This window comes from Spirosoma gilvum, assembly GCF_054776815.1.
The window spans coordinates 1-57072 of sequence record NZ_BAAHBH010000002.1 but is presented as its reverse complement, the minus strand read 5'-3'; the positions used below and the strand labels follow the sequence as shown (position 1 = coordinate 57072).

Sequence of the window (57072 nt, the reverse complement as noted above, 5' to 3'; positions counted from 1 at the left end):
AGGTTATTTCAGCACAAATCGACGCGATGGCAGCGACGACATTTATCGGTTTGTCCGCGAAAGTTCTCTTTATGGGTGCCGCGACCTGACCATTCGTTTGTACGACACTTATACCGACCAGCCGTTAGACAGTGTCAGCGTATTGGTAAAATCAAGTGTTGAAGGGCGCCCAGACCAAACGTTGGTCAGTGATCAGAATGGCTTAGTCCGTATTTGTCTCCCCGGAAGTAGTTCGTTCATCTTCAAAGCCAGCCGCGATGGGTATATTAACAGTACCGTTGGCTTCACCACACGCTCATTGGTCGATGATCAGCCCAGTCGGCTCGAAATCGGCTTACTTAAGCCAACCGTTCCGGTCGATACAGTATCAGAAGCACAGGCTCAACCTTCTGCTGCCCTTACCCGTTCCCGCATTCAGGGGACGGTGGTCGGCGAACGGAACCGAAAGCCGATCGCGGGCGTAAAAGTTCGACTTCGCAACGAGTGCGATAACTCGGTTGTGGAATACGTGACCGGAGCCGATGGGCATTATTCATTCGATATTAATGAAGGCTGCGACTATACGTTAATTGCCTCAAAACCATCGTTTGGTACCAACACCAGCAAAATCAAAAAGATAACGCCAAAAGCAAAACCCAAAGAGTTGTCGGCCGACCTGAAGATGTTGAGTGTGGGCGACGTGGTTACCATCGATAATATTTATTACGACCTTGATCAATTCAGCCTCCGGCCCGATGCCATGCGCGAACTGGATAAAGTGGTAGCTACCATGCGCAAATACCCATCGCTTATCATTGAAATCCGGTCGCATACCGACAGCCGGGGCGATGCCGAACGGAACAAAGCTTTATCGCTGGAACGGGCCAAACAGGTAGCCGACTACTTGGTCTCGAAAGGAATCAGCCGTCGGCGGATGGCCACATTGGGTATGGGCGAGTCGCAATTGGTCAACAACTGTACCGATGGGGTGATTTGTACCGAAGCCGAGCATCAGCGCAATCGCCGAACCGAATTTAAAGTCGTTGCCATCAAGTAAATGATGAATAATGGACAATGAATAATGAGCAATGGATAATTGAAACTTATTTTTACACTCATTGTCCATTAGTCATTACTCATTTGATTGCGTTCCCTACCTGTAAAATCAACATTGGTCTTCGAATCACGGAAAAACGGCCGGATGGTTTTCATAATCTCCAGTCCTGTTTTTATCCCGTAGCCTGGGGCGATGTGCTGGAAACAATTCCAGGCACTGAATTTAACTTCAGCCATAGTGGCCTACCCATTCCGGGTGATGCATCAACTAATCTATGCGTTCGGGCTTATAATCTGCTCAAAGCCGACTTCGATTTGCCGCCGGTGCAGATGCATTTGCACAAGATTGTTCCAATTGGCGCAGGTTTAGGTGGGGGATCGGCCGATGCGGCTTTTACGCTAAAATTGTTGAATGATCAGTTTCATTTAGGATTAAGCATCCAGCAGCTAGAGGATTATGCCCGTCAATTAGGGAGTGACTGTGCCTTTTTCATTCAAAATCGCCCCCAGTATTGTCTTGAAAAAGGCGATGTCTTTTCCGACATCCCGGTTGATCTGACGGGCTATTATATCCTGCTGGTTTACCCGAATCTGGCCATTTCTACGGCCGAAGCCTACGCGGGTGTTCGCCCACATCAACCCGAAGCTCCTTTGTTGGATCAATTGCAGGCCCCAATCGATACCTGGCGGGCTACTATTCACAACGATTTTGAAGATAGTCTGTTTCCCCGTTATCCGGTTTTAGCCGACATAAAGCAGCAACTCTATACAGCAGGGGCGGTGTATGCCAGCATGAGTGGGTCGGGTTCGACCGTGTACGGCATTTTTAATGCGCCTATTCCAACACCAGACCAATTTCAGGAATACAACGTTTGGCAAGGGAAATTATAAATCCCTTTCAGTCGTTACTATTTTAACGACTATTGATTAACAACCTCAGTTACCATGAGCAACTTCGTGACCAAACGGCGCGAGCCGTCCCGTTTTATGGTCTGGCTGGGCATCGCCAGCAGTACGATGCTCTTCACGATGTTGTTGGTTACCTATGTCGTTCGGAGAACCGCATCAGATTGGGCCAATGTAAGGCTCCCAGTCGTCTTTTTAGTTAGTACAGCCGTTATTTTACTGAGTAGTCTAACGCTTAACAATGCCAAACAAGCGTTCTGGCACGAGCGGTTTGAGAGTTACCGAACCAATCTGGCGACTACACTGGGACTAGGTATTCTGTTTATGCTACTCCAGGGCTGGGGCTGGCGCGATCTGTTCAGAGCCGGAGTTGGTCTGGAAGGAAACCCAGCCGGCGGGTTCATTTATATCATTTCGGGCCTGCATCTGCTTCATATTCTGGTGGGCCTGATTTTTCTGGGCATTGTGCTGGGCGAAGCTTTACTCCGTCGGCCATACGTTGATTCCTTCGTCTACAGTGTGAATCCGCCTAATCGACTCAAAATCAAACTCATTGCGCTGTATTGGCATTTTGTAGATGTTCTTTGGCTGGGCTTATTTCTGTTTCTTCTTGTCCATCACGGCATCGATTGGCAACTACTCATAGGGCGTTAGCTAATTTTGAGGCTTTATATCGTTATTTGTAGTAGAATAAGCAGCTAAAAACTGGTTCCGTTTTTAGCCATTGGCAACAGTTAGAAAACTAATTTCACTCAATTGACCGAGTTACGTATCTGAATTTCATGAGAAAAATCGCTCTTTGGGCAGGCTTTTGGGCCTTATGTGTCTCAGCTTTCGCTCAAACCTCCCCTTCTTCAACATCCACACCGGGCTCCAAATATGACCCGTTGGCGCTCTTTCACCCGTTGTTCAACATGCAGCCGGGCAACGATTATCGCACTGGTAGCGGTGCACCCGGCCCCAACTACTGGCAAAATCGCTCGGATTACCAGATCAATGTCACCCTCGACGATCAGCAAAACACCATTACGGGCGAAGTGACTATCACCTACAAAAACAATTCGCCAGAGTCACTAGCCTACTTATGGCTTCAACTGGACCAAAACGCGTTTAGCGATACCTCGCGAGCGGCCAAAACCACACCTGTATCGGGCGGACGGTTTGGGAACCAGGGTTTTGCGGGTGGGCTGACCATTTCAAGCGTTACGGTCGATCATAGCAAAGGGAAGTTTTCGACTGTTCCCTATACCATCACCGATACCCGGATGCAGGTCCGCCTGGCCGAGTCGGTAAAGCCGAAAGGCGATGTTATCAAAGTGAAAATTGCGTATTCCTTTAAGATTCCTGAGTATGGATCTGACCGAATGGGGCAACTGAAGCGGAAAGATGGCATTATCTACGAGATTGCTCAGTGGTATCCGCGCATGTGCGTGTATGACGACATCGAAGGCTGGAACGTACTTCCCTACTTAGGTGCGGGTGAATTTTACCTTGATTATGGTGATTACGAATACAGCATTACAGCTCCCTGGGACCATATTGTGGTCGGCTCCGGCGAACTCCTGAATCCCAATGAAGTCCTGACGGCCGATCAGCAAAAACGGCTGGAACAGGCACGTAAAAGCGACCAGACGGTAGTCATCCGGGGAAAAGACGAAGTAACCAACGCCAACTCCCGCCCGAAAAAATCCGGCACGCTTACCTGGAAATTCCGTTGCGAAAATAGCCGTGATGTAGCCTGGGCTTCTTCGCGTGCGTTCGTATGGGATGCCGCCAAAATGAACCTGCCTAGTGGCAAAACAGCCCTTGCCCAATCGGTTTACCCCGTTGAAAGTGCCACAAACGATTCCTGGAATCGCTCGACCGAGTACGTCAAAGGCTGTGTAGAGTTTTATTCAAAATACCTCTATGAATTCAGCTACCCCGTTGCGACGAATGTAGCCGGGATTGTAGGTGGAATGGAATATCCAGGCATTATCTTCTGCGACCACCGCGACAAAAAAGATGCGCTTTGGGGCGTTACCGACCACGAATTCGGTCACAACTGGTTCCCCATGATCGTGGGCAACAACGAACGGAAATTCCCCTGGATGGACGAAGGTTTTAACACGTTTATTAACGGCTTATCGACCGCCAATTTCAATAAAGGCGAATACAACCGCGAGCGTGGGACTATGCACGACCTGGCTCCTGCCCTGGCTTTTCCAACCGAGCCGATTATGACCATCCCCGATGTTCAGCAACCCCGAGCGTTGGGCATTCTGGCGTATTACAAACCGGGCATTGGCCTGAAATTATTGCGTGACGTGATTCTTGGCGCCGACCGTTTCGATTTTGCTTTCAAAAATTATGTGCAGCGCTGGGCTTTCAAACACCCAACCCCCTATGATTTCTTCCGTAGTATCGAAGACGGTGCCGGTGAAGATCTGGGCTGGTTCTGGCGCGGCTTTTTCTACGAGACCTGGCGGCTGGATCAGAGTGTTAAAGATGTAAAATATGTGGATGGTAGTGCCGATAAAGGTTCATTGATCACCATCGAAAACCTTGATAAAATGGCAATGCCTGCTACCATCGAGGTTACAGAGAGCAATGGCAAGAAAGGCCGGGTCAACTTACCCATTGAAGTTTGGCAGCGTGGTGGCTCCTGGACACTCAAGTACAACTCGACGTCGTCTATCAAAACCGTGGTTATAGACCCAGATCAAAAGCTGCCGGATATTAATCCTAAAAACAATACCTGGCGGTCAGAAGCGCAGTAGACACTGATTAGTCTTCAAGGCAAACCTGTCTAACCTTATATTTTTTGATCGAAAATCGGCGCGACTTGTCATTCCGACGATAGGAGGAATCTCAACGTTACTTATTAGTCAAGCTTGAGATTCCTCCTATCGTCGGAATGACAAACACATGCCCACTAAACTATAGTTTAGAAAGTTCAAACGGCCCTCAATAAAAAAGTCCTTGCTACCATAGCAAGGACTTTTTTATTGAATAGAACTCTACGATCAGGCAGCCGTTTTAGCCGGAACGTTCAACGCCTGCGATTCAACTAATTCTAAATCCGGTTTCGACTGATCGGCTACGGTAACTCGACCACGCTCTTTACGCACAATTCGTGAGTAAAGCGAAATCTCCTGATCGAACAGGAAGCGGAAGAATAATCGGACATACGAGGTATGGTACTTCAGCGTATCGTAATACTCAGGTGCTGACTTCTTAATCTCAGGCAGTTTGTTCCAGGGGATTGAGGGGAAATCGTGGTGTTCGTTGTGGAAACCGACGTTCAGGTTTACGCCATTCAACTGGCCATAGTAGCTGTAGGTTTCCTGCTCGGGATCGAGTGTCAGGTAATGCTCCTGAATCCAGCGGGCACCCAGCGGGTGCAGCCCAACCGAGAAAAACAGGCAAAGCAGCAGGAAGGCCAGCGCTTGCCAGCCAAAGAAAAAGACGATCAGGGCATCGAACGCCACCTGTACGATGATATTGGCAGCTACCCACTTATCAATCACGGCTAGTTCATGCATGCGAATTGTACGAATAGCTTGAAAAATCGGGAAGAAAAGTAGCCAAAGCGCTTTCCCAATCGAATAATTATTGATGAGTTTCGCTTCGTACCAGTCGGGCAAGTCAGCATCCAGTTCGTGCACGCCCTGAAAGGCATGGTGCTTAATATGGAAATTCTTGAACGATAGCGCCGTTGGTAAAACCGTGGGCAGGTTCGCGAAGATAGCCGCCCAGGCATTGGCAGTCGGCTTGCGGAAAATCAAATTATGCGCAGCTTCGTGAATACAAACGAATAAGGTATGCGCTGGAAATGCACCAATAAACCAGGCAGCCGCTACGACAATCCACCAAGATTGATCACGAACCAGCCAGGCCAGGCCAACCATCATGGTTACACAACCCAGAATGACCCAGAATGTGGTCGGGTTTTTCTGACCAATTAATTGCTTGATTTCAGGGTGTGCTTTAAGAATTTGTCGGGTACGAATACGGTGCGGTTCGGTCGAGGTTGAACGAACAAAATCTGTGAATCTTGCCATAAATGAGGTGTCGCCGGAACAACAGGGCCGCCTGTGCGGCTCAGTGAAAAAATAGACAGTAAAATTAACACAATTTTAGCTGGCAATCCTACTCAGCTAGCCGAAAATTGCCTGATTTTAATCATATTTCCGCCAAATAAGAAAGGCGAAGCTGATTAGCTCCGCCTTTACTGATTCAGGTTGATTCAACAAATTTATGTAGTGGGTGGGATGGTGAATGGTGGAATGACTAATAACCAATCGGGAATGAGTATCCGAGCGAAAGCGCTACCCCACGGTTTCGAACGTTGACATTAACAACGGGCACTTGTATCTGACGGGTGAATCCTTGTGTGTAGCGGCCTTCGAAGAAGAACTTTCCAGCGCCTGCATCCATCGCAAGGCCTAATCCTCCAACGGCTCCGACATCCCAACGACTCAGTGCACCTCCATAGTTGACATCGATGTCAAAGGGCTGCGTTGAAAATAAGGCAGAAGCCCGTGTACGAATTCGTCCGTCGATGGCGTAACTAACCGAAGGACCAACGATCAGGTAGGGTTGAACCGCACCATCGGTCAGATTGATCTTTGCCAGCAGTGGAATTTCGAGGTGTTGCGACTGGTAAGCGATGGTAGCTCCGATGGGAAGATTAAATCCGCCCAGGTTTAAATCCATGCCTTCTTTTATGGCCACTCCTTTCTGCACATAGGCAAACTCTGGCCGGAACGACACACGCTCACTCAGTGGAATATCCAGGAAGATGGCACCCGTAGGGCCAACAGTTGGGTATAAATCAGGCAGTAAACTACCCATGTATTCGGGTTTAGAAGCAAAGCCCCAGTTGGCCCCTCCCCGAAGTCCAACCTGGACTTGGGCAAATGAAGAAGTTGAACTAACAAGAGCTACAAGGGCAATGACGGCGGCAAGCACAATTCGTTTCATGGTTCTGAAGGGACAAAATTGAAAGTAAAAGTTATTAAACCTGAAGTTGATTGTGTAGAGCGTCGGCTATAGGCAGAAGGTGTTTTTAAGTGGTTACATTGGTTAGAGGACTGCTGGCCAAAAAGGATTAATCAGCAGTAAAAAAAATTTCTGTTCGAAAGATCTGAACCTTTTTCAGCTTATGATATGGCTTAAGTCGACCGTTGCTAATCAGTACGTTGTATTTTTTCTTGAAAACATTGCAGCGTCCTTTTAACTTTACCCGTTACCTATGACCCTTTTATCAAATGAAATACATAAAGCCAACTAAATTCAGCTACCTGCCGAAGTTTCTGATGCCGTTGGATATTCTTGGCCTGTTCGACTGCGATCCGTTTGGTAGCTCGCTCTTACTCAGGCGAATACTGATCTGCATTGTGGGCTGGCTGACATACGCCCGTTACACGGTTGTGAATCGCATTCAGATCGAAGGCACCGAAAATCTGGAGAATTTACCCATCAACAACGTTCTGTTTTTATCGAACCACCAGACCTATTTTGCTGATGTCATTGCCTTCTTTCACATTTTCTGCGCTGTAAAGTGGGGTTTTCAGAACACCATCGTTCCGCCTATGTATCTGTTCGGCCCAAGAGCTCGTCAGTATTATGTAGCAGCCTCCGAAACCATGAAGAAGGGCTTTGTCCCACGCGTTTTTTCGGCTATCGGTGCCTTGACCATCGAACGTTCCTGGCGGGCCGAAGGGCGCGAAGTACAGCGGAGTGTCGACACGTCAGCCAATGATAAGATTGCGAAAGCATTGGCCCACGGCTGGGTCGTTAGTTTTCCACAGGGGACCACCACTCCTTACGCGCCCATTCGGAAAGGGACAGGACACCTCATCAAAAACAATGAGCCTATTGTAATTCCCGTTGTTATCAATGGATTTCGGCGGGCTTTCGATAAAAAGGGACTACGGTTCAAGAAACGAAATACCCTCTTGACCGTCCAATTCAAAGCGCCCCTTTCTTACAGCCCCGACGATACGGTCGATGACCTGGTTGCCCGAGTTCGACACGCTATTGAGCAGGATGCTCCCGAATGGGCGCAGGAGCAACAATAAGTAACGCGGACATCTTGTCCGCAGTGTTATAAGACAAGTTGTTCTCAACTATGCGGACAGGATGTCGGAATGCCGCGCCACCGCGTTACCCCATCTACTATGAAATTTCTCTTATTCCCTACTTTTTTCATTACGCTTATTGGCCTCGCGTTTAGTTGCAATAAAACCTCTACAACCACAACTAAAGGTGATTTTGCACGAGTTGTACTAGATACGAACCCACCCGTAGAGCCGCTATCACCCGAAGCGAGCATCGAAAAAATTCAGCTACCGCCAGGATATCATGTCGAGCTGGTTGCCAGCGAGCCTATGATTCAGGAACCCGTAGCGATAGCCTGGGATGGTAATGGACGTATGTATGTGGCCGAAATGAACACCTACATGAAAGATGCCAGTGCAACGGGCGAATACGCACCCACTAGCCGGATCAAGCGACTGGAGGATACCGATGGCGATGGCAAAATGGACAAGTCGACCATTTTTATCGACAGCCTCGTTTTGCCCCGTACCATTCTGCCCATAGGCGATCAGTTGCTGGTAGGCATCACCAACATTCAACACATCTGGAGTTATCGGGATACCAATGGCGATGGAAAAGCCGATGAGAAAAAGATCGTTTTCCGAAACGATGTGATCGACTCCCGCAACCTGGAGCATCAGAATGGTGGCCTGATCTGGAACCTCGACAACTGGATTTACCCCACCCGCGATAACCTTCGGTACAAATTCAAAGCCGGTAAACTCATAGCCGATACGCTGGTCGATAACATGATTGGTCAATGGGGCATGACCACCGACAACTATGGCCGGCTCTTTTATTCCGAAGCTGGACCCGGTTTGCCCGCCGTACAGATTCAGCAAAATCCGGCTTATGGCGCGCTCAACTTTGCCGATCAGTATACCGAAGATTTTACCAAGCCGTGGCCCATTATCGGAAACGTCGACGCGCAGGGTGGCCGCGAAGCGCTTCGAAAAGAGGACAACACCCTTAACAAATACACGGCGGGTTGTGGCCAGTCCATCTTCCGGGGCGACCGGCTCCCCGCTGATATGCAGGGCGATTATTTCATTCCAGAACCCGTCGGCCGGATTATCAAACGGGGCAAAGTCATCAACCGAAATGGAAAAATTCATATCGAAGATGCTTACAAAGAAAAAGACTGGCTGGCATCGGCCGATATGAATTTCCGGCCCATAAACACCTACACAGGCCCCGATGGCTGTTTCTACATTGTCGACATGTACCACGGCATCATTCAGGAAAGCGAGTGGACCAAACCGGGATCGTATCTGGGAAAAGTCATTCAGGACAAAGGCTTGTATAAAAACCGGGGCATGGGCCGAATCTATCGGGTAGTCCACGACGATTTCAAGCGCGACGCCCAAAAGCCTAACCTACTCAATGAATCAGCCAGTCAGTTAGTTACCTATCTGGATTATCCAAATGGCTGGTGGCGCGATAATGCCCAACTCCTTCTAGTGGTTCGCAATGATCAATCCGTTGTTCCGACACTAAAACAAATTGCCATTGGCCAGAAAGCGTCTTTATCGAAAGCTCCCAGTGCCTTGGCGCGTATCCACGCCCTTTGGACACTCGAAGGATTGGATGCGATTGACAAACCCACGCTGTTCAAAGCGCTTACGGATACGGATGCACAGGTTCGCAAAACGGCCGTCTGGATTAGTGAGGTCTACTTAACGAAGAAAGACCCGGAAGTAATTGAAAAGCTGGCGTCCATGAACAACGATTCAAGTCCCGACGTTCGTATCCAACTGGCGCTGTCACTCCGTAGCCATGCTACCCCGCGCACTCAAGCCCTCGTAAAACAATTGTTGGCTGATAACCCACAAAACGAGTTGATGCAGTTTTCTTATAAGACCTTTACCGAATCACAGAAAATGCTCCTGGCCGAGCAGGAACGTACCCGCAATCTGAGTCCCGCCGACCGTGCGCTGGTGACGAATGGAGCTACTATCTTTAAGCAACTCTGTGCCACCTGCCACGGCCCCGATGGCAAAGGCATTATGGTCGCTGGAAGCACGCAAATGCCCGCTCCTCCGCTGGTTGGTTCGCCACGGGTAAAAGGCGATAAAACGCTGGTCATCCAACTGCTGCTCAATGGTATGAAAGGGCCGCTAGATGGCAAAACCTATCGGGATATGATGCCGTCGATGGGTAGCAACGACGACAAATGGATCGCATCGGTACTCAGTTACATTCGGAATAGTGGTGAACTCGGCAACAAGTCGTCAGTCGTAACGCCTAAAGAAGTAGCTGATGTACGAGCTTCAACTCCAGTGATTCCGGGAGGCATGACCCAACAGGAGTTAGAGATTTTTAAACTGGGCCGTGCCGAGCGAACAAACTGGAGCAAACCTGACGCCCAATAATTATTGTAGCAGCTTATCATGAAAACAGTTATTGTAATTTGTTTCTTCATTGGATTAGCGACTCAATTGATGGCTCAGTCAGCTACCTTTACCAACTCCATCGGCATGGACTTTGTGCTCATCCAGCCGGGAAGCATGGTGGTGGGCCGATTTCAGCCGCCCTATCCTAACCCTCCCCAATCCGATGAAGCGGCTAAAAAAAATGGCGTTCAATGGACGAAGGCAGAGTACCAGCTTGCCGAAAAGCTAGTTAAACAGGAAGCACGACCGGGCTTTCCTGTCAAGATCAGCAAGCCGTTCTATATTGGCAAATTTGAAGTAACGCAGGGGCAGTGGAAACGGGTGATGGGGACAAATCCGTCGACCTTTCAGGGAGATCGGGTCAAAAACGATGCCGACCAGCATCCGGTAGAACAGGTTACCTGGCAGGATACGCAAAAATTCCTAACCAAACTGAACACGCTCGACAAGGAACATCATTACCGATTACCGACCGAATTTGAGTGGGAATATGCCGCCCGTGCCGGTGCCGATGATGATATTCCCTGGAAAACGATCTGGGCGTCTGCCCAAATGGGGTCCCCGACCACTGCAACAGTAGGCCAGAAAACACCCAACGCCTGGGGCCTGTATGATACGCTGGGCAATGTGTGGGAGTGGGTACAGGATTATTACAACGGAAAACTCTTCGCCGATCCAACCCCCACCCGATCAGGTGCGCAACATGTTCTGAAAGGGGCCTCGTTTGTCGGCGATGTAAAAAATGCGACCTATATGACCCACGCTGCCGGACCCGGAAACGGCTGGGATGTTGGCTTTCGGATTGTCATGGAAGTGAAGCAATAACCTTTTCTTAATCGATGCGCCTACAGACAGTAACGCTTATTCTTTGTCTCTCTCTGACAATACAGTTGGCCAAAGCTCAAATTGGGAAAATACCGGCAGGCTTTACCTCCATTTTTAATGGGAAAGACCTAAAAGGCTGGCACACCAGCCGGACATCGCACCAGGGAACAACCGGTAATTTCTATGTCGAAAATGGAGTAATCACCCTGAAACAATACCCATATGGTCAGGGTGGAATTTTACTCACCGATAAGAAATACGGCAACTATGAGCTTTATCTAGAAGCTAAAATTGATTCATTCTGCAACGGGGGCATCTTCCTTCGCTCCACCGAAAGCGGTATGGCCTATCAGGTTGAACTGGCTACACCCGGCGGTCTGGGCGATCTTCTGGGCGAGCGAATGAGCGTAAGTAAAGGCGCTAAGGCTACCCATATCGCCAACGTCTGGAAAGCTGGCGGCTGGAACTCGTTTCGCATCCGTATGGAAGGCGACATTCCCCGCATTCGGTTATGGGTCAACGACGAGCTTATGTGGGATGTTACCGAACCCAAAAATGACTTTATTGCAGATGCCAGCACCGGTATGATCGGGTTACAGGCTCACTGGTCGGCGGTGTATTCGGCAGCCGCTGAAGCGTTCAACATGGCAGGCTCCTGGAAACCCGGTGCCGCTCACCGCTTCCGAAACATTGCCATTAAAGAACTGTAATGTGGGCGGAAGCCCGCGAATCAAAAGGATTACCAGAAACTCTTAGAAGCTGTTAGAGTTAAGTTTTATGGGTGATTTCTGTGGTGTGGGATTCTTTAATCCGACACCGTGAGGTTTCTTAAAACCTCGTTTATTCCACGCATGAGGTTTTAAGAAACCTCGCTGGTCAGGTTGAAGAACCTGACCTCACTAACTCTAACAGCTTCTTAACTCGCGGGCTTCCGCCCACGTTATAGTTACAATATCCAGCGGAAGAAAATATAGAGGGTAAACGAAAGCAGAATGGAGACGGGGAGCGTCAGTACCCACGCCAGAGCGATATTCCGAATGGTGGCGGCCTGTAAGTTTTTCACCCCTTTGCTGGCTACCATACTGCCGGCAATCCCCGACGACAGAACGTGTGTAGTACTAACCGGCAGTTTTAGCCAGGAAGCAAAGCCAATCATAGTAGCAGCTACTAACTCGGCCGAAGCGCCCTGTGCATAAGTCAGGTGCTGCTTACCAATCTTTTCGCCCACGGTTACCACAATCCGACGCCAGCCAATCATGGTTCCTAAACCCAACGACAAGGCAATCATCAGAATAACCCAGAAAGGCGCATAGTCCGTAAAGCGACGCAAGCCACTTTCTTCGCCCAGGCTCTTGTTTAGTACAGCCATTTGAGCCGAACTAACGTTAGCGCCTTCATCGGCCGTAATCTTTTTCATATTGCTATTGATCAGCAATAAGTCTTTCCGCACGTCCAACCGCTTTTCGTTGGGAATTTTATTATCGACCAGCGGGCCATTAATTAATTTACTCAACTCGGCCAGTTCGGCGCGGGTTTCAACGAGTCGTTCGCGGTTAGCTGGTGAAAGCTGGCTGGAATCCAGGGTGGCTATTGTCTGCTCAACACCCACAATATTGGTTTGCATCAGCCGCGGATCAAGCTCAGCTTTAACGGCAAAGTGATATGGAACAATACCAATCAGGATCAACATGATCAGACCAACCCCTTTTTGTCCATCATTGCTGCCGTGAAAGAAACTCACCAACGAACAGGTTAAAATCAAAATACCCCGAATCCAGGACGGGGGCTCGGTATTTTTTTTCGGCTCCTTAAATAACTGATCCTTAACATCCTGCGACACGGATCGACGCAAAACGAACATCAACAAAATGGCCAGGCTGAAACCGAGTAATGGCGACAGGAGCAGTGCCTGGCCTGTTTCGAATGCTTTATCCCAGTTGACCGCAGCGCCGGTTTTATTCTCCGGGAGGGTAGAGAACGCTAAGCCAACGCCCAGAATTGAGCCAATCAGTGTATGCGAACTGGAGCTGGGAATACCAAAATACCAGGTTCCAAGGTTCCAGATAATGGCGCTTAGCAGCAACGCCAGGACCATAGCCACACTATGATACACATTCTGATCGACTAGCAACTCGACGGGCAATAGGTTGACAATACCCATCGCAACACCAATTCCACCCAGCAGTACCCCTGCGAAATTGCATATACCCGACCAGACAACAGCGACGGTCGGCTTTAATGAATTGGTGTAAATAACCGTAGCAACGGCGTTGGCGGTATCGTGGAAACCATTAACAAATTCGAAGGCACAGGCAGCAAATAAGCTGATAAAAAGGAGGATAAAAACATCCGTTTCTAATCCAAACATAAGTGAAGTATCTTCAGTAAGTAGGCCAACAGTGGGTCCGTAAGCCAATGATTGCCACAAAAGTACGTCAAACAGACCAGAGCAATGTTAACAAATTGTTAAGTAGAGACGCATCTTTGCGTCTCATACCCGGATGGCTCTGCTGACTCATACCGAGATGATTTTTACTGACACGCTAAACTATTACTGACGCACAGGAGACGCAAAGATGCGTCTCTACTTTTTGCCAGCCAGTTGACCACAGGCGGCATCGATATCTTTACCCCGGCTTCTACGAACGTTCACGGTTACGCCTTTGCCATCCAGAAAACCAGCGAATTTGTCCAGCGTTTTAGGGTCTGTATTTTTGAAATTAGCCTCTGCTATTGGGTTGTATTCAATGATATTCACCTTAGCGGGTACCCGCTTCGTAAACTTCCAAAGCTCCTGTGCATCCTGAAGTGTGTCGTTGAAGTTGTAGAAGAGAATATACTCGAACGTTATGCGTGTACCTGTCTTTTTGTAAAAATAACCCAGCGCATCACCCAGTGCCTGTAATGTATTGCTTTCGTTAATGGGCATGATCTGGTCACGCTTCTGATCATTAGCCGCGTGCAGCGATAGCGCCAGATTAAACTTTACAGCGTCATCACCCAGTTGCCGAATCATTTTAGCAATCCCGGCCGTCGAAACCGTAATCCGTTTGGGCGACATACCCAGACCATCGGGCGAGGTGATGCGATCGACCGATTCCAGTACATTTTTGTAGTTGAGCAGCGGTTCTCCCATACCCATATACACGATGTTTGAGAGCGGAACGTCGTAATTTTCCTTAGCCTGCCGGTCAATGGCCACTACCTGATCGTATATTTCGGCCGCATCCAGATTGCGTTTACGATCCATATACCCCGTAGCGCAAAACTTACAGGTCAGCGAACACCCCACCTGGCTCGATACGCAGGCCGTCATACGGTCAGTATCATCGTGACGAAGCGCCGGAATTAGTACCCCCTCGACCAGATTACCATCGAACAATCGAAACGAGGATTTGATAGTGCCATCGCTACTGCGCTGTTCCTGATCGACCGTAAGGGGCCTAATTTCAAAATGTGTTTTTAGTAATTCCCGCGTTGGCAATGAGAGGTTTGTCATCTGCTCAAACGACAAAGCGGATTTCTTCCAGAGCCATTCCTGAATCTGTTTGGCCCGGAATCCCTGCTCACCGTGCTGAGTCAGCCAGTCTTTGAGTTGGGAGGTATTTAGTTTACGGATGTCCTGCATGGTTAATGATAGAATGATTGAATGATAGAATGATAAAATAGGTTTTGCGCCAGCTATTCAATCATTCTATCACTCAATCATTCAAAATTAATTTTCGGCTCGCCATTTTTTTCCGGCTTCCAGTCCTTTCGGTACCCAGACGGCTGCTTTATCCATTACTTTGGGCGCAATGGGCCGTACATAAGGGTAGAGAAAGGCGTTTTCGGTATAGCGCGGGGGTATGACAACGTTCATATAGCTGAACAACCAAAGGATAACACTAATTCCAAACACCCAGGTAAAAAGCCCCACAGTCGCACCCGCCACACTGTCGAACGTTCCGAGCATCGTGTATTTCAGAGAGCGACGAAGAGCCCTCCCCAATTGATTGACCATCAATACCGTCGGAAAGAAAATAACCGAGAAACCCAGAAACGGCAATACCTTCCGGGCGAGCTCGCGACTGATGTACGGACTCAGCAGGTCTATTCCGAAGGCCAGAAATTTTAGCCCAACGATCATGGCTACTACGAAGGCGATGATGGCCACAACCTCCACCAGTAACCCTTTGCGGTAACCATTAAAAGCCCCCCAGGCGAGGGGAATGAGCATGAATAAGTCGAGGGTGTTCAAATTGAATGATTGAATTGTTGAATGATAGAATGATAGAATAGATCATTCGACCGAAACACCGGACCGTAATTCAATCATTCTATCATTCAATCATTCGATCATTGTAAAAGTTGCTTCACCATAGTCGAAATAGCTTTACCGTCGGCCTGACCGGCAAGTTCTTTGGTGGCTACGCCCATCACTTTACCCATATCCGACGGAGCCGACGCCCCAATGCGGCCCATGATTGCCTGTAGCTTTTCTAACAGTTCATCTTCCGACAACTGTTTGGGTAGATAATGCTCGATAACCGCAATTTCTGCTTCTTCAACGGCCAGCAGATCAGCACGATTCTGCTGACGGTAAATATCGGCTGAATCTTTGCGTTGTTTTACGGCCTTCGTTAAAATGCGGGTTTCATCTTCGGGTTTAAGATCGCCGGACTGGCCTTCTTTGGTTTCTTCGAGCAGAATCATTGATTTTACGGCCCGTAAAGCACGAAGTTTATCCTGATCTTTGGCCAGCATGGCCTGCTTAATATCGGCGTCAATTTGTTGTTTCAGCGACATCGTTTTAATGATGAATTATAAATGATGAATGATGAATATTGGTAAAACGAACCAACTCCCATCGAGCAAAGTTAACAAAACCATATACCTTTATCATTCATCATTTATAATTCATCATTCCCAATCGTGACTCGCTTATCCGTTAATATCAATAAAATAGCTACGCTCCGCAATGCACGCGGAGGTAATAACCCAGACCTAGTTCAGGTTGCTCTGGATTGTGAACGTTTTGGTGCACAAGGCATTACGGTGCATCCACGCCCCGACGAACGGCATATCCGCTATCAGGACGTGCTGGATTTGAGAGAAGTCGTTACAACCGAGTTCAACATTGAAGGGAACCCTGACGATCGTTTCATTGAACTGGTGAAACAAGTAAAGCCCGATCAGGTAACGCTCGTACCTGACTCGCCTGATGCCATAACGTCGAATGCTGGTTGGAATACGATCCGTTACGCCGACCATCTGCGTCAGTTGATCGCTATTTTTAAGGAAGATAATATTCGGGTCTCCATCTTCGTGGATGCTGACGAACGTATGGTCGAAGGAGCGAAAGCTGTTGGGACTGATCGAATTGAATTATACACAGAGCCCTATGCAGCGCATTATGCCGACAATCGTGAAGCGGCCGTTGCTCCGTTCATCAAAGCCGCTCAACGTGCCAACGAGTTGGGATTAGGCATCAACGCCGGTCACGATCTAAGTCTGGAGAATCTTCGTTTCTTCGATGAGCAGATTCCCGGATTGCTGGAGGTTTCAATAGGCCATGCTCTAATTTGCGACGCCCTGTATTACGGTCTGGAAAATACGATTCAGATGTATCGGCGCTGTCTGAACCGGGATTTATATGATTTGATTGACTGACTATGATTATGCTTTCATAGAAAGCTAACAAACAATAAATCAAGGTCGGTCAGTCAAATCATATAAATCCCGGTTCAGATGGTTCAGCAACTTTCTGTTGACGAATTCTTAGAGAAGGCGCAGACGCTTCCGATTATTGATGTTCGCTCACCGGGCGAGTACGATCATGCGCGTATTCCGGGAGCCGTGAATATTCCTTTGTTCGATAACGACGAGCGGGCGCAGGTAGGTACCAAATACAAACAGGTCGGAAAAGATGCTGCAGTCCTGTTAGGCCTGACACTGGTTGGTCCCAAGCTGGCTGATTTTGTGGTGCAGTCGAAAGAGCTGAACGCTGTCGATAAAGAAGTGTTGGTTCATTGCTGGCGGGGTGGGATGCGGAGTGGGTCGTTTGCCTGGCTGCTCGATACGGCCGGTATCACCGCGTCGACACTCGTTGGCGGCTATAAAGCTTATCGCAATGCGGTGTTGTCGTCGTTTGCCCAATCCTACAAGCTCATTATTCTGGGAGGCAAAACGGGTAGTGGTAAAACGGATATTTTAAAAGAACTCGCCCATCAGGGGGAACAAATCATTGATCTGGAAGCGCTGGCCAATCATAAGGGCTCATCGTATGGAGCCATTGGCCAACTAGCTCAACCCAGCAACGAACAGTTCGAAAACCTCATTTTCCGCCAAATAAGACCCCTGGATTCGTCGCGTCGAATATGGGTTGAGGATGAGAGTCGAAGTTTGGGTAGCTGCTTTATCCCATTATTGCTCTGGCAGCAGATGCAACAGGCTACTACAGTTTTTGTAGATATTCCAAAAGAGAAGCGTATCAATCGACTGGTGGCCGAATACACCGGTATCGATCACAATTTGCTTGTCGAAGCCACCGAGCGAATTAAAAAACGGCTAGGCGGCAAAGCCACTCAGGACGCACTTGCGGCCCTGGCTCATCAGGATTATGCGACTGTTGCCGATTTAACCCTGGCTTACTATGACAAAGCCTATACCCATGCCCTAGCGCAGCGCGATGCGGCTAGCATTCAATCGATAGAAGTTGGTGATGATGAACCAATAAAAACAGCCCGGCAACTCATTCAGTGGGCCGATAGTCAGATGGCCAGCGGTGTTTTGCGGTAGATCGAACGGAGCGGTAACTCTAACTGGTCCAGTTTGACCACATCATCAATAGAGCGATAATCGGCATCGAACCACTCAGTAGGGTTCCAACAGCGTCATTGGAATTTTAGGGGCAACTGCTTCCATAGCTAAGAGAAGAGGGAATGAACAATGTAAAATGCATAATGAACAATTGTTTTACAGTCAGAAACGACTCTTATTATTCATTGTGCATTTTACATTGTTCATTTAGTTTACCGTAAATATACTTATTTTTTAATTGAGGCACTCATTCGCCGGACCACCTCGCGTCTCTGAAAGCCTACATGCCAAACAGCAAACGGTACCTCCTGCTTGCCGAAACAGGCTTCACAGATGGGGCTATCGGACGGAACGGCGAGGTTATAGACGAACGATGTATCCGACGTTTTCTGAATATTTGAAATGGGAGCTAGCTTCTGTTTGGCGTTATAAAGGTAAGCCGACAGAATATCGCGCTCTTTCGAATTGATTGCTTTATTCTGAATATCGGCCGGTCCCAGCAAACGAATATCGAGCATATAGCTTTGGGCGATGGCTTTCGTTCGGGGCAGGTTTTGTAATTGGCAAAGCTTAGTTCGCTCGGCCGGGTCTGTTGTTTTCTGAAGCGCAGCGGTCAATTCTTTTTGTACGGTAGCACTCACTTTACCGCCCAGGTTATCAATCGTTTCGGTTAAATCGGCATCCGTGATTCGTTTAATTTTCGAATCAGCCATCTCCTGCTTCAACTCGTTGGTATACTTTACGCGCTCAGGATTACAGGAAGCTAGCAAACTGATTGATAAACCAGATAACAATACGATACGAAGCATAACTAAGAACTTATTGGAACATTGCTTTGTCATTGTTTTAGCAGAACATACCTGTTGTTGGCTTGGTTGCATATCCTCAGGATAAGTCCAACTGCCGGAGTGCCAGACCACAGGTTTTTCGTAACTTTGTTTTTTATTCATTCGTCTATAGATTCTTTGCCATCCTATCAGAACGGCAAGTAAAGTTATATACCATGCTCGAACAGCTAGAAGCCATTCGTGAACGCTTCGACGAAGTATCTCAGCAAATTGTGCAGCCCGAAGCAGTTTCGGACCAGAAGCGCTTCATGAAGCTGAGTAAAGAATACAAAGATTTAGAAAAAATCGTCTTGCAGTATAAGGCATATACCCAACTGCTTGAAGAAATAGAAAATGCCAAGCAAATCATCGCGACCGAAAAGGACGAAGATTTCCGTGAATTAGCCAAAGCCGAGCTGGACGAACTGCTTCCTCGCCGGGAAACGCTGGAGGAAATGCTCAAGGAGATGTTGATGCCTAAAGATCCCAACGACAGCAAAAACGTCATTCTCGAAATTCGGGGGGGCACCGGTGGCGACGAAGCGGCTATTTTTGCCGGTGATTTGTTCCGCATGTACCAGCGTTTCTGCGAGAAAATGGGCTGGCGCATGTCGTTAGTCGATTACACAGAAGGCACTTCAGGCGGCTACAAAGAGATTGTGACTGAAATTGAAGGCGAAGATGTATATGGGAAGCTCAAGTTTGAGTCGGGTGTACACCGTGTCCAGCGCGTACCGGCCACCGAAACCCAGGGACGCATCCATACGTCGGCAGCTAGTGTGGCCGTTCTGCCCGAAGCTGAAGAAGTCGATGTGGAGATTAACATGAATGACATCCGTAAAGACACGTTCTGTTCGTCAGGCGCAGGTGGTCAGTCGGTTAACACAACTTACTCCGCCGTTCGGCTTACGCATATTCCAACCGGGCTGGTTGTGCAATGTCAGGACGAACGCTCACAGCTAAAGAACTTCGATAAAGCCCTGACGGTATTACGCTCACGACTTTACGAGATCGAATTGCAGAAGCACAACGAAGCCATTGCCTCGCAACGCAAAACAATGGTAGGCAGTGGCGATCGCTCCGATAAAATCCGTACCTATAATTATCCGCAGAGCCGCGTAACCGATCACCGTATTGGCATGACGGTTTATAACCTTCCGTCGGTTATGGATGGCGATATTGGCGATTTCATTGAGCAGTTGCGTATTGCCGAAAACGCCGAACGTCTGAAAGAAGGAGCTGCCGCTTAAGATACTGTTTTCGTAAACGCGAACGGGGTCAGTTTATCCAACTGACCCCGTTCGCGTTTACCTGGCTCTACTTCATTTATAAATTCAGTAAACTTTTCAGTCGTTCGTAGAAGCCCGTGTTCCGAAAGGTAAATTGCTTGTGGAGAACATAGTTACTGATAAAACTGAGCCCCATACCAATAATTTGGGCAACAAGCTTATTCACATTTACCGCCTTCACCGAAAACGGAATCAGGACGGTCATTGGCTCAAAATTATTGACAGAGAAATCATATAATAACGAAGCACCATAAACCGTAATCAGGCAGGACAGAATAGAAACAAGCGTAAACTTAATAGCTTCGCGATTGGTCTGAGCCGAATTTCGGGCGTTGAACGCAAACAGTTTTGTCAGTAGAAAACCGACGAAGAATGCCACAACATAGCCGATCAGTAAGGCCTGTTTGTAACTCATCTGAAACCAATCCTGCAATACACTCCCCGCTATTAATTGCAATGAAGCCCCAATGGCCGCAACGATGAAATAAGCCAGTACATCCCGGCGATTAAAAAGATCATCTGCCATAAATACTTGTAAAGGTCAATTTAAAAATGACCTCGCTCTAAGCTATACACTTTCTGTTTTAAATTGAATACTTATAAAAAATCCGGCCTTTCCACATCGAGAAAGTACCGGATTCTTTTCAACAATCAATGGATTACCCCTGAACGTTATCCGAGGTCATTTTGGCCCCTAAATATTCACGGTTCAACCGGGCAATATGGTCGAGCGAGATCGACTTCGGACACTCAACCGAGCAGGCTCCCGTAAACGAGCAAGCCCCGAACCCTTCGGCATCCATTTGAGCGACCATACGTTCGGCCCGCTCTTTGTGCTCGGCCTTTCCTTGCGGTAAAATAGCCAGTTGCGATATTTTAGCGGATACGAACAGCATTGCCGAAGCATTTTTACAGGCGGCTACGCAGGCACCGCAACCAATACAGGCAGCTGCGTCCATCGCTTCGTCGGCAATGCTACGCGGAATCAGGATTTCGTTGGCATCAGGAGCCGAGCCCGTATTCACGGAAACGTATCCGCCAGCCTGAATAATCCGGTCGAAAGCCAGCCGGTCGACCATCAAGTCTTTGATAACCGGGAATGCCCGCGCCCGCCAGGGTTCTACCACAATGGTGTCGCCATCATTGAACGAACGCATGTGTAGTTGGCAGGTGGTTGCACCGGTTTGTGGGCCGTGCGGCCGTCCATTGATGTACATGGAACAGGTACCGCAGATCCCCTCCCGGCAGTCATGATCGAAAGCAACGGGTTCTTCGCCTTTCCGGGTCAGCGAGTCGTTCAATACGTCGAACATCTCCAGAAACGACATGTCTTCCGACACGTTGTCCAGTTGGTATTCGACCAGTTTACCGGGGGTATTACTATTTTTCTGTCTCCAGACTTTTAGTGTGATTTTCATCTTACAAAAGTTGTAAGGTTAAAAAGTCATAAAGTTGTAAAGTTTCGAGCTAGTGTACCACTGTAAAACGCTACAACTTTATAACCCTATAACTTTATTTATAACTCCGCTGTGTCAGTTTTACGTTTTCGAATACCAGAGGCTCTTTGTTCAGAATTTCGGGTTGACCTTCACCCTGATATTCCCAGGCAGCCACATAGGTATAGTTTTCGTCGTCGCGAAGGGCTTCGCCATCGGGCGTTTGGTATTCCTCGCGGAAGTGACCACCACACGACTCATTCCGGTTCAACGCATCATCGACCATCAGTTCGCCTAGCTCGATAAAGTCGGCGACACGACCGGCCTGTTCAAGCGCCTGGTTCATTTCGTCAGCATCACCCAAAACCTTGGCATTTGTCCAGAACTCTTTCCGTAGCGCCTGAATTTTTTGCTTGGCTAGTTGAAGTCCCTCAGCCGTACGCGCCATCCCGCAGTATTCCCACATGATATGCCCAAGTTCTTTATGCAGATCATCGACAGGCCGATCTCCTTTGATGGACAGGAACTGCTGGATTTGATCCTGAATTTTCTTTTCAGCCTCCTTGAACGCTGGAGCGTCAACAGGAATTTTGTCGGCTGGACCAATCGTCGCCAGATAGTCGCCAATCGTGTACGGAATCACGAAATAACCGTCGGCCAGTCCCTGCATCAAGGCCGATGCACCGAGTCGGTTAGCGCCGTGATCGGAGAAGTTGGCTTCACCCAAGGCATATAGGCCCGGAATGGTTGTCATCAGGTTGTAATCGACCCACAAGCCACCCATCGTATAGTGAACGGCTGGATAGATCATCATGGGTACTTCGTACGGGTTTTCGCCGGTGATCTTCTCATACATCTCGAAGAGGTTACCGTACTTCGCTTCAATGGTTTTAAGGCCATCCCGCTTAATAGCATCGGCAAAATCGAGGTAAACAGCCAGACCCGTTTTCGCTACGCCACGCCCTTCATCGCACATGTTTTTCGCATTTCGGGATGCTACGTCACGCGGGACGAGGTTTCCGAACGATGGATACCGGCGCTCCAGGAAGTAGTCGCGCTGATCTTCGGTAAGATCGTTCGGACTGAGTTGCCCTTTCCGAATCTTCTCGGCATCTTCTTTCGTTTTTGGCACCCATACGCGTCCGTCGTTCCGAAGCGACTCCGACATCAGCGTAAGCTTCGACTGATAGTGGCCCGATACGGGAATACAGGTTGGGTGAATCTGGGTAAAACAGGGATTACCAAACAAAGCGCCTTTTTTGTGCGCCCGCCAGGCCGCCGTCACGTTACAGCCCATGGCGTTGGTCGACAGGTAGAACACGTTGCCATAACCACCTGTGCAAAGCAGCACGGCATGCCCTGAATGCGACTCAATTTTACCCGTGATCAGGTTCCGAACCACAATACCCCGTGCCTTACCGCCCTCTACTACGAGGTCAAGCATTTCAGTACGGGTGTACAGTTTCACTTTCCCGTTGGCCACCTGACGGCTCAAGGCAGAGTAAGCACCTAACAGAAGCTGTTGCCCGGTCTGACCGCGTGCATAGAACGTCCGGGATACCTGAGCCCCCCCGAATGAACGGTTAGCCAGGGTTCCGCCGTATTCACGGGCAAAGGGTACGCCTTGTGCCACACATTGGTCAATGATGTTCACACTCACTTCGGCCAGCCGGTGAACGTTGCCTTCACGAGCGCGGTAGTCACCTCCTTTGATGGTGTCGTAAAACAGCCGGAAAACGCTGTCGCCGTCGTTCTGATAGTTTTTGGCGGCATTGATACCGCCTTGTGCAGCAATCGAGTGCGCCCGACGGGGGCTATCCTGATAGCAGAACGCCTTCACGTTATAGCCCAGCTCGGCCAGCGACGCTGCCGCCGATGCACCTGCCAGACCTGTACCTACTACAATTATATCGTATTTACGCTTATTGGCCGGGTTGACCAGTTTCAGCGAAAACTTATGCCGTGCCCATTTCTCGGCTAAAGGGCCTTCGGGGATTTTAGATTCCAGTTTCATGCGTTCAATTGTGAATGAGTGAATGAGCGAATGAGTGAATACCATCCGGTCAATCTGTTTGCGTCAGCTATTCACTCAATGGCTCATTCACAATTCACTCATTAAATTATATTGTGAACCTGTAAGTACACGTAAATCGGCATGGCTGCGAAAGCGGCCGGAATGATGATGGCAAAGAAATACTTGCCCAGAAACTCAATAACAGGCGTGTATTTTTTATGCCGGATGCCTAAGGTCTGGAAGCCGCTCTGGAAACCATGCCAGAGGTGATAGCCAATAGCCACCATACAGATGACGTAGAGAACGACGTACCACAACTCACCAAAAGCTACCTGCACAACCGCATACAAATCCTTATACTCTTTGCCATCGTATTCGGCCATCGGCACCGATCCGAAATGCATTTCGTACCAGAAAGTCCGCATGTGAATAACAATAAACAGGAGCAGAACGGTCCCCAGAATGCCCATATTTCGCGATGCCCAGGCACTGTTGGCTTCGGGCTTGCTGTAGGCATACTTAACGGGGCGAGACGCCTGGTTATGACGCGTTAAGACAAAAGCCATCAGCGCATGAACCAGAATCGACGTGTAGAGTAGGTAGGAGATGGTAATGATAAGCGGATTGTGCGTCATGAAGTACGTGTACTCGTTGAAAGCGCGACCCCCATCGCCTTTAAACAACTGGAGATTTCCAGCCATATGCACAATCAGAAATGAACTAAGAAACAGTCCCGTCAGCGACATGATTACCTTTCGACCGAGGGAGCTGGATAGCGTTTGTGTTACCCAAGCCATAGGATGAACGACACGAAAAATTTAGTGGTAAACAATTGAAAAAAAGCCGGTTTGAATGGCGCATCAAAACTAAGCCACAAACCCGATGGAAACAAGTTAAAGACCTTTTCTCAACGGTTTTATGGTTTATTTACAGCCGATATAAATTAGTCGAAATCAATGACTGACCTGCTCAACACTACGTTGTAATTGGTTGTTATAGAAGTCGACACATTTATTTGCCAATAGCTAGCGAATAGGGTCTCGTTTTGAACAACCATAATTATCCATTTATTTTTGCGCTCTTTCGCTTCGGTGCAGGGCGGCCTGTGCCGTCCGATTTCACTCTTTCGCTCTTTACAATGAAAGCATACGTTTTTCCCGGTCAGGGTTCTCAATTTCGGGGTATGGGACAGGATCTCTACCAGGCTTCCGAAGCTGCCCGCCAATTGTTCGACCAGGCCAATGAAGTGCTGGGCTATAACCTGACCAGCATTATGTTTGAAGGCTCTGATGAAGAACTCAAGCAGACTGTTTATACACAACCTGCTGTTTTTGTACACGGTGTTGTTCTGGCTCTAACAACTGACTCCTTCGCTCCAGACATGGTGGCGGGTCATTCGCTCGGCGAATTATCGGCACTCACCGCAGCCGGTGTTCTTTCGTTTGCCGATGGCCTGAGCCTGGCCTCAGTACGCGCTACGGCGATGCAGCGAGCCTGCGACCTTACGCCCTCAACCATGGCGGCCGTATTGGGTCTGGCCGATGAAGCCATCGAAAAAGTGTGTGCTGAGATTACTGAAGAAATCGTGGTACCCGCCAACTACAATTGCCCCGGTCAGGTCGTAATTTCCGGCAGTGTAGCCGGTATTCAACTAGCCGAAGAGCGACTCAAAGCGGCCGGAGCCAAACGAGTCGTGCCGCTTGCTGTCAGCGGTGCGTTTCACTCACCGTTTATGGAACCGGCCCGGACCGAATTTGCCGAGGCAGTAGAACGAATGACTTTCAATACACCCCGCTGTCCGGTTTATCAGAACGTAAATGCGCAGGCTGTTACAGATCCGGCTCAGATCAAAGCCAACCTGATTGCCCAATTGACCTCACCGGTTCGCTGGACCCAATCGGTTGAGCGGATGGTAGCCGATGGGGGTACTGAATTTTTTGAGTGCGGTCCGGGCAAAGTTCTACAGGGACTGGTAAAAAAGATTAGCCCGGCTGTACCTGTTGCGGGTATTTAAAAAGCTAGCTGGCTGTAAATCAATACAGAATTGAGTTTTTCAAACAAAAGGTCTCTTTTTTTTAGCCCAGAATTTGTTTTTGACGCTCTAAATCTGTTACCTTTGCACTCGCAAATGCAAAAATAGCCCGATAGTATAAGGGTAGTACGACAGATTTTGGTTCTGTTTGTCTAGGTTCGAATCCTGGTCGGGCTACTAACTAGCAAGTGCAAAACTCACTGAATCCCCTGTAAATTAAGTATTTGCAGGGGATTTGAGCGTTTAAGGGCTCTTTATTCTGTTTTTGTCTAGTGTGTTGAAATACTTTATTGTACTCGGTTGTCCGTTTCGTTTGCTACAGTTTTGATACGGAAAGTTTACCCTGATTGACGCAATAGGTTTGTGCCGTTGAATTTTTAACAAACGGCATAATGAGCAAACTGATAACTATTCGGGTAATCTATAATCGGCGTGGTGAATTAGATAAAAATGGTAAGGCTCCAGTAATTATAGAAGCCTATCAAAATGGTAAGCGTCAACATGAAAGTATAGGCATTCGGTTGGCTCCCAATCAATGGGATAGTAAAAAGAATGAAGTGAAAGGGAATCCCCAATTAAACCGGGTGATTCGGGAAAGGGTACTTGAGATGGAAAATTATATCCTCAGCTTTTCCGCACAATACAACCGCCCGTGTACATTGGCTGACCTCAAGACTATGAGGAAAACTCAAGAACTCGTTTCTGAGAAGCCAAACTTTACTACTCACTTCTTACAGCAGCTTGAACGAGATAAAGCCACTATAGGCAGGTTTACGACGCTACGCAGGCAATTAGTCTTAAAGCGTCTGAAAGAATTTCATCGACAGCCAGCTATTGAGTTTGACGTTCTTACACTGGATTTCATAGAACGGTATGATGTGTTTTTGAGAGCTACAAAGAAGCTGAGCACAAATACAATCCATAAAGAACATCAGATCATCCAACGGTATTTAACTAACGCTATTCAAAAGGGGCTATTCGACAGCGTAAAAAACCCTTACAATACGTTCCGGCCAAAACTTGAACGAGTTAACAAGATCGTTTTACAACCTGAAGAAATCGCCCGTATTGAGGCACTAACATTCGCCCCTGAAGAACAGCATTTGACCTTTTATCGTGATGCTTTTCTATTCGGTTATTACACCTTATTACGTATTAGCGATGTAACGCAGCTCCGACAAAGCAACCTTCTTAATACTGCCGAAGGCATCATACTTGAACTTAAAGCACAGAAAACAGGCAAGCTTAATCGGCTCCCCCTGTTTTTACTCCATCCAACCACCGATGGCCCTAGTAAGCCTGAACGGTTAGTAATGCAATATGCCCGAACAGATAAACGCCCCTTGTTCGGTAGATCACACGTTAAAATCAATAAGTATTTAAAGCGAGTGATAGAGTTAGCTGGCATTACCAAGCCTGTCAGTTTTCACACATCAAGGCATTCAGGTATAACTAATATGCATAAGCTGGGAATTCCCCCGGCTATCATTCAACATATAGCCCAACACGCAGGTATACAGACAACTATGGGTTATACCCATCTGAATCAGCATGACGTAAATAATGCGCTTGCCACTGTCCGTATTTGGGAAAAAATCTAAGTTCTATGGAAACAACGCCCCGGAAGTATCAAAAGCATAAGACAGAGGTAAAAATCACGGTTAAACACTTTGTGAACACTGAGCTTAAGCCAGAAATAGACACGTTTTCAGGAAAATTGATTTATCCACTATACGTACGAGTCAGAGTTAACCGCCAGCTTACAAAATTCAAAAGTCAGTTAAACCATAGTATATCTGTTGATTATTTAGATGAGTTTTTGTCGACTGAGCCATTCAAGGCGTATGCTGATAACGAGCGGCTTATTATCGAGCAGACAATCAAAGAGATGAAGCCAGAGCAAAAAGCCAATTTCAAATTAAAAAATTGGTCAGCTCTTTATAAAGGCGGTTTGCAACCTATCTCGGAAATTATTTCCGATTTCATTATTAGGGGAATTATAGCTCTTTTACGTGAAACTTACCATTGGACAGAATCAGAATTAAAACCACTTTATGCAATAACTATTCCCGAGATTTTCACCTTGTTATATAAGGTTAATATACCAGATGCCAAAGCAATCGAAGAAAAGTATAGTATACTTCTGAAAACAGGGGACTATGAACGTAAAATACAGGGTAATGCAGCCTACGAATTTAGTTTATTGGACGGCCAATATGGCTTTTTTCAGTCTCAGCTACTCAAATCAGGTTTGCATATTGATCCTAGTTATATTAAAAGTTTGAATGAAACTCTGTCCCTATTATAAGCTTTCAAAATGATATATATTTTATATAAGTTCTTGTTTTTCAAATTTTTACACATGCCTACTTAAATCCAGTAGGTTTTTTTTATAAAAAATGTGTTCCTAGTTTTAGTTTAGGAACACATTTTTTATAGTTTTGCCCCGTAGTATACTAAAACATCCTTTACTGTATGCAAAAGACAATCTCACCAATCCAAGATGAATGGCTTAAGCCTAAAGACGTACAACGGCTTTTCAAAATAGGCCATAACAAGTTTTACCAGTTTGTCCGAGACGGGGCTTTCCCAGTTTCAAAGCCTGACCCTAAAGGACGGGCTGTATTTATTCGTCGGAGTGATGTAGAACGCTTTTTTGAACAAGGCTATCCCAAAGCCGCCTAACCCTCCTAATCTCTTATGGAACCGATTTACTTCACGATGGACGAACTCATGCAGGAGTTCAACAGCAAGGTTATTAAGAAAGGTAAAAGCCCTCAGATTGACTTTACCAAAGCCTTAGATCTACTACTTCATGAACGGTTCAATCCCGAACATTTCACCCTGTTTGCTGGATTCATTCGAGGCTTAAAAAACGCCAACGGATTCAATTAACAACCTAAAATAACCCACTCTATGAACACACGACCCATTACCAAAGCCCAAGCCATTAGGCTTATTTGTGGTGACGAATACATCTGTAATGAAGGCGTTACAGATCCAGCTCTAGCTATCGTCAAGGATATTGACAATGCCCTGTTTGTGTTTATGACCAACCTAGATAAGACAACGAACATAGCTGACCTGCAAGCCGCTTATACTCAGATTACCCACTTAAGAGACATTGTTCTTGACTGTATTTCCCACCCTGATCGAGCATGAGTAAGATTCGTACTACCCCAAAAAACAAAGTCCGTCCTTTGTATCCTAATAATGTCCTTGTCCGTCCCCTACATCCCTACTTCGATGAAAATCGATGGAAGATCATTCACGCCACGCTCGATCATCTGAAAGCAGACCCGTTGGTTCAGTTGGAATTGGTGGATGATTTCTTTACTCGTCGGATGCGTCGATTAATTATGAAAAGCATTGACAAGATGCTTGATGAAGCCACTCAAACGGCTAGAGTTCAAACCGAAAAGTTTGGCACCCTACCTACAAAACGCGCATAAATAAAAAAGTCGGTCAGGAATGCAGCCTGACCGACTTAAGCCTTTTCACTACGAACTACCACCCAAAGCAGCCTATAGCGAAAGACTAAAACTCTATGAGCAGGGCAAAGATATAATGACGCTACTTTCTACGCAACAGATGCCTAACCAGCCTTTATCAATTGAGGAACCGCAATTGATTTTCAATAACTTACTCAACAATATTGGTAAAGCGGATTTCCGGCAATTAGCTGGCCCATTGTTTATTGACGACAGTGAGCGAAAACTGACACAGCGTCACTATCTAATCTGTACAGTTGAGCACGTATTAACCCAAGCCCAACAAGCGGGTTACGACCTCTGTAAGCGTAATGGCATGGTTTACGTATATAACGGTGCCTTTTGGCAACTGGCTGAAGATGATGAGCTACGGGATTTACTCGGAAAAGCCGCTGAACAAATGGGTGTCGATAAGTTCAATTCACGACATTATGAGTTTAAGGAAAAACTGTTCCGTCAGTTCTTATCCTCAGGTAAATTCACTCAAGCCCCCAGGTCAAAGCAAACGGTGCTTATAAACCTCCAAAATGGAACGTATGAGATTACACCTGAACGGCAATCTTTGCGCGAACATAACAAGGCTGACTTCCTAACTTATCAACTACCCTTTGCCTACAAGCCGGATGCTACAGCCCCCCTATTTGAACACTATCTTAACATGGTTCTGCCAGATGCTGACTTACAAGCGATCTTGGCAGAATATATTGGTTATGTGTTCATCCGGCATTTAAAATTAGAGAAAGTACTCCTTCTGTTTGGAACCGGCTCAAACGGTAAATCCGTATTCTTTGAAGTGGTAAATGCCTTGTTAGGCAGTCAGAATGTATCTAACTTTTCTTTGCAAAGCCTTACTAATGAAGCTTACCGCGCAAAGCTGGCCGATAAACTACTGAACTATGGTAGCGAAATAAAGGGCAGCTTAGAAAGTGATGTTTTCAAGTTGATGGCATCGGGCGAACCTGTAGAAGCTAAAGCCCTATATCGTGACCCCTTCACGATGAAAGAATATGCTAAATTGATGTTCAACTGTAATACGCTCCCCAAAGAGGTTGAACACTCAGAGGCTTTTTTCCGTCGATTCCTTATTGTGCCGTTTGAGGTCACAATTACTGACGATCAAAAAGACCCAGAACTACCTACTAAAATTATTTCAGGCGAACTATCAGGCGTATTTAATTGGGTGCTCTGTGGTCTAAATCGCCTACTTAAAAACAAGCGATTTACCGACAGCGAAAAAGCGCAGCAAGTATTAGCCAAATACCGTCAGGAATCAGATACAGTTGCCGTATTTCTTAATGAAGAAAATTACGGCCCTTCTATTAATCCTATTCCTCTCCCCAACTTATATGATGAGTACAGGCGTTTTTGTACTAATTCAGGATTTGCCTTTTTGAACGCTAAAAATTTTAGGGAAAGAATCGAAAAAAATAAGATTCAAGTCAAACGGCAAACTGCTGGCTATGTAGCATTTGCACTCAAGTCTCCCTTCTAATAGACAACCTACTGTACTACAATTAGTTAACCCTATTGATCGCGCGAAAACCAAAAAAAATAAAGTTTTCTAAAACTTACATTTCTTACATTTTTTACATAGCTCAATAGTCTCGAATTTGGCCTTTATGTAAGAAATGTAAGAAATGTAAGTTTGAAAAAAAGGTTTTTTTTTTCGGTTTTTTGCGCGATTCCAAGAAATAGGGTCTTCAAAAGCTATTGAGCACAGTCCCCCCAAAGGGGTAGAAAATGGAATCTTTATGAATACAATTACCTGCCCTATCCAGCTTTATACGGAAGCGTTTAAAGTAGAAACCTACCATTATCGGTTAGTGGATCCAGTTACAGGCCAAGTCAAATTAGGCAACTACAACCGTGAGCAATTAATCAAGGCAAAAGGCTTCTTTAGATACCACAATGTCCAAGGGTTTAATATCTATTGTCGGCCTGTCGGTTATCAGTTCGTTTTGCTAGACGACTTAAACCGAGATGTATTAACCGACTTAGCCCAGCTCAAACCTTGCATGCTGATGGAAACCAGCCCCGGCAACTATCAGGCATGGTTGATTCTACAAGACGTACCACAAAACCGAGAAACGGCTAAAGCAATCTGTAAAGAATTGGCCGTTCGTTTTGGAGCAGATTTAGCCAGTGCCGAGCCGGATCACGTTGGACGTTTGCCAGACCTGTATAACCGGAAAGAGAAATACATTGAACAATATGGGAAATACCCGTTTATAAAACTCCTCAAGTTCGAGCACCGACTTTCCAACTTCTACCCCCAAGGGGGGGCTGTGCTAAATACCCCTACTCCATCTATTAGTGCGTCTATAAACCACTCCCATAGCCCTAGCAATGGCAGTATAAGCGAACAAGATTTTGGCGTTGCCTGTGGGTTAATCCGGCAAGGTAAATCAGATAGCGAAATCTATCAGCATCTACTGTCAACGAGTCCTGATTTAGCCCACCGTAAAGGCAAACACGTTGACAGCTATTTAAACCGCACCATCCGTAACGCGCACCGAGCCATACAAAATCAATCTGTCTATATATGAGTAAGCCAACCTACCCCAATCGCCCACCGTAAACACAGAATTTTGGCGACCGCCAAAGTAAAAAAGCTACACAATTCCACAAATTAACTCTCCTATCTGCTACCATGCTGAACATCAAAACCCGTTGTCAGTTCTGCGGCATTAATCGCCAAAACACTGTTGCATAAATCATTTAGCAATTAAAGCAGGTCGATTTGATGGCAAAAGAAGTTCGTTTTTACACTTTTTCCGGCCTACACGAAGGGTAATATCCTAACTGTAAATCAATTAACCTAAAAAAGTGGGCTATTTTTTCCGGCGAACACACTAAGAACTGCCCGCACTTTAGCGAAACTGGCGACCGCCACCCCATTTTATGAATATGTGCCGGAAGAACTCCCGACAATCAAAGGCTATGAGTTGTGTCCTATCGCTGGAAACATTCTAAAACGAGTTTTACCGACGAAAGATCAAACAGTTTTCACCATTTATTACACTTAAAACCATGCAGAAACTTCACTTTTTGGTATTGGCAACAGGCCCACAAGCCAAACTCATTGAGGCCATTGAGCAACGCGGTCACACATATGAATCTTACAATCCAAATGATTTGTATTTGTTCGTCTCCGAGTCCGAGAATGGTTATGATAGAGTCTATAATGGTAATGCGGAACTAGAAGAGCCAAAGAGACTTAAGGCCAATTCATACGATGCTGTAATTTCACGTATTGGCGACAGCTTAAATCATGGCGCAAGCATTCTCAGGCACCTCAATGAGAATTTGGGCATTTACTCAACCCAAGACGCAGACGGTCTATTAACAGCCAGTAATAAGCTTAAAACAACCCAAAAATTAAGCTATAAGGGGTTACGTGTTCCAAAGACTATTTATGCCAAGAATCCCGTTCACGTTGATTTCTTGCTCAAGAAAGTAGACGGTTTACCTGCCATCGCCAAGCTATTGCAAGGATCACAAGGGGTTGGTGTGAATATCTTAGAGACACCTTTAGCAACTAACACAATGTTAGAAAGCTTTTCCAAATCAAACATTGATTTGAAAATTCAGAAATTCATCAAAGCAAACGGTAAAGACATACGAGCAATTGTAGTCGGTGACACAGTATCAGTCGCAATGGAACGAACTGCTAACAAAGGAGATTTCCGAGCTAATATCAGCAAGAACGGCTCAGGCCGCAAAGTAGAACTCTCAGATGAAGACAAAGAAATTTGTATCAAATCTGCTAAAGCCGTTGGGCTCGAATTTGCAGGAGTCGACATAATGAAGGACAGCGAGGGTAAAACGTATGTAGTTGAAGTTAATGGCAACCCTGGCACAAAGATTATCAACATTACCAGCCATAACTACTTTGTTGATTTAATCTCAGACATTGAGAATAAAGTAGCAAAACGAAATGATAATCAGGAAAGTAAAAACAACACTTCGGCTAGCAGTGGAATAATAAATAGTATTAAAAGCGCCATATTGGGGCAGAAAACAGGCCCATATGCTTATTTGAGTGCCAAAGAAATATCGTACATTGAGGAAAAGAAACGATTAAAAGAGAAATATCCTCGTTTAATGAGAGATATAAATATATAAATTGAATTACCCACTCTACTAGTAGAGTGGGTAATTCAACAAGTCATGTTTACTTATGACTTGCGAACAAACTCCATGCGCGAATACAGACAACCAATCACACTTATAATCTGCCTGAAGTGCATTCCAAACAGTAGAAAAATTTTCATTGGATACTCTAATTCTGTAAACACAGTCGGTTATATAAGTATGTCCTTTTTTTACCATAGCTACTTTTCCTAAGCATCGTTTACCGACTCTAGTCATTATTATATCACCTTCTCTAGCAGTCATAATTGAATAGTTACTATCAGTCACTATTTCATCGAAAATCATCTCCTTAACATCTTTAAAGTTTGTTGAATGTGTGTAAGGTAAAGACAATTCTTCAAGTTGTTTCTTCGTTAAGTTTCCTCTTTTTAAATCAATAATTTTATCGGACAAAGTAAATTTAGGTTTAATATAATCCTTCATCCATTTTTGATAACGAAAATCCATTCTTTCTCCAAGGCCGCTTTGTAAAACAGTGATTGAATCAGCAATCTGTCCTTCCTTATTTACAATTGACATTTCAACTATATTAGAATAAGGCTTATCCTTTGTGAGAATTATTACGTGCGTTTGCGCTTCTGTCTTAGCAAAAATCCGATCTGGCAATTGTATTATACTCTTAATAGTATAATTACTAATTAAATCATCTCTAAATACTTTAAACTCATGCGAAGTCAATAGACCATCAGGCAATATAATACCCAACTCGCCCCCATCACGTAAAAAGAGTAAGTTATATGCTAAAAATATCAAGTCTGAAGTATAATAACGTAAGCTTATACTTTTAGTTAAACTTGCTTGTAATAGTAAGGTTGTGTATGAAATAGATTTATCTAATTTTAAATAAGGTGGATTGCAAACTGCTAAGTCAAATGTTCCATATTGAATATTTATTATCCTTCTTATATTTTCATTGAGAACGTCTGCTTGAAATAAATTTAGTTTAAAATTTTCATTTGGAACATTATTCAAATTATGATTGATTTCAATAGCATAAAAAGCGGCTTCTTGCCATTTTTCATAGGCAGCATTTGTCAATGCACCTGAACCAAAACCCATATCTAAAACTGTTTCTGGCTTTATAGAAGTAAGTCTATTAACCAACAGTTCAGAAAACAATTTTTCAGTATAATATTTGCCTAGTGGATGGGACATATATATTAAAAGTCAATCTCATAAAGGTTCCAATTAGATACATCATCAGCTCGGCCTTTTTTCTTTATGGGATGGTCAAAAAGAGCTGCAACTCTAGTTTTTTCTTTATCTACTAAAAATAAACACGCCCCTATACTCATAGGCTTAGTAGCCAAAGGAGCTATAAATAAAGATGCATCAGAGTCAATACTAGAAAAAATATGTTCAAGCTTTTCATAAGTCGCTATCGGATTTGTAGCTGAACAAAATATAATATCTTGCAATCCTCTATTGGTTAATACATCAATATGATTTGCAAAAGCGTCCATCTCCCACCCAGCGGTAAATGCTGGTACACCAAACACACAATAGCAATTATTTGTTACTATATATAAATCTTCTATAGCTTGATCTACTCTTTGTGATTCAAATCCACATAAAAAAACAACTTTATGTCTGGATATAGAAGACATAGATAATGCATGGCCGGGAATTCCTATAAATCCACGAACTACATCTGAGAGCTCAAAATCGCGCCGATGAAATAAAACTTCTTCATCACTATCTGTTATGAATTTGTTGCTGTACTTCTTCCGATAACTTGTTGGTTCTAAATATAATAATGATAAATGTGTACAACCAATATTTTTAAATGATTGTAATAATATTAACAATTCACTAACTCCTAAAGTAGTTGTATCTAAAATCAGTCTCAAATCGAGAAAGTCTTTGAGGTAGTCATCTAATAAATCTTTATCATGTATTTCACCAGATATATCAATAGTTATATCATCAGGATTGTAATTAAAGGTTATAATTTTAGATACTTTATTAGTTAAATAATTTATAGAAACATTTCCTCTATCATCAATTGACGACCCAACGAAAGCAACTTCCCATGACCAATCATTTAAAAAATTCTGATTAGAACTATATAAAGCCTTTATTTTCATACTCTTAAAATGAATCTTGGGAAAACAAACTTAAAGTACCTGAATCAGGTGAGTGCATAGACCAACTCTTTAAGTAATACTTTAGAATTCCCTCATATAAATCCACTTCACCAGAAATAAAAATTTCTAATTCTCTGTTGGTAAGTTCCGAACGCTTCTTTTTCCTATAGCTTATATGGAAGTAAGGCGAATATATAGGATTAAGAATATACTCAAATGCTACCGTTTCTTCGCTATGCTTATGCTTAGTTGAGCGATTCTCATATAACACTGACCACTTAACAGCTTCATCTAAGAATTTTTGTACATCTTCTGATATGGTATCTTTAACAATAAAGTGATTTTGCTCAGGTTCACTTTGTGAATTACGCTTTTGAACAAGCCTATAGTAAGTACCCAAACGCATTGTAAAACTATGGAGTATATTCCCAGTATTTCCAAAAGATTTTACTTCTTTTAGAAAGCCAATACTGGCTTGCTTAGCAGCTTCACTTTGCTGTTTAATTGAAATACTTTCTAAATCAGTTATTTCTTTCCCAGTATCCCAAATTTCATTTACTATCGATTTATTACATAATTCTAAAAAATGTCTGAGGTTTGTATTAGACATTTGACAAAACGAATCAAATCCTGCATAAATTGGACATACTCTACCTAGTGGCTCATATATTAATAATATGCATCCAATTAAATTGTTATGAATCCAATCTGTCTGGCCGTTAAATTTATTGGGAACTCCATTTATATAATTAATCAATTCATTGTGTATCTCGCTAACTTTTAAATTTTTTCTATTTAATAAACTAGCAGTGACTATCGAAGCTTCAGGGTAATCAGGCAAAATAAAATCTAACTCTGTCAGTGTAGTTCTTCTAGATTCTAATCCAGATTTAATAATAGTCCTTAATCTTTCCTTTAATGTACTATCCTTAAATACTTCTTTCGCTAACTCAGAAGGGCTAATACTAGGAAACAGTTTGCGTGCGTAGTTCAACACGTTTCTTTTGTATATTTCTGAATTCCTACTCTTTATAGTTTTTTTGTTAGAGCTAGTTAAATGATCCAAATTTATTGGTAAGTCATTATTCCCGTTTTTACTAAGTCTTAAAAAAAGTATTTCCGCAGCAAAAACATTAAATTCAGCAGTTTTATTATACAACAATTCTAAGTCATATTCTCTATAGTCATGAATATCAGATAGCCGTTCATATCCAACAGTGCTTCTCTCTTGAAATGAGTTTCTTTTCATTGCAAGATTGAATATCAATGGCATTTCACTATGCTTCAACCAAGTATTTACTAGCTTTTTCTGTTCATCTAATAAATTTTCGTATTCATCTATATATACCAAAAAGTTAGCATCACTTAAAGCCTTATTTTGGTCTTTTATCTCTTTAATTAATTCAGTTAAGAAACTTTTCAGATAGAACGTTGGCAGTACATTTGTCGAACTATTACCAGCCCATGCTTGGAATGAATTAAATTGCCATCTCAAGAATCTTTTAAGACCGCTAAAATCAGAGGGAATATCCCCATTAAAAGCTTTTAATATACTAAAATCTATATTATTTATATCATCAGTACTTAATAACTTAAAAGAAGATTTACCTATACTTTCTAAGCTTTTAAGTATTTCAATACTAATTAATAAAACAGCCATGTGTTCAAATGCTCTCTCCCATATATCATTATCTATATTTCTTTTGCGAAGCATTTTTGCAAATTGTGTATCTATACGCCAGTATATACCAATATTTTGCAAATCATCTACTTTTATATTACTCCTTTTTTCCGAAAACTGGGTTTCATGGCATAGATAACGAAGCAGCATTGTTTTTCCACAACCTCTTCCACCAACTATAATTATTGGTTTTCTATTAGAAGCTAAGTTTAGCATATTATAATATGGTGGAATCACAAAAGAATTCCACAGATCATATCCTAATTCTTCTGCTCTATTTAATGGAATTGTGTTTAAAGGGGTCGCCATCATTTATATTATTTTATCAGAGGCTTCCAGTCTGTATCTGAATATGAAAATACCGGAAGCGTATTATCTGGTGTACCATGTTCAAAACCATATGAAAGTTCTAAATCTCCGTATCCATACATTTCACTACTGGATATTGCAAATGCTCGATCATTAAGCATATTTTCGTAAAATTTTTTACCATCAGTTTCCTTATTATAAGTATCATTAAAATAATTTACAAAAAATGAATTTTTTGAAGACAAATATTCAACCGAGCAAACTTCAACATTTTTCACATGTCTATTAATCGCATCTATTCCATTTTCATGAGCGACTAAAGGGCTATACAGAAAATAAGAGTAATCTAGAAGGGAAGAATATTCTGCACTAAACATTTTGCAAAACTGCTCTCCAGTGCCTAAAAAATCATCAATAAATATAAATGCTTCTACACCATTACTAATTTCTTTTTTTACTTCTGATATTTCGATCATCCACTTAGAATTTACACCAAATTTATTCTTCATATATCTAAGAATCTCAGCGGAACTTTTAGATGGTGGATCACCAGCCCTCCGTACAGATACTAATCTAATATATGGATCATCATATTTGTTCATGCACATTGGAAAATCTACCTTCTCATAAAGTTTTTTTTGATTAAAGAATAATTTATTTGGTATTACCCTGTTTAATAGATCATATATCAATGATAACGTTTGAGCTTTTGAACGATATATTAATGAATCTAACAAACATGCTGAAAAGAACTTTTCCTCATCATTATGGAAATTTTTTAGCCATATACTAAGCTCTTCACTAGTTATTCCTTGCCAAATATTAAATTTAATTAAACGTCTACTTCTTTCAATTATAGCATTATAGTACGTCTGCCAGTTTTTAGGTAATGTAATCATAAAGCACTTTTTTTATTGGTGTGTAGGTCTAATGGCTGATATAAGAATTAAATCTTAATGCCATTTACCATTATTCTCAGGAATTTTTATTTGTAATCTCTCACAAAAAGTAACCTATTTTAACATTTACTATCTATTGTCATCTAAGTAATATCCTACAAACTACGACAACCTCTAGGACTTAACAAAGACTTGATGATACGTAATTGATACATACATTTAAAATATATATTTAATTAATTGATTATCAATCAACACATAGAATCCTGGTCGGGCTACAACAAAAACCCCTAATTCACTGCCAGTCAGTCGATTAGGGGTTTGTTGTTTTCTGGCCTGTCTGGAACCAGCCGCCAAACCCTCACCCACTGTTTCAATCCTGCTTAGATTGGATATTGTGTTTGGCCTATAACCACATAGCTTTTCGTAGGTATACAGCTTTCAATCCGATTGTCGATGGATTGTCCTTAAGATGGAAAATAGCCGCTTAGGTTGCATCGGATAGCAAAGCAAGCCGCATGGAGCGTACAGAGATTAGTTATGCATGACGCTTTAATCAATTTATTATCATTATATAATATATCATTTATATAAATTAGGAATTAAGGCTTAGTATTGCAATCTGCCCATACGCTTTAGGTAACTTAACCACTTCCTAATTATTTATATTAATCGTCCCATAATTTTTACATTTGTTTGTTGTACAATCAATTTACCTCATGACCAATAGCGTATCTCAATTCCTGAAAAAAAATAAGGCCCGCCTTTTAGACACCTGGATTCAGAAACAATTAGCCAGCGATAGCCTTCGGGATGATTTAATGACGAATGACGAACTTCGCCTTCAATCCGAAGAATTGGTTAGTCTACTGGTTAAGAATGTAACCGATGAAAATATAGATCAGACAGAGTCCACAAGCTTCGATGAGGTGTACGAACTCCTGTCGGGCATTTCTATGTCGAGAGCCAGGCAGGGCTTTTCCCCTCGCGAAACCGGTCTTTATATTTTCAGCCTGAAAGAAGCCATTTTTGAATTGCTTCAGGAAGAAATGGCCAACGACCCAGCTCGGCTTTTTGAGATAAGCCTGAAATTTAATCGGCTGCTCGACAATCTGGGTGTCATTACGTTCGAAACCTTTATTAAAGGGCGTGAGGAAGTCATTTTTCGGCAAACGGAAGAGATCAGCGACATTTCTACTCCAGTCATTCAGGTTTGGGATGGTATTCTTGCCCTCCCGATCATTGGTACGCTGGACAGCTCACGAACGCAGGTTGTAATGGAAAACCTGCTCCAGAAAATTGTTGATACCGGAAGTAGTATCGCCATTCTGGATATATCGGGCGTGCCGGCAGTCGACTCGCTGGTGGCTCAGCACTTAATCAAAACCGTGAGCGCCACCCGGCTGATGGGCGCCGACTGCATCATCAGTGGTATTCGTCCGGAAATTGCCCAAACGGTCGTTCATCTGGGTATCGATCTATCAAATATTATTACTAAAGCTTCGTTGGCCAGTGCGCTCAAACACGCCTTTGTTATGAACAAACTGGTGGTTAAGCGAACGGAACCCGAAAAGAAAGTTCTATAATCTGACTAGCCGATGGATAAAATACCAATTCTGCGAATGGGACCCTTTCTGTTGGTTACCATTCAGGTCGATTTGTATGATCGGTTAGCCCTGAACCTGGAAGCCGATCTGGTGAATATGGTTCATAAAACAGGGGCTCGCGGTGTGTTGATCGATATTTCGGCGGTGTCGATTGTCGATTCATTTATGGGCCGCATACTGGGTAATATTGCCAGCATGACGCGGGTTCTCGATGCCGAAACGGTGGTGGTAGGAATGCAGCCTGCCGTAGCAATTACGTTGATCGAACTGGGATTATCGTTAAGTGGCGTATATACTGCCCTCGATGTGGAACGGGGGATGGCCCTGCTACAAACCAAAATTGGCCCCGACCATGAACTAATCGACGACGATGCTGATAACGCTGAGTAAAGACAGCATCGCTATCACGAGGGAGCAGGACGTGGTTCCGCTGCGCAACCGAGTTAAAGAGGTAGCGGTAAAAATTGGGATGGGCGTAGTGAACCAAACCAAGCTTATTACGGCCGCCAGCGAACTGGTCCGCAATGTGCTTCGATACGCTGGTACCGGTAATGTCCTGATTGAAGTGGTGAGTCGGGGACGTGAAACAGGCATACGATTGACATTTTCCGACAAAGGGCCGGGCATCGCCGACATCAGTCTGGCTATGCAGGATGGTTACTCAACCGGCAAAAGCCTGGGTTTAGGCCTACCGGGAACGAAGCGCCTGGTTAATGACTTTTCAATACAAAGCGTTGTGGGACAAGGCACTACAGTGACTATTTTAAAGTGGAAGAATGGATAATTCCCCCCATATACGTTTTCAGGCAATTGACCGAAGCTATTTGTCGAGCATCAAAAAAGGGATCTACCAACTCGCCACACTGGTAGGGTTTACAACGCAACGGCTGAGCGAAATTGATCTGATTGTAGCCGAGCTTACCACCAACTTGATCAAACATGCAGGAGGTGGTGAGTTGCTGGTTCGGCACTTTCAGCTTGGAACTAATTCGGGTCTGGAAATTATCAGTATTGACAATGGCCCTGGAATGGCCGATCCAGCTAAGATGATGCAGGATGGCGTGTCAACTACGAATACACTTGGGCATGGATTGGGCTCAATAAAACGACTATCTGATCAGTCACAACTGTATTCAATAAAAGGTTGGGGAACCATCCTACTGGTTAGGCTTTTCAAGAACCCATTAACTAATCAGACTACGGCCTCTAGGTTTGAGTTTCGATCGTTACTAGTCGCCAAACCGGGCGAAATGATGTGTGGCGATGGCATTTATGTTAAAAAGACTGAAGGGTACATCAAGTTGTTGCTGGGCGATGGACTAGGTCATGGCCCCGAAGCGTATAATGCCGTTCAGGCTGCCATTAATGCGTTTCGGATCTGTGTCGATCATCGACCCTCAGAAATCATTCGTTTTTTACACCGCTCCGTAAATAAAACGCGCGGCTTGGTGGGTTCAGTGGTTGTATATGATGTGCTGAATCATCGGTGGAACTGGTGCGGAGTGGGTAACATTTCGACCCGACTCAGCGGGGGCCTAACCAGCAAAAACCTGCTGTCGTACAATGGCATAATTGGCATGAACCTGCCTAATACCATGAACGACCACCTGCTCCCCCTTGAACCAGGACAGCTACTCATTATGTGTTCCGATGGGATTCAATCCCGATGGGACGCCAACAAATATCCTTTAATTCATCGCTACGACCTGACGGTTCTGGCAGCGGCCATCTATAAAGATTATACCCGGCAAACGGATGATGCATCCTTGTTTATCGGGCGTATGCAGGCTAACTATGGAGGAATTAGCTAAAGTATTGCTCGACAACGAGATGGACCTGATTCTGGCCCACAAACGGGCTATGAAATTAGCCGAGTTGGCTGGATTATCGCTGGCCGCCCAAACGACCTTTGCCACCGCCGTGTCTGAGGTAGCGCGGTACACCATGGAACATGGTACGGATCCAGTCCTGATTTTAGGAGCAACCAACTATCAGCGCAATCAGGCACTTATTGCTATTGTTGAAGACAAAACCCTTACCGTAGCCAATCCGCTTCACCAGGGGTTGCAATATGCCCAACGCCTGGTCGAAAAGCTCGAAATCAGCAATAGCGGCCGCGAAAGTAAGATTACGTTGTATTATAGTCTGCCCATCACCCGCAAGATTAGCGCTGAGCGTATCCAGGATTGGCGTTTGCAGTTTATGGCCGACCAGCCCTTATCGGCTTATGATGAGATAAAACGCAAAAACGAGCAGTTGCAGGAGCTCTCCCAGCGGCTGAAAACCAGCGAGCAGCATTATAAAGATGTAACAAATTCCCTGCCGCTGATGATTTTTACGGCCAATCAGATGGGGCAGCTCTTGTATGCCAATGACTGGGTAACTGAATTTACGGGCCGATCAATACAGGGGCTTAACCAAAGTAAATGGGCGGATGTCATTCATCCTGACGATTACTCGTCTTTCTGGAAATTGTGGACTGAGCAGGCAACCCAGCATCTGCCTTTCCAGTGTGAATTCCGGCTAAAAGAAAAAACTTCCCAGACGTATTTATGGCATTTGTTTTCGACTCAACCGGTCACGAATGAGCTGGGAAAAGTAAATGCCTGGACAGGCTTTTTAGTCAATATTAATGCACAGAAGATTGTTGGTCAAACGCTTCAGGAAAAGGAAGAGCTAACCCACGCCAAAGAAGAGCTGGAGCAATCGCAACAGAAGCTGGAAACGACCATCAAAGAGCTTAATCTGAGTAACGCCAAACTTAGTCAGTTTGCCTATATAGCCAGCCACGATTTACAGGAGCCACTCCGGAAAATACAACAGTTTGGTGATCTGGTTAAAACACGTAGTACAACGTTGTCGAGTGAAGACGTGCTGTACCTGGACCGGATGCAATCAGCAGCCGCTCGCATGTCGATACTGATAAAAGATCTGCTCACCTACTCTCGTCTATCGACTCGTCAGGATAAGCCCATCGAAATCCCTCTTAATCAGATAATTAATGCAGCTCTGGAAAACTTATCAGTGAGCGTGGAGGAGTCGATGGCCGAAATTATTGTGGACGACCTACCTGTAGTTGAAGCCGATGTTGCTCAGCTTACTCAATTATTTCAAAACCTGTTGAGCAATTCGCTGAAATTCAGGCAAAAAGATACCAGTCCGAAAATTCATGTATTTGCCCATAAAATTCAGCCAGCCGATTTACCCGACTTCATCAAGCCAGCCCGTCAATCTACCTTTTACACCTGCATTAGTGTGACGGATAACGGCATCGGCTTCGACGAAAAATATTTAGACCGCATCTTTCAGGTCTTTCAACGACTGCATGGCAAAAACGAATTTGCTGGAACCGGCGTAGGGCTTGCTATTTGTGAGAAAGTTGCCCAAAACCACGGCGGAGCCATTACAGCCACCAGCCATCCAGGTCAGGGAGCAACGTTCAAATTATACCTGCCCAGCCAGTAATGCTGCGCGGGAACCCATTTATAAAATTATGATTACCAACCACTTATGGCAGACTTTTACGCCATTTGTACTTCGCTCTTATTACTGGTCTTCCTTAGGCCGTAAAGACGGCAAACCTGCCAGTTTCAGCATCGTATTAGCCTCCTGATTCAGGCTTTTAATCATACGTGTGTGACTCACTAATTTCAGATAGTGGCCTTTATGAGGATTAGAATCTGGCTCATCGCACAGGTCAATATCTACCAGCAATTTCTCCAGTTCCTGCTGTATTGCATTCAATAGCGTAATTAGCTGGCCGATTGGACACTGGCCTATCCATGTTCTTGATTTTTCAGACGACTTCTGCTGTGCATCGTAGGCTTTAAGGTGCTTAACCAGTCGATTATGATTCGAGTGAAGATCAGCAACAACCAATAGCCAGTTCATTAGCACATGCTTATACTCTGCTTTATTTAAAAAGAAGCCATCAGTTGACGACTCATCTTCCATACAAACTTGTTTAATGTTATGGGGTGTTTTACAGTAAAAACTTAAACAAAAGTACACTTATAAGCCATTTAGCGCTATTACTTTTACTATATGGATACAATAGAGAATAATTATAAATAATTTTTTTAAGCTATATATGGACTGACCGTTAGCTACTCAGTTGGTTAACAATTGATTAAATGTAAATTATAACATTTATTTATATATGATACTAATCCATAAAAAGCAATCTATTAACTACTATGTCGAGGATGACTGATTCTTCAAAACTTGGCAGAAGGCTTATCTGTTAGCTACCCTTACAAAACTAACTTATCCAATATTGTAAGTTACATCTAATAAATACTTATCAGTATATATTAGATGTATATACACCGTTTAATAGATTCATTCGCTTTTACAGGCTGATATTCAGAGCGTAACGATCAATAATAAAATATTTAATTAAATTTGAAGATATAACCTAAACTTGTTGTTACTTAATATCCATGACCGTTACACTAAGTGACGAAGAAATGATTCGCCACTACTTGCCCCAGCAGCCTAACCAGTGTTTCGAAGCACTCTATAACCGCTATGTAGGAAAGGTTTACCAGCAGTGTTTGTCGATGACCAACGACTCTGAGCAAGCTCAGGACTTTACCCATGACATTTTCCTGAAAGCATTTCACAAATTGGAAGCTTTCCAGCAACGCTCCAGCTTTTCTACCTGGCTCTATGCTATCGCTTATAATTATTGCGCTGATCAGCTCCGACTGGCCAAGCGAATCCCAACAACAGACCTGACCGTCTATTTGCAGGAAACTCAGGCCGACTATATTGATGCGCAACTTCATGAAGAGGTCCTACAGGTAATGCGGATTGCCATGGATCGGTTAACCGAAGAGGAACGCACATTACTGCGTTTAAAGTACGAGGACGGTATGACCATTGATGACATCGCTCAGTTATACCAGATTAAACCCAGTGCCGTTAAGATGCGGCTGAAGCGAAGCCGGGAGCGTGTTCAGGCAATTTGTGATACACAGTCAGGGCTTTAACGTTATTGATTCAACATTCTAATAGCATATAAACCAACAAAGCCCGGCATCACCGGGCTTTGTTGGTTTACTCCTCTCCCTACTCTTATTGCATTGCAATTGTACGGCTTGCTTGCTGAACGGGTTGAGTTGACAAATTCACCTGCTTACGGATGCTGCCCTCGCTGGATTTAATCTCCAGCTCGTACTCGCCGTCGGCCAATTCGTCTACGTTCAACTTCACAGCGTACTTCTCTTCTTTCTTGCCAATGCTCTGCTCATAAATTACCTGGTTGTTTTTATTCTTCAGCAGCACAACCACGGAGGTAGTAGCTGATTTCTGAACGGCTACCCGAATTTCATGATTGGCCGTTACGTAAGCACTCGCATCGAAAGAGAGTTCTTTAGGTGTGGTAGGATTCATTAAGGTCGAAGCACTTACTAAGATAGATACTGCGACTTTGCTCATTAGTGTTAACATGGTAGTAGTTGTGTTAAGTGTCTTTGAATGTGTTGTTTACTTGTTCTGTTGACAAAAGTAGCAGGTCGGTAGGCCTACGCGAAAGCAAGACCTGATGAAGCGTCGAAATCAATCAATAAGTTGTAGAAAATAGCCGATAAATGGCAATCGGACGGGTCGCTTACAAAAATCACCTGATGGTCTGATTGCTATCATGAGCGCAGTTACCGAATAGCCGTTGTTTTACGGTGTCATTCAACACGGATAAGGGTCTGGCCAGTTAGTCCGCTAAACGCCCTTTTATCCTACTTCGCTTATGAAAACGATTGTTCTTGCTACCGACTTCTCTGCCAACGCCAAACAGGCTGCTTACTTTGCCGCTAAGCTGGCTAACGACCAAAAGGCGCGGCTGATCCTTTTCCATGCTTTTCACCTCTGGCCCGACAATCCGGCCAAAGAAGGCGATTTTCCGTTGTCGGTAAACGCCATGCAGGAAACTATTGAAAAAGCGTTGAAACACCTGGCTCAAGAACTCGAAACGGACCTGGCCCTTGATACCCCGGTTGAGTACGTAGCCAAGGAAGGTCATACGATGAATGCAATCCGTCAGTTTACCAAGGCTCAGTATGCCGATTTACTGATTATGTCGACGGTGGGTACCGCTCCTCAGAGTGCTCAGTTAATGGGCAGTATTGCAACCAGTATGGTGGCCGAAACCGAAGTACCCTTGCTGCTGGTTCCACCAGGTATCACCTATGCCGGACTAAAAAATAGTGTCTTAAGCATCGACCTTGCCGTACCGCCCAATGCCATTGCTCTGGAAACGGCCCTTACGTTTGCCCGGCAATTCGGTAGTGTAATCAATGTGCTTTGCATCAGCGAAACACCCGACGACCCACAGGTTAAAGAACGAGCGGAGCTGATTCGACGGTTGCTCATTCAGCAACCTCATACGCTCAGCATTGTGGCTGGCCATGAAGTGTACAACACGTTACTGGACTTTTCCCATACGAATAAAGCCGACCTGATCATGATGCTTCCACAAAGTCGAAGCTGGTTCTGGCATCTTTTCACTGAAGGCGAAACCCAACGCATGGCCCGCCTGACTGACCTGCCTTTACTGGCTATTGTGTAAACAGTACTCATTCCTGTCCAAGAAGCATGAAAATCGCCTTTTTTAGTTACCAGCCTTACGAACTTCCGTTTCTGGAAGCGGCCAATCAGTCAACGCACCATCAGTTCACATTTATCCGTCAAAAACTCTCACCAGAAACAGCGTTTTTGGCGGCCAGGCATGATGCCATATGTGTGTTCGTGCATGACCAACTCAACGCGCCCACCCTTCAGCGTCTGGCCGATTTAGGCATCAAACTGGTAGCGTTGCGCTGCACGGGTTATAACCAGGTCGATATAGAAGCAGCCCGGCAATTAGGTATTCGTGTGTTGCGGGTACCAACCTACTCTCCTCATTCGGTAGCTGAGCACACCGTAGCGCTGCTGATGGCCTTAAATCGAAAAACCCATCTGGCGTATCAGCGTACCCGAAAAAATAACTTTACACTCGATGGCCTGTTAGGCTTCGACCTGTACGGAAAGCGCGTTGGTATAGTTGGCACGGGTAAAATTGGTGTTGCATTTGCCCGCATCATGCTTGGATTTGGTTGCCACGTAATCGCTTATGATCAAGTGCGTTCGGCAGTCTTGCAACAACTAGGTGTTGAATACAGGCCGCTGCCCGAGCTATTATCCGCATCCGATGTGGTATCGCTGCATTGTCCGTTAACTCCTGAAACACATCATCTGATTAATACCGATACGCTAAGCCATATGAAACAGGGAGCGTATCTGCTCAATACCAGCCGGGGTGGCTTACTGGATACGTCGGCCGTCCTGACTGCCTTACAAGCCGGCCATTTAGGTGCTCTGGGCATAGATGTGTACGAACTGGAGGATAACTTCTTTTTTGCTGATTGGTCCGAAGAGCCCTTGCCGGACGCCGAGCTCAATACATTGACGCATTTACCAAATGTACTGGTGACATCTCACCAGGGCTTCTTCACAGCGGAAGCACTTTCACAGATCGCACAAGCTACCATCAACAATCTAACCCATTCGGAGCAGGCACACCCACTAAATAATGTTGTAGTTGGTTAATATAAACTAGTGTATGAGTGGAGAAACCAGTTCGGGCTTCCTGAACTGGTTTTTAGTTTTCTGACAATAAAGAACCCTACCACGGTGTAAATCGTAGTAGGGTTCGTGCGAACTATTAGCTTTTAAAATGCAGGCTGAGCCGATATGTACTGGCGAATTTCATGCTTGAATACACGAAAATCACCGTGAAAACTGTCCATTTCTTCGCGTAAGTACTGCTGATTGAGCCGTGTCTCCTTATCCAGCACCTGATCGAAGCGTACGCCTAAGGCTACTTGTTCGCTAGTCTCCTGAATATCATTCAGCAATCGCTTGATGAGTCGGCGGAAATGATGGAGTTGGCTAAGCTCCGTTTGCCAGGTGTCGGTGGGTGTACTTGTTGGGTCCATGTTTTCGTTTAAGGTCCCAAGCAAGTCTTCCCAGAAATTCACCTCCTGTAGGGATAACTCCAATTCGCTGCGCCAGATACGATGCAGCAGATTCACGTCGGTAAGTTGGTGGTATTTTTCGGGTTTCATACGTATGTTAGTCAAGGTAAGTGGCAAATGGTATCTTATCGAATGTTGATCGCAGGTTACGCAATGGCGCATCATAAAGAGTCAGCAGTGGCACGGAAGGCTGGTAGGCTATCGAGCGGCTCACACTCTTATGGCGGATGACATCGAACAAACTCTTATGATGTGGCAGCATAACCAGCATATCAACCTTATGCGTTTTCAGGTATGACTTGATGCCATGCAGGACGTTGTCGTCGTAGATGGTATACGTATCCGTTTGTACTTCCTGAAACGCATCCAGTATATATTGACGACCTAATTCTGAGGTACGAGCTCTCGAATTATCTGGGTTTTCAATCGTCAACACGGTCAGGTCCGCTTCTTTCCGACTTGCCAGATCGTTTACCAGGCGTAACGAATGAGCATCGTTGACCGATCGGTAGTCCGTTGCTAAAACGATCTGTTCAAGGGGGCGAATCGGAGCCGAAGTGGGCACAACCAGCACATTGGTTTTGGCATCCCGAACCAGACCGGTCGCCACACTACCCAATAGCTCGCTCCATCCCGAACCGGCTGCTCCCAGCACCACCAGATCGTAGTGTTCCTTCACGAGCAATTGATTTACGATACCGGCTGGTGAGCCCATCACAGCCATTGTTCGGTAGGTATGGTAAGCAGGCTCTGGTTGACGGGTCATTTCGGACCGAAGCTGTTTGAGTAGTTTTTCGGCCATCTTCCAGCGTTCGGCCAGGAGCGTTGCACCGGCATATTCCATATCGGGCTCAATCGGGCAAGCATACAGAAAGCAGAAATCGGCGGCTGTATCACTGAAAAGAGCCTGCGTATAGGCAATTGCATGCTGAGATGCCGCCGAAAAGTCAGTCAATAAGAGGATTTTATACATGATACGTCAGGGTTGACTAAGAAAGACTCGATTCCATCTATACACGCTCCAGCAACCACCACAATGGCTTTCGTCGTTTAATGACCTTATAATTCTGCTGAACGTAGTTTTGAATGTGTTGCTGCGCTTCTGTGACATCGTCGGTCAGGCAAACGTATTGGAGATCTTTCTGGCTAATGGTTCCCGCCAGAAGCATATCCTGCATATAATCCATCAACGGCTGGTAATAATCGCGCCCCATCAGCACCACCGGAAACTGATGAATAACGCCCGTTTGCACGAGTGTCAGCGTCTCAAATAATTCATCCATCGTTCCCCAGCCACCGGCCATCACGACAAAAGCATAGGAATACTTCAGCAGTAAAACTTTCCGCACAAAGAAGAAATCGATGGTGACGCCAGTATGCAGATACGGATTGGGACGTTGCTCGAAGGGCAGTCGAATGTTGCACCCGACCGAACGCCCACCGGCTTCATAAGCTCCCCGATTAGCCGCTTCCATCAATCCCGGCCCGCCACCCGTCATAACCGTAAAGCCCAGATCCCGGATAGCACGACCAACCTGACGGGCCAGTTTATAATACGGATGATCTTCCTGAAAGCGTGCCGACCCAAATACCGTGACGCATGGACCCACAAAGTGTAATGTCCGTAAACCCTTCAAAAACTGCCAACCAACCTGTAGAATAAACCGAAGCTCCGACCGTCGATCTTTAGGCCCGTCGAGTGCCTGGGTGAGCGCATCTGTCAGCAGCGGGCGGATACGATGCTGGCCCGAATGAGCGATAGACGGAGTATCGATTGTGGTCATTTTGAGAGGATTAGCCAGATTAATATACTGGCAGCAAATCCATAACAAACATAGGTCAGATGTTCTGCCCTACTCCTGTCGGCCATCAGTCCTCTTCGTGAGAGTAATCAGTTTAGTGGCCATTATGGTCGAGCCAGTGATACCGGCAACCTATAAACGTATGCCTTAGTTAAAAGGCAAAACCAATGATTTTCGCTCTACTTCCTTTCGCTCCAGACGGTCGTTGCCCCGGCGATAAAGCTGGTAAAAAGCCAGAGTCATCAATAAGGTCGATGGAAAAGCAGCCGCAATCCCCAGTGGCGTAATAGCCAGGCAGAAAATTATACCGCCCAGGCAGCCTAGCCTAAACCAAATTCCTTCCATAAACATCGATGCGGCAATAAGTAATTGGCCGACGGCTATGCTTTGCACCATGGGTGTGATAATGGTTTCGAAAGAACCAAGAATAAATTGCCGATAAAGCGGAATGGAATAATCAGCAAAGTCCTGATAAAGCCAGGGTGTCTCCAGGCCCGTACGGGTATTGATAATAGCGGCTCCCAGAAAGAGTATAAAGAAGCCGATCCGGGCAGCCAACGGCCATCGAAAGCTGGCTATCAACTGTACTATCGATAGTAAATTGACAACTACGTATGTAATAATAATTGTGGTATCCAGTGCCTCCAGCGCTTCCATAATCGTATAGATTAAAAAAGATTGTCAACTCCACTCTTTCGTCTCACTACGCCCCGTTTTGCTCAAAATCCGAATGCGATACACAACCATGGGTTTTTCGATAACCGGCTCAGCGACAGCCTCAGCTACCTGCATACGAGGAGCCTCCCGGCCGGGTCCTAGACGCTGTAATACAAACATCCGTTCGTCGCCTGCCAACTCCTCATACACGCCCTGCACAACTACACTTCGCCAACAGGTGGGGCTGCTCATTTCATCGACTTCAAAACATACATTCGGATTTTGCCGAAGCAAGCGGGTTTTTGTCCCTTCCCGCGTTTGTCCATAGATCGCCTGTCCATCATAGAGGTAAGCAACCGGCAAGACCAATACCTGTCCATCTGCGTAGCAACCAATACGTCCAAAGAACTGATTACGCAAGACAAAATCTGTTACTTCCGGAGATAAATCACGTAACATGGCTACCAGTAGTTAGATCGCCCAACGAGTTTAGGCTAATCAAAGCTACGCGCTTCATGAGCAGAACTGGCAGAGCCTGGTCAGGCAAACGAGTGATTTTTGTCAGTGATGAAAATCAGCGCATTACGCATCAATCGTCAGGGCAAATACGCTCACAATCAAGTTGTTTTGGGCTATACTCTAAACAACCAACGAGCATGAACACGATTGTTGTCCCCTCCGATTTAAGCTCAGAAACAGACATTGCTCTGTCAGTGGCCGTCGACATTGCCCGAACCTACGGATCTACGATACAGCTTGTCCATTCCGTTGTATACCCGCTACCAGTACCCGCTTATGCCGAAGCGGCAACCATTGCGGTAAACCGAACCCTGGAAGAATGTCAGGAAATTGAGCAGGAAGCCCGAACCATACTGGCGCGGCTAGCTGCCAACGAAACCTATACAGGTGTTACCATTGTTCCTGTCTTACTAACCAATGGTGAAGGTCTGGTTCATAACATTACCGAGCAGTCGGCCGACCTGATTGTGATGACATCGGAAGGCACAACCGGACTGGAAGAGTGGCTGATTGGCTCCAATGCCGAAGCCATCGTCCGATACGCTAAATGCCCGGTACTGGTCGTGAAAGAGCCAATTGCCCAGTTCCAGCCTGAAACGATCGTTTGTGGGATCGATATGGATGATCGGCTCAAAGTTGTTCAGCACTACCCATTTCAGATGGGAAAACAGGGATTGCATCAGTTTCTGTACGTGACGACACCCCTGGATAACCACGTGCCGGAGGGCGTACATGACTGGGTAAGTGAATTCGCCCGTTCACAGCACATTTCCGAATTCGACTTCGCCGTTCGGCAGGCCCGAAACATTCCTGATGGCATTATCAGCTATGCCGACGAGGTCAATGCCGATCTGGTCGTTTTGTTTACCCACGGCTACAAAGGGCTTCGGCATTTGCTATCAGGCAGCGTAGCCGAAGATGTGCTGAATCATTCAAAAAGACCCGTTCTGGTTATGCGCATCTGAGTTGTTAAGCATTGAAAAACATACCAAAATACTCCTACGTGATAAATGTCACGTAGGGGTATTTTGGTATAGGCGAAATTTATACCATCAACTAAAGCAATCCATGACAATGATAAATTTATTGAAATCGGTATTTGGCGGTTCGGGCAATGCTCCGCTTCAGGAAGCCTTAGAACAGGGCGCTGTCATTATTGATGTTCGATCGCCTGGCGAGTTTGCCGGAGGCCATGCGCAGGGAGCCGTAAATATCCCGCTGGACCAGCTTGAAACCAAACTGAATAAGATCAAAAGCTATCAGAAACCGATTGTGCTTTGCTGCGCTTCGGGCATGCGTAGTGCCCGCGCCAAATCGATCTTAACCAGTCATGGCGTAACCAATCTACATGATGCCGGTAGCTGGCGTAATTTGAAATAGCCTATGTATTGAATTTTGGTAAACCGCGAGGGGTCCATAGACGCAAAGAAGTATAAATCTTATTCTTTGCGTCTATGGACCCCTCGCGGTTAGTAAAGCAATATACTCAACTCTTAATCATATACCTGAATCGAAATATGAACCCTGGGCTCCATCGTCACTCTCGACTTAACCGAGTTGGTGACCAGGCAGGCTTGCTCCGTCTTTTGAAGCACACGCTGGGCTTTGTCTGTATCGCCCTCATGATTCAGCAGTACACTTGGAAATAGTTTAATCTCACTGATCATTAACTTATTATCTACATTTCCAAGCACGCCAATGGCCCGGCAGCTAAAGTCCTCAAAGTTCAATTTTGAATTTTCGGCAACGGCCAGAAACGTTGTCATAAAACAGCTTGAAACGGCCGCTATCAGTAGATGCTCGGGCGACCATACTCCCGGCATTCCCTTTGGAAATTCGGGGGGAGTCGCTACTTCAATCGTTTCGTTCAAATCGTGCGAACTGAGTCGACCCAGACGAGCATACTGCCAGTCGAGGTTTACGTTGTATTCATGTGCTTCCATAAGGATAAATAGAGGAAAAGTAAGCCTGCCTTATACAACAGGCTCACGGTTATGAGAGATGTATCAGAGAAGTGTTGTCGGGCAAACGTAATCGGTCAGCGGGAGTCTACCTGCTTTTTTGATAGCCGCAAACCCACCCGCTACGTCGATCAGATTCGTAAATCCTCGCGCTTTCAGGATCGAGATGGCCACCATCGAACGATAACCACCGGCACAGTGAACGAAATAGGTTTTGCTGCGGTCGATCAGGGCCATGTTGTCGTTCAGATAATCCAGCGGCAGGTTCTCGGCACCTACAATATGCTCTGAATCGAACTCGCTCTTGCGTCGGACGTCAAGCACAGGTAAGTCGGGGTTCTGTTCATAGCGTTCGGCAAAGGTTTCGGCCGAAATGGATGTAACCGTATCGACTTCACAGCCTTCTGACTGCCAGGCAGTAAATCCACCCTGCAAGTAACCAAGGCAATTATCGTAACCAACACGGGCCAGTCGCAAAACAGCCTCTTCGGCTTTCCATTCGGGTGTAATGAGTAAGATGGGTTGTTTCAGATCAGGCACCAGCGTACCGACCCAACCGGCAAACTGCCCTTCCAGACCAATATTGATCGAGTTAGGAATAAAACCTTTCGCAAACTCCTGGGCCGTACGCACATCCAGCATCAAAGCCCCAACTTCATTGGCAGCAGCTTCGAATGCGGCTGGCGACAGTACTTGAGTTCCCTGCTGGATCACATCATCGACTCGCTCATAACCCATTTTGTTGAGTACCGCATTTTTTGGAAAGTACTGCGGAGGTGGCATCAGCCCGGTAGTAACTTCTTTCACAAACTCCTCTTTCGAGCGGGCGCGTAGGGCGTAGTTGAATCGTTTCTGATTGCCCAGCGTGTCGGTCGTTTCCTTACTCATGTTTTTGCCACAGGCCGAACCAGCTCCATGTCCTGGGTAAACGATCACATCGTCAGGCAAGGGTAAGATTTTCGTATGCAGGCTGTCGTACAGATAACCGGCCAGGTCTTCGCGGGTCAGGTCGGTCTTCACGGCCAGATCGGGGCGACCGACATCGCCAATGAACAAGGTGTCGCCCGTGAAGATGGCGGTTTCTTTGCCGTTTTCGTCAATCAGTAGAAACGTCGACGACTCCATTGTATGCCCTGGCGTGTGCAACACCCGGATTTTCACCTTGCCCAACGGGAACTCTTCGCCATCTTTTGCCACATGCGCCGTATAGCCGGGCTGTGCCGTTGGGCCGAATACGATGGTAGCGCCAGTCTTGGCCGACAGATCGAGGTGCCCCGATACGAAGTCGGCATGGAAATGGGTTTCAAAAATGTACTTAATCGTGGTGCCAGTAGCAGACACCCGCTCGATATAGGGCTTTGTTTCGCGAAGTGGATCAATGATGGCAGCTTCGCCTTCACTCTCAATGTAATATGCAGCCTCAGCCAGACAGCCGGTATAAATTTGCTCTACGTTCATGGTGTTTTGACGATTAAATGGGTACATCAAAATTGGCTGAAAGACGAGGCCGCTTCTGTGATGTATGTTACAAAGACCACATGATTATCGTCAGCTTGTTCTAACACCTAAGCCATTAACGGGTTAAATGACCATGCGCATTCATGAAGAACTGGTCCTGTTGTTTAGTGTCCTTAAATGGGTCATTCTGTCGGTACTGATCGGCTGTCTGACCGGTTTGGCCGCATCGGGTTTTATCCTGTTCATTCATTATGTGATTGAGCAAAGCAACCACTACCAGCATGTGTTTTACTGGCTCCCCCTCAGTTTTTTTGTGGCTAACCTGCTCAGTCAGTTCGTCTTGAAGCAGCACGTCGGTACCGATGCCCTGATTGCGGCCATCAACCGAAATTTTGGTAAAATGGAAGCAAGTTTCGTCCCCACCAAAGTCATCAACGTCATTCTGATTCTGGCTACGGGTGGCTCGGCGGGTAAAGAGAGTCCCTGTGCCCAGATCGGGGCGGGTCTGGGTAGCCTCTGCGCCAATCTATTCCGGGTCGACGATATCGACCGCCGAAAAATGGCATTATGTGGCTTTTGTGCCGGTTTCTCCTGCGTATTCGGTGCGCCCGTGGCGGGTGCGTTGTTTGGCATTGAGGTGCTGGCCGCTGGGGTTATTCTTTACGATGTGCTGCTGCCTGCTTTCGTGGCCTCTATCACGGCGTATCAGATTTCTTCGGCGTTGGGCGTCACCTTTTTTTACTACCCGCTTCAGTTCGTTCCAGCTTTTGGGCGGGGTTTCTTTCTGCAACTGCTGGGTGGAGGTATCATCTTTGGGCTATGTGCCTACGGGCTGATCCGGGCTATCCAGTCCAGTACGTCGGCAGTAAGTTCCATTCCGATCTGGCGTCCGTGGAAAGGGCTATTAGGTGGTATGGCACTGGTCGGGCTGACGCTTTTATTTTCCCGCGATTACCTGGGGCTGGGGCTGAACTTGATGGAAAATGCCATTGAAGGGCATCCGGTCAGACCTTACACGTTTCTGCTGAAAGCGCTCTTTACCGTTATTACCCTGAGCATCAGCCGGAGTGGCAGTATTATTACGCCTACTTTATTCATCGGAGCCACGGCGGGCAGTTTCTACGCCGATCTGGTTGGTGCCGACCACTCAACATTTGCTGCCATTGGTTTTGTCAGTCTGCTGGCAGGAGCAGCTAATACGCCCATTGCCTGTAGTATCTTAGCGATCGAACTGTTTGGGGCCGAAGTTGCTCCTTATGCCGCCGTATCCTGCGTTATTAGCTTTCTGATGTCCGGTCATCGTAGTCTGTATGCGTCACAGGTGCTTACCGTACCCAAATCCAGTGCAATACCGACCAAAACAGGCCAGGAGTTCAACGCAATAGCTTCTCCAGTAATCCGGTGGCGGGTTCATCTGCCAGACTGGTTAAAAAAGATAGTCCAGCGTTTTCGTATGAATCGCTAAAACTAACCTTACAGACCTTTACAAACCGGCTTTGTGATATAGGCTCAGCCCTGCTCCTGTTTCAGAATCAGTTCGATGATGGCCACGGAAACCGTTTCCACAAACTGATCAGCGCTTGCTGAGAATCTTCATCGGGCGAAACAAACTGAAAAACAATCCGATGGACTTTGCCCCTGGGCGACTTCCTACCGAATAATGAAGTGCAGGCAAAAGTCCAACTCTGAAAGGGCAAACTCCGTAACAATAGTCACACAGGACCTTTCTTCGCGTATTGGCTCATTCGTTATCAATATCAACACGAACGCCACAGGCTAATCCCGTGGCGTCGTCTTCGTTTAGGTTAAGAAAGGTAGGTAATAATTACTTTTTTCGGGCCATCAGCCGCCGTTATGGTACGCTCCTTCGCGCATTCACAAACGCCTGGTTATGCATGATTTGTTTCGAGTTGATTCACTACGTATTCCAGTTGCCGAGCCTGCACAACACCCGATTGCCGCCAAACGATCTGTCCTTTTTGAAACAGAATCAGCGTCGGTACACCCTGAATCCGGTACGCACTGGCAACGGCTGGACTTTGATCGACGTCGATTTTCAGGATACGAACCCGATCGCCCATGTGCCCGGCAAACTCTTTCAGTATTGGGACCATCATCTTACAGGGACCGCACCATTCGGCTGAGAAATCCACCAGTACGGGCGTATTGCCCCTGATAATGTCGTTAAACGTTTCTTTTTTGTGGGTTTCCATCGATGTTCATTAGTTTTTGACCGAGTTGATGAAGCATGTCGCCCAGCAAAAAGCCGGTGGTTGCACCCCAGATGGTCATGGACTGCCAGTGCGACTGAATGGGGCAATGACCAGTCAGGCAACCGACCTCGCGCCAGTACACGAACCCACCCACAGCACCCAGCAAAGCACCGATCCATTGCCATCGGTTAACGTACTTCTTCATACGGTATTTCGTCCGGGGTTTCGGCAGAATTGACTTTGGTCGTGTGCATTTGTCGGGGAAGGCCGCAGCCAGCCACTCCACAGCCCACGTTTAGCAGGCTTTGCAGCAGCAGTATACCGCCCATAAGGCCAAGCAGAGGCTGATGGTCGGTAATGGCACTCCAGATAATGAGGCTTCCGGCTACTAACCGGACAATCCGCATCACATCCCAGTTTTTCAATAAGGTTTCCATACGATTTGATTATAGGACTTTCGCTTAAAGAGTAAAAATGGCAACTTCACAGCATGATAGCTAAGCAGGAATACATCGAATACTTGATCAGTACGCCTTTTAACTATACCTGTACCAACTTGGCTGAACATAAACCTAA

At 45.6% G+C, this 57072-nt stretch carries 59 protein-coding genes and 1 tRNA gene (1 of these 60 only partly in view); 33 read left to right on the top strand and 27 right to left on the bottom strand.

What is annotated here, in order from left to right:
• The 4 genes from ACYVFD_RS05010 to ACYVFD_RS04995 form a co-directional block, all read left to right on the top strand.
• Positions 1-1036: the 3' portion of an OmpA family protein gene (locus ACYVFD_RS05010; RefSeq protein ID WP_461088675.1), read on the top strand. Its footprint begins 1415 nt before the window's first position; the window shows 1036 of its 2451 coding nt (coding positions 1416-2451); its start codon lies beyond the left edge, outside the window; it ends in the stop codon at positions 1034-1036.
• A gap of 83 nt (positions 1037-1119) precedes the next feature.
• On the top strand, positions 1120-1926 hold the full coding sequence (gene ispE / locus ACYVFD_RS05005; protein ID WP_461088674.1) for a 4-(cytidine 5'-diphospho)-2-C-methyl-D-erythritol kinase: 807 nt from the start codon (positions 1120-1122) through the stop codon (positions 1924-1926).
• Positions 1927-1980: 54 nt separating this feature from the next.
• Positions 1981-2595, top strand: coding sequence for a cytochrome c oxidase subunit 3 (locus tag ACYVFD_RS05000; RefSeq protein ID WP_461088673.1), 615 nt, complete (start codon positions 1981-1983; stop codon positions 2593-2595).
• A gap of 128 nt (positions 2596-2723) precedes the next feature.
• Entirely contained in the window at positions 2724-4700 is a 1977-nt protein-coding gene (locus tag ACYVFD_RS04995; RefSeq protein WP_461088672.1) for a M1 family metallopeptidase, read from the top strand.
• Between the two features lie 246 nt (positions 4701-4946).
• Here ACYVFD_RS04995 and ACYVFD_RS04990 read toward each other — a convergent pair whose 3' ends face one another.
• Together ACYVFD_RS04990 and ACYVFD_RS04985 are read right to left on the bottom strand one after the other, a co-directional pair.
• Complete coding sequence (locus ACYVFD_RS04990) at positions 4947-5984, bottom strand: fatty acid desaturase (protein WP_461088671.1); 1038 nt, start codon at positions 5982-5984, stop codon at positions 4947-4949.
• Positions 5985-6213: 229 nt separating this feature from the next.
• Positions 6214-6906, bottom strand: coding sequence for a porin family protein (locus ACYVFD_RS04985; RefSeq protein WP_461088670.1), 693 nt, complete (start codon positions 6904-6906; stop codon positions 6214-6216).
• Between the two features lie 287 nt (positions 6907-7193).
• Between ACYVFD_RS04985 and ACYVFD_RS04980 the strand changes: the two genes are divergently transcribed.
• The 4 genes from ACYVFD_RS04980 to ACYVFD_RS04965 all read left to right on the top strand — a co-directional run bounded on the left by ACYVFD_RS04980 (position 7194) and on the right by ACYVFD_RS04965 (position 11953).
• Positions 7194-8006: a lysophospholipid acyltransferase family protein gene (locus tag ACYVFD_RS04980; RefSeq protein WP_461088669.1), complete on the top strand. Its 813-nt coding sequence runs from the start codon at positions 7194-7196 to the stop codon at positions 8004-8006.
• A gap of 99 nt (positions 8007-8105) precedes the next feature.
• Positions 8106-10397 carry a DUF7133 domain-containing protein gene (locus ACYVFD_RS04975; RefSeq protein ID WP_461088668.1) on the top strand — a complete coding sequence of 764 codons (2292 nt, stop codon included), beginning with the start codon at positions 8106-8108 and terminating at the stop codon, positions 10395-10397.
• A gap of 18 nt (positions 10398-10415) precedes the next feature.
• Positions 10416-11243, top strand: a complete 828-nt coding sequence (locus ACYVFD_RS04970) for a formylglycine-generating enzyme family protein (RefSeq protein WP_461088667.1) — start codon at positions 10416-10418, stop codon at positions 11241-11243.
• 14 nt (positions 11244-11257) lie between these two features.
• The gene (locus tag ACYVFD_RS04965; RefSeq protein ID WP_461088666.1) at positions 11258-11953 is read left to right on the top strand and encodes a 3-keto-disaccharide hydrolase; all 696 of its coding nucleotides are present in this window, start codon (positions 11258-11260) and stop codon (positions 11951-11953) included.
• 236 nt (positions 11954-12189) lie between these two features.
• On the opposite strand, the gene ACYVFD_RS04960 is transcribed toward ACYVFD_RS04965, so the two are convergent.
• From ACYVFD_RS04960 to ACYVFD_RS04945, 4 genes are all read right to left on the bottom strand, one after another.
• Positions 12190-13611: an inorganic phosphate transporter gene (locus ACYVFD_RS04960; protein WP_461088665.1), complete on the bottom strand. Its 1422-nt coding sequence runs from the start codon at positions 13609-13611 to the stop codon at positions 12190-12192.
• A 216-nt stretch (positions 13612-13827) separates the two neighbouring features.
• Complete coding sequence (rlmN, locus tag ACYVFD_RS04955) at positions 13828-14871, bottom strand: dual-specificity RNA methyltransferase RlmN (protein WP_461088664.1); 1044 nt, start codon at positions 14869-14871, stop codon at positions 13828-13830.
• A gap of 87 nt (positions 14872-14958) precedes the next feature.
• A complete protein-coding gene (locus ACYVFD_RS04950) occupies positions 14959-15462 on the bottom strand; it encodes a CvpA family protein (RefSeq protein WP_461088663.1) in 504 nt (167 codons plus the stop codon).
• 119 nt (positions 15463-15581) lie between these two features.
• Positions 15582-16031, bottom strand: a complete 450-nt coding sequence (locus tag ACYVFD_RS04945; protein WP_461088662.1) for a GatB/YqeY domain-containing protein — start codon at positions 16029-16031, stop codon at positions 15582-15584.
• Positions 16032-16157: 126 nt separating this feature from the next.
• Between ACYVFD_RS04945 and ACYVFD_RS04940 the strand changes: the two genes are divergently transcribed.
• Complete coding sequence (locus ACYVFD_RS04940) at positions 16158-16895, top strand: pyridoxine 5'-phosphate synthase (RefSeq protein WP_461088661.1); 738 nt, start codon at positions 16158-16160, stop codon at positions 16893-16895.
• 78 nt (positions 16896-16973) lie between these two features.
• The gene (gene mnmH / locus ACYVFD_RS04935) at positions 16974-18023 is read left to right on the top strand and encodes a tRNA 2-selenouridine(34) synthase MnmH (protein WP_461088660.1); all 1050 of its coding nucleotides are present in this window, start codon (positions 16974-16976) and stop codon (positions 18021-18023) included.
• 248 nt (positions 18024-18271) lie between these two features.
• Here mnmH and ACYVFD_RS04930 read toward each other — a convergent pair whose 3' ends face one another.
• The gene (locus tag ACYVFD_RS04930) at positions 18272-18853 is read right to left on the bottom strand and encodes a hypothetical protein (RefSeq protein WP_461088659.1); all 582 of its coding nucleotides are present in this window, start codon (positions 18851-18853) and stop codon (positions 18272-18274) included.
• A gap of 194 nt (positions 18854-19047) precedes the next feature.
• Here ACYVFD_RS04930 and prfA point away from each other — a divergent pair, with 194 nt between their 5' ends.
• Positions 19048-20121: a peptide chain release factor 1 gene (gene prfA, locus ACYVFD_RS04925; protein WP_461088658.1), complete on the top strand. Its 1074-nt coding sequence runs from the start codon at positions 19048-19050 to the stop codon at positions 20119-20121.
• A 76-nt stretch (positions 20122-20197) separates the two neighbouring features.
• Here the strand turns inward: prfA and ACYVFD_RS04920 are convergent, their stop codons facing one another.
• The 4 genes from ACYVFD_RS04920 to ACYVFD_RS04905 all read right to left on the bottom strand — a co-directional run bounded on the left by ACYVFD_RS04920 (position 20198) and on the right by ACYVFD_RS04905 (position 24407).
• The gene (locus ACYVFD_RS04920; protein WP_461088657.1) at positions 20198-20686 is read right to left on the bottom strand and encodes a GtrA family protein; all 489 of its coding nucleotides are present in this window, start codon (positions 20684-20686) and stop codon (positions 20198-20200) included.
• Positions 20687-20819: 133 nt separating this feature from the next.
• Positions 20820-21578, bottom strand: coding sequence for a succinate dehydrogenase/fumarate reductase iron-sulfur subunit (locus tag ACYVFD_RS04915; RefSeq protein ID WP_461088656.1), 759 nt, complete (start codon positions 21576-21578; stop codon positions 20820-20822).
• Between the two features lie 94 nt (positions 21579-21672).
• Positions 21673-23610, bottom strand: coding sequence for a fumarate reductase/succinate dehydrogenase flavoprotein subunit (locus ACYVFD_RS04910; protein WP_461088655.1), 1938 nt, complete (start codon positions 23608-23610; stop codon positions 21673-21675).
• 101 nt (positions 23611-23711) lie between these two features.
• The gene (locus ACYVFD_RS04905) at positions 23712-24407 is read right to left on the bottom strand and encodes a succinate dehydrogenase cytochrome b subunit (protein ID WP_461088654.1); all 696 of its coding nucleotides are present in this window, start codon (positions 24405-24407) and stop codon (positions 23712-23714) included.
• A gap of 341 nt (positions 24408-24748) precedes the next feature.
• Between ACYVFD_RS04905 and fabD the strand changes: the two genes are divergently transcribed.
• The 11 genes from fabD to ACYVFD_RS04850 all read left to right on the top strand — a co-directional run bounded on the left by fabD (position 24749) and on the right by ACYVFD_RS04850 (position 33258).
• A complete protein-coding gene (gene fabD, locus ACYVFD_RS04900; protein WP_461088653.1) occupies positions 24749-25624 on the top strand; it encodes an ACP S-malonyltransferase in 876 nt (291 codons plus the stop codon).
• A gap of 124 nt (positions 25625-25748) precedes the next feature.
• Positions 25749-25819: transfer RNA gene (locus ACYVFD_RS04895), tRNA-Gln, on the top strand.
• A 215-nt stretch (positions 25820-26034) separates the two neighbouring features.
• Positions 26035-27243: a site-specific integrase gene (locus ACYVFD_RS04890; RefSeq protein WP_461088652.1), complete on the top strand. Its 1209-nt coding sequence runs from the start codon at positions 26035-26037 to the stop codon at positions 27241-27243.
• A gap of 5 nt (positions 27244-27248) precedes the next feature.
• On the top strand, positions 27249-27950 hold the full coding sequence (locus tag ACYVFD_RS04885; protein ID WP_461088651.1) for a hypothetical protein: 702 nt from the start codon (positions 27249-27251) through the stop codon (positions 27948-27950).
• A 167-nt stretch (positions 27951-28117) separates the two neighbouring features.
• Positions 28118-28327 carry a helix-turn-helix domain-containing protein gene (locus ACYVFD_RS04880; RefSeq protein ID WP_461088650.1) on the top strand — a complete coding sequence of 70 codons (210 nt, stop codon included), beginning with the start codon at positions 28118-28120 and terminating at the stop codon, positions 28325-28327.
• 15 nt (positions 28328-28342) lie between these two features.
• The gene (locus tag ACYVFD_RS04875) at positions 28343-28537 is read left to right on the top strand and encodes a hypothetical protein (RefSeq protein WP_461088649.1); all 195 of its coding nucleotides are present in this window, start codon (positions 28343-28345) and stop codon (positions 28535-28537) included.
• Positions 28538-28558: 21 nt separating this feature from the next.
• Positions 28559-28804, top strand: coding sequence for a hypothetical protein (locus ACYVFD_RS04870; protein WP_461088648.1), 246 nt, complete (start codon positions 28559-28561; stop codon positions 28802-28804).
• On the top strand, positions 28801-29094 hold the full coding sequence (locus ACYVFD_RS04865) for a hypothetical protein (protein ID WP_461088647.1): 294 nt from the start codon (positions 28801-28803) through the stop codon (positions 29092-29094). The genes ACYVFD_RS04870 and ACYVFD_RS04865 overlap by 4 nt, the downstream gene beginning before the upstream one ends.
• Positions 29095-29113: 19 nt before the next feature.
• The gene (locus tag ACYVFD_RS04860) at positions 29114-30625 is read left to right on the top strand and encodes a DNA primase family protein (protein WP_461088646.1); all 1512 of its coding nucleotides are present in this window, start codon (positions 29114-29116) and stop codon (positions 30623-30625) included.
• 259 nt (positions 30626-30884) lie between these two features.
• Positions 30885-31679, top strand: a complete 795-nt coding sequence (locus ACYVFD_RS04855; protein WP_461088645.1) for a DNA-primase RepB domain-containing protein — start codon at positions 30885-30887, stop codon at positions 31677-31679.
• Between the two features lie 484 nt (positions 31680-32163).
• A complete protein-coding gene (locus tag ACYVFD_RS04850; protein WP_461088644.1) occupies positions 32164-33258 on the top strand; it encodes an ATP-grasp domain-containing protein in 1095 nt (364 codons plus the stop codon).
• 18 nt (positions 33259-33276) lie between these two features.
• Here the strand turns inward: ACYVFD_RS04850 and ACYVFD_RS04845 are convergent, their stop codons facing one another.
• From ACYVFD_RS04845 to ACYVFD_RS04830, 4 genes are read right to left on the bottom strand one after another with little or no spacing between them, the layout of a single operon-like run.
• The gene (locus tag ACYVFD_RS04845; RefSeq protein ID WP_461088643.1) at positions 33277-34443 is read right to left on the bottom strand and encodes an HsdM family class I SAM-dependent methyltransferase; all 1167 of its coding nucleotides are present in this window, start codon (positions 34441-34443) and stop codon (positions 33277-33279) included.
• 5 nt (positions 34444-34448) lie between these two features.
• Positions 34449-35375 carry a hypothetical protein gene (locus ACYVFD_RS04840; protein ID WP_461088642.1) on the bottom strand — a complete coding sequence of 309 codons (927 nt, stop codon included), beginning with the start codon at positions 35373-35375 and terminating at the stop codon, positions 34449-34451.
• Positions 35376-35379: 4 nt separating this feature from the next.
• Positions 35380-37368 carry an ORC-CDC6 family AAA ATPase gene (locus ACYVFD_RS04835; protein WP_461088641.1) on the bottom strand — a complete coding sequence of 663 codons (1989 nt, stop codon included), beginning with the start codon at positions 37366-37368 and terminating at the stop codon, positions 35380-35382.
• 5 nt (positions 37369-37373) lie between these two features.
• Positions 37374-38264 (bottom strand): phosphoribosyltransferase-like protein, encoded by an 891-nt coding sequence (locus ACYVFD_RS04830; RefSeq protein ID WP_461088640.1) that lies wholly within the window; start codon positions 38262-38264, stop codon positions 37374-37376.
• 719 nt (positions 38265-38983) lie between these two features.
• Between ACYVFD_RS04830 and ACYVFD_RS04825 the strand changes: the two genes are divergently transcribed.
• The 5 genes from ACYVFD_RS04825 to ACYVFD_RS04805 are packed head-to-tail and all read left to right on the top strand — an operon-like array spanning position 38984 to position 43336.
• The gene (locus tag ACYVFD_RS04825; RefSeq protein ID WP_461088639.1) at positions 38984-39850 is read left to right on the top strand and encodes an STAS domain-containing protein; all 867 of its coding nucleotides are present in this window, start codon (positions 38984-38986) and stop codon (positions 39848-39850) included.
• Positions 39851-39862: 12 nt separating this feature from the next.
• On the top strand, positions 39863-40261 hold the full coding sequence (locus ACYVFD_RS04820; protein WP_461088638.1) for an STAS domain-containing protein: 399 nt from the start codon (positions 39863-39865) through the stop codon (positions 40259-40261).
• On the top strand, positions 40242-40655 hold the full coding sequence (locus tag ACYVFD_RS04815) for an anti-sigma regulatory factor (RefSeq protein WP_461088637.1): 414 nt from the start codon (positions 40242-40244) through the stop codon (positions 40653-40655). Before ACYVFD_RS04820 ends, ACYVFD_RS04815 begins: the two co-directional genes overlap by 20 nt.
• Positions 40648-41682 carry an anti-sigma regulatory factor gene (locus ACYVFD_RS04810; protein ID WP_461088636.1) on the top strand — a complete coding sequence of 345 codons (1035 nt, stop codon included), beginning with the start codon at positions 40648-40650 and terminating at the stop codon, positions 41680-41682. Before ACYVFD_RS04815 ends, ACYVFD_RS04810 begins: the two co-directional genes overlap by 8 nt.
• The gene (locus ACYVFD_RS04805) at positions 41666-43336 is read left to right on the top strand and encodes an ATP-binding protein (protein WP_461088635.1); all 1671 of its coding nucleotides are present in this window, start codon (positions 41666-41668) and stop codon (positions 43334-43336) included. Before ACYVFD_RS04810 ends, ACYVFD_RS04805 begins: the two co-directional genes overlap by 17 nt.
• Positions 43337-43417: 81 nt before the next feature.
• Here ACYVFD_RS04805 and ACYVFD_RS04800 read toward each other — a convergent pair whose 3' ends face one another.
• Positions 43418-43825, bottom strand: a complete 408-nt coding sequence (locus tag ACYVFD_RS04800) for a hypothetical protein (RefSeq protein WP_461088634.1) — start codon at positions 43823-43825, stop codon at positions 43418-43420.
• Between the two features lie 488 nt (positions 43826-44313).
• Between ACYVFD_RS04800 and ACYVFD_RS04795 the strand changes: the two genes are divergently transcribed.
• Positions 44314-44865 (top strand): RNA polymerase sigma factor, encoded by a 552-nt coding sequence (locus ACYVFD_RS04795; RefSeq protein ID WP_461088633.1) that lies wholly within the window; start codon positions 44314-44316, stop codon positions 44863-44865.
• A gap of 85 nt (positions 44866-44950) precedes the next feature.
• Here the strand turns inward: ACYVFD_RS04795 and ACYVFD_RS04790 are convergent, their stop codons facing one another.
• Positions 44951-45268: a DUF3244 domain-containing protein gene (locus tag ACYVFD_RS04790; protein WP_461088632.1), complete on the bottom strand. Its 318-nt coding sequence runs from the start codon at positions 45266-45268 to the stop codon at positions 44951-44953.
• Between the two features lie 352 nt (positions 45269-45620).
• Here ACYVFD_RS04790 and ACYVFD_RS04785 point away from each other — a divergent pair, with 352 nt between their 5' ends.
• Together ACYVFD_RS04785 and ACYVFD_RS04780 are read left to right on the top strand one after the other, a co-directional pair.
• Positions 45621-46439 (top strand): universal stress protein, encoded by an 819-nt coding sequence (locus ACYVFD_RS04785; protein WP_461088631.1) that lies wholly within the window; start codon positions 45621-45623, stop codon positions 46437-46439.
• Positions 46440-46465: 26 nt separating this feature from the next.
• Complete coding sequence (locus ACYVFD_RS04780; RefSeq protein ID WP_461088630.1) at positions 46466-47458, top strand: 2-hydroxyacid dehydrogenase; 993 nt, start codon at positions 46466-46468, stop codon at positions 47456-47458.
• A gap of 122 nt (positions 47459-47580) precedes the next feature.
• Here ACYVFD_RS04780 and ACYVFD_RS04775 read toward each other — a convergent pair whose 3' ends face one another.
• From ACYVFD_RS04775 to ACYVFD_RS04755, 5 genes are all read right to left on the bottom strand, one after another.
• Positions 47581-47976 (bottom strand): hypothetical protein, encoded by a 396-nt coding sequence (locus ACYVFD_RS04775; RefSeq protein ID WP_461088629.1) that lies wholly within the window; start codon positions 47974-47976, stop codon positions 47581-47583.
• Positions 47977-47983: 7 nt separating this feature from the next.
• On the bottom strand, positions 47984-48859 hold the full coding sequence (locus ACYVFD_RS04770) for a universal stress protein (protein ID WP_461088628.1): 876 nt from the start codon (positions 48857-48859) through the stop codon (positions 47984-47986).
• Between the two features lie 37 nt (positions 48860-48896).
• Complete coding sequence (locus ACYVFD_RS04765) at positions 48897-49670, bottom strand: LOG family protein (RefSeq protein WP_461088627.1); 774 nt, start codon at positions 49668-49670, stop codon at positions 48897-48899.
• A gap of 165 nt (positions 49671-49835) precedes the next feature.
• A complete protein-coding gene (locus ACYVFD_RS04760; protein ID WP_461088626.1) occupies positions 49836-50345 on the bottom strand; it encodes a hypothetical protein in 510 nt (169 codons plus the stop codon).
• Between the two features lie 24 nt (positions 50346-50369).
• On the bottom strand, positions 50370-50804 hold the full coding sequence (locus tag ACYVFD_RS04755; protein ID WP_461088625.1) for a pyridoxamine 5'-phosphate oxidase family protein: 435 nt from the start codon (positions 50802-50804) through the stop codon (positions 50370-50372).
• Positions 50805-51001: 197 nt separating this feature from the next.
• On the opposite strand from ACYVFD_RS04755, the gene ACYVFD_RS04750 reads away from it, so the two are divergent.
• Positions 51002-51829, top strand: a complete 828-nt coding sequence (locus ACYVFD_RS04750; RefSeq protein WP_461088624.1) for a universal stress protein — start codon at positions 51002-51004, stop codon at positions 51827-51829.
• 109 nt (positions 51830-51938) lie between these two features.
• The gene (locus ACYVFD_RS04745) at positions 51939-52244 is read left to right on the top strand and encodes a rhodanese-like domain-containing protein (RefSeq protein ID WP_461088623.1); all 306 of its coding nucleotides are present in this window, start codon (positions 51939-51941) and stop codon (positions 52242-52244) included.
• A 113-nt stretch (positions 52245-52357) separates the two neighbouring features.
• Here ACYVFD_RS04745 and ACYVFD_RS04740 read toward each other — a convergent pair whose 3' ends face one another.
• Together ACYVFD_RS04740 and ACYVFD_RS04735 are read right to left on the bottom strand one after the other, a co-directional pair.
• Positions 52358-52807: an OsmC family protein gene (locus tag ACYVFD_RS04740; protein ID WP_461088622.1), complete on the bottom strand. Its 450-nt coding sequence runs from the start codon at positions 52805-52807 to the stop codon at positions 52358-52360.
• Positions 52808-52870: 63 nt separating this feature from the next.
• Positions 52871-54283 (bottom strand): MBL fold metallo-hydrolase, encoded by a 1413-nt coding sequence (locus ACYVFD_RS04735; protein ID WP_461088621.1) that lies wholly within the window; start codon positions 54281-54283, stop codon positions 52871-52873.
• Between the two features lie 133 nt (positions 54284-54416).
• Here ACYVFD_RS04735 and ACYVFD_RS04730 point away from each other — a divergent pair, with 133 nt between their 5' ends.
• Entirely contained in the window at positions 54417-55748 is a 1332-nt protein-coding gene (locus tag ACYVFD_RS04730) for a chloride channel protein (RefSeq protein WP_461088620.1), read from the top strand.
• Between the two features lie 424 nt (positions 55749-56172).
• Here the strand turns inward: ACYVFD_RS04730 and trxA are convergent, their stop codons facing one another.
• The 3 genes from trxA to ACYVFD_RS04715 are packed head-to-tail and all read right to left on the bottom strand — an operon-like array spanning position 56173 to position 56933.
• The gene (gene trxA, locus ACYVFD_RS04725) at positions 56173-56496 is read right to left on the bottom strand and encodes a thioredoxin (RefSeq protein ID WP_461088619.1); all 324 of its coding nucleotides are present in this window, start codon (positions 56494-56496) and stop codon (positions 56173-56175) included.
• Positions 56468-56701 carry a hypothetical protein gene (locus tag ACYVFD_RS04720; protein WP_461088618.1) on the bottom strand — a complete coding sequence of 78 codons (234 nt, stop codon included), beginning with the start codon at positions 56699-56701 and terminating at the stop codon, positions 56468-56470. The genes trxA and ACYVFD_RS04720 overlap by 29 nt, the downstream gene beginning before the upstream one ends.
• A complete protein-coding gene (locus ACYVFD_RS04715) occupies positions 56685-56933 on the bottom strand; it encodes a hypothetical protein (RefSeq protein WP_461088617.1) in 249 nt (82 codons plus the stop codon). The genes ACYVFD_RS04720 and ACYVFD_RS04715 overlap by 17 nt, the downstream gene beginning before the upstream one ends.
• Positions 56934-57072: the final 139 nt, after the last annotated feature.

Bases quoted from the DNA above. Each gene is read 5' to 3' on its own strand.
- ACYVFD_RS05000 (WP_461088673.1), top strand. From the start codon at position 1,981: ATGAGCAACTTCGTGACCAAACGGCGCGAGCCGTCCCGTTTTATGGTC.
- ACYVFD_RS04995 (WP_461088672.1), top strand. From the start codon at position 2,724: ATGAGAAAAATCGCTCTTTGGGCAGGCTTTTGGGCCTTATGTGTCTCA.
- ACYVFD_RS04990 (WP_461088671.1), bottom strand. From the start codon at position 5,984: ATGGCAAGATTCACAGATTTTGTTCGTTCAACCTCGACCGAACCGCAC.
- ACYVFD_RS04985 (WP_461088670.1), bottom strand. From the start codon at position 6,906: ATGAAACGAATTGTGCTTGCCGCCGTCATTGCCCTTGTAGCTCTTGTT.
- ACYVFD_RS04980 (WP_461088669.1), top strand. From the start codon at position 7,194: ATGAAATACATAAAGCCAACTAAATTCAGCTACCTGCCGAAGTTTCTG.
- ACYVFD_RS04975 (WP_461088668.1), top strand. From the start codon at position 8,106: ATGAAATTTCTCTTATTCCCTACTTTTTTCATTACGCTTATTGGCCTC.
- ACYVFD_RS04970 (WP_461088667.1), top strand. From the start codon at position 10,416: ATGAAAACAGTTATTGTAATTTGTTTCTTCATTGGATTAGCGACTCAA.
- ACYVFD_RS04965 (WP_461088666.1), top strand. From the start codon at position 11,258: ATGCGCCTACAGACAGTAACGCTTATTCTTTGTCTCTCTCTGACAATA.
- ACYVFD_RS04960 (WP_461088665.1), bottom strand. From the start codon at position 13,611: ATGTTTGGATTAGAAACGGATGTTTTTATCCTCCTTTTTATCAGCTTA.
- rlmN (WP_461088664.1), bottom strand. From the start codon at position 14,871: ATGCAGGACATCCGTAAACTAAATACCTCCCAACTCAAAGACTGGCTG.
- ACYVFD_RS04950 (WP_461088663.1), bottom strand. From the start codon at position 15,462: ATGCTCATTCCCCTCGCCTGGGGGGCTTTTAATGGTTACCGCAAAGGG.
- ACYVFD_RS04945 (WP_461088662.1), bottom strand. From the start codon at position 16,031: ATGTCGCTGAAACAACAAATTGACGCCGATATTAAGCAGGCCATGCTG.
- mnmH (WP_461088660.1), top strand. From the start codon at position 16,974: ATGGTTCAGCAACTTTCTGTTGACGAATTCTTAGAGAAGGCGCAGACG.
- ACYVFD_RS04930 (WP_461088659.1), bottom strand. From the start codon at position 18,853: ATGCTTCGTATCGTATTGTTATCTGGTTTATCAATCAGTTTGCTAGCT.
- prfA (WP_461088658.1), top strand. From the start codon at position 19,048: ATGCTCGAACAGCTAGAAGCCATTCGTGAACGCTTCGACGAAGTATCT.
- ACYVFD_RS04920 (WP_461088657.1), bottom strand. From the start codon at position 20,686: ATGGCAGATGATCTTTTTAATCGCCGGGATGTACTGGCTTATTTCATC.
- ACYVFD_RS04915 (WP_461088656.1), bottom strand. From the start codon at position 21,578: ATGAAAATCACACTAAAAGTCTGGAGACAGAAAAATAGTAATACCCCC.
- ACYVFD_RS04910 (WP_461088655.1), bottom strand. From the start codon at position 23,610: ATGAAACTGGAATCTAAAATCCCCGAAGGCCCTTTAGCCGAGAAATGG.
- ACYVFD_RS04905 (WP_461088654.1), bottom strand. From the start codon at position 24,407: ATGGCTTGGGTAACACAAACGCTATCCAGCTCCCTCGGTCGAAAGGTA.
- fabD (WP_461088653.1), top strand. From the start codon at position 24,749: ATGAAAGCATACGTTTTTCCCGGTCAGGGTTCTCAATTTCGGGGTATG.
- ACYVFD_RS04890 (WP_461088652.1), top strand. From the start codon at position 26,035: ATGAGCAAACTGATAACTATTCGGGTAATCTATAATCGGCGTGGTGAA.
- ACYVFD_RS04885 (WP_461088651.1), top strand. From the start codon at position 27,249: ATGGAAACAACGCCCCGGAAGTATCAAAAGCATAAGACAGAGGTAAAA.
- ACYVFD_RS04880 (WP_461088650.1), top strand. From the start codon at position 28,118: ATGCAAAAGACAATCTCACCAATCCAAGATGAATGGCTTAAGCCTAAA.
- ACYVFD_RS04875 (WP_461088649.1), top strand. From the start codon at position 28,343: ATGGAACCGATTTACTTCACGATGGACGAACTCATGCAGGAGTTCAAC.
- ACYVFD_RS04870 (WP_461088648.1), top strand. From the start codon at position 28,559: ATGAACACACGACCCATTACCAAAGCCCAAGCCATTAGGCTTATTTGT.
- ACYVFD_RS04865 (WP_461088647.1), top strand. From the start codon at position 28,801: ATGAGTAAGATTCGTACTACCCCAAAAAACAAAGTCCGTCCTTTGTAT.
- ACYVFD_RS04860 (WP_461088646.1), top strand. From the start codon at position 29,114: ATGCAGCCTGACCGACTTAAGCCTTTTCACTACGAACTACCACCCAAA.
- ACYVFD_RS04855 (WP_461088645.1), top strand. From the start codon at position 30,885: ATGAATACAATTACCTGCCCTATCCAGCTTTATACGGAAGCGTTTAAA.
- ACYVFD_RS04850 (WP_461088644.1), top strand. From the start codon at position 32,164: ATGCAGAAACTTCACTTTTTGGTATTGGCAACAGGCCCACAAGCCAAA.
- ACYVFD_RS04845 (WP_461088643.1), bottom strand. From the start codon at position 34,443: ATGTCCCATCCACTAGGCAAATATTATACTGAAAAATTGTTTTCTGAA.
- ACYVFD_RS04840 (WP_461088642.1), bottom strand. From the start codon at position 35,375: ATGAAAATAAAGGCTTTATATAGTTCTAATCAGAATTTTTTAAATGAT.
- ACYVFD_RS04835 (WP_461088641.1), bottom strand. From the start codon at position 37,368: ATGATGGCGACCCCTTTAAACACAATTCCATTAAATAGAGCAGAAGAA.
- ACYVFD_RS04830 (WP_461088640.1), bottom strand. From the start codon at position 38,264: ATGATTACATTACCTAAAAACTGGCAGACGTACTATAATGCTATAATT.
- ACYVFD_RS04825 (WP_461088639.1), top strand. From the start codon at position 38,984: ATGACCAATAGCGTATCTCAATTCCTGAAAAAAAATAAGGCCCGCCTT.
- ACYVFD_RS04820 (WP_461088638.1), top strand. From the start codon at position 39,863: ATGGATAAAATACCAATTCTGCGAATGGGACCCTTTCTGTTGGTTACC.
- ACYVFD_RS04815 (WP_461088637.1), top strand. From the start codon at position 40,242: ATGCTGATAACGCTGAGTAAAGACAGCATCGCTATCACGAGGGAGCAG.
- ACYVFD_RS04810 (WP_461088636.1), top strand. From the start codon at position 40,648: ATGGATAATTCCCCCCATATACGTTTTCAGGCAATTGACCGAAGCTAT.
- ACYVFD_RS04805 (WP_461088635.1), top strand. From the start codon at position 41,666: ATGGAGGAATTAGCTAAAGTATTGCTCGACAACGAGATGGACCTGATT.
- ACYVFD_RS04800 (WP_461088634.1), bottom strand. From the start codon at position 43,825: ATGGAAGATGAGTCGTCAACTGATGGCTTCTTTTTAAATAAAGCAGAG.
- ACYVFD_RS04795 (WP_461088633.1), top strand. From the start codon at position 44,314: ATGACCGTTACACTAAGTGACGAAGAAATGATTCGCCACTACTTGCCC.
- ACYVFD_RS04790 (WP_461088632.1), bottom strand. From the start codon at position 45,268: ATGAATCCTACCACACCTAAAGAACTCTCTTTCGATGCGAGTGCTTAC.
- ACYVFD_RS04785 (WP_461088631.1), top strand. From the start codon at position 45,621: ATGAAAACGATTGTTCTTGCTACCGACTTCTCTGCCAACGCCAAACAG.
- ACYVFD_RS04780 (WP_461088630.1), top strand. From the start codon at position 46,466: ATGAAAATCGCCTTTTTTAGTTACCAGCCTTACGAACTTCCGTTTCTG.
- ACYVFD_RS04775 (WP_461088629.1), bottom strand. From the start codon at position 47,976: ATGAAACCCGAAAAATACCACCAACTTACCGACGTGAATCTGCTGCAT.
- ACYVFD_RS04770 (WP_461088628.1), bottom strand. From the start codon at position 48,859: ATGTATAAAATCCTCTTATTGACTGACTTTTCGGCGGCATCTCAGCAT.
- ACYVFD_RS04765 (WP_461088627.1), bottom strand. From the start codon at position 49,670: ATGACCACAATCGATACTCCGTCTATCGCTCATTCGGGCCAGCATCGT.
- ACYVFD_RS04760 (WP_461088626.1), bottom strand. From the start codon at position 50,345: ATGGAAGCGCTGGAGGCACTGGATACCACAATTATTATTACATACGTA.
- ACYVFD_RS04755 (WP_461088625.1), bottom strand. From the start codon at position 50,804: ATGTTACGTGATTTATCTCCGGAAGTAACAGATTTTGTCTTGCGTAAT.
- ACYVFD_RS04750 (WP_461088624.1), top strand. From the start codon at position 51,002: ATGAACACGATTGTTGTCCCCTCCGATTTAAGCTCAGAAACAGACATT.
- ACYVFD_RS04745 (WP_461088623.1), top strand. From the start codon at position 51,939: ATGATAAATTTATTGAAATCGGTATTTGGCGGTTCGGGCAATGCTCCG.
- ACYVFD_RS04740 (WP_461088622.1), bottom strand. From the start codon at position 52,807: ATGGAAGCACATGAATACAACGTAAACCTCGACTGGCAGTATGCTCGT.
- ACYVFD_RS04735 (WP_461088621.1), bottom strand. From the start codon at position 54,283: ATGAACGTAGAGCAAATTTATACCGGCTGTCTGGCTGAGGCTGCATAT.
- ACYVFD_RS04730 (WP_461088620.1), top strand. From the start codon at position 54,417: ATGCGCATTCATGAAGAACTGGTCCTGTTGTTTAGTGTCCTTAAATGG.
- trxA (WP_461088619.1), bottom strand. From the start codon at position 56,496: ATGGAAACCCACAAAAAAGAAACGTTTAACGACATTATCAGGGGCAAT.
- ACYVFD_RS04720 (WP_461088618.1), bottom strand. From the start codon at position 56,701: ATGAAGAAGTACGTTAACCGATGGCAATGGATCGGTGCTTTGCTGGGT.
- ACYVFD_RS04715 (WP_461088617.1), bottom strand. From the start codon at position 56,933: ATGGAAACCTTATTGAAAAACTGGGATGTGATGCGGATTGTCCGGTTA.